At 62.4% G+C, this 56,549-nt stretch carries 57 protein-coding genes and 1 tRNA gene (1 of these 58 running past the window's edge); 13 read left to right on the forward strand and 45 right to left on the reverse strand.

Annotated features, from left to right (window positions below):
* Positions 1–390, forward strand: partial view of a polyamine ABC transporter substrate-binding protein gene (locus tag PPA02S_RS10220; protein ID WP_028631569.1) — the end only. The gene continues 690 nt to the left of window position 1, outside the view; the window shows 390 of its 1,080 coding nt (coding positions 691–1,080); its start codon lies off the left edge, out of view; the stop codon is at positions 388–390.
* A gap of 127 nt (positions 391–517) precedes the next feature.
* Here PPA02S_RS10220 and PPA02S_RS10225 read toward each other — a convergent pair whose 3' ends face one another.
* A complete protein-coding gene (locus PPA02S_RS10225; RefSeq protein ID WP_028631570.1) occupies positions 518–2,101 on the reverse strand; it encodes a peptide chain release factor 3 in 1,584 nt (527 codons plus the stop codon).
* Positions 2,102–2,607: 506 nt separating this feature from the next.
* Between PPA02S_RS10225 and PPA02S_RS10230 the strand changes: the two genes are divergently transcribed.
* The 6 genes from PPA02S_RS10230 (at position 2,608) to PPA02S_RS10255 (ending at position 10,436) form a co-directional block, all read left to right on the forward strand.
* On the forward strand, positions 2,608–3,318 hold the full coding sequence (locus PPA02S_RS10230) for an ABC transporter permease (protein WP_028631571.1): 711 nt from the start codon (positions 2,608–2,610) through the stop codon (positions 3,316–3,318).
* Positions 3,319–3,334: 16 nt separating this feature from the next.
* Positions 3,335–4,246, forward strand: a complete 912-nt coding sequence (locus PPA02S_RS10235; RefSeq protein WP_028631572.1) for a glycine betaine ABC transporter substrate-binding protein — start codon at positions 3,335–3,337, stop codon at positions 4,244–4,246.
* Complete coding sequence (locus PPA02S_RS10240; protein WP_028631573.1) at positions 4,243–4,896, forward strand: ABC transporter permease; 654 nt, start codon at positions 4,243–4,245, stop codon at positions 4,894–4,896. The genes PPA02S_RS10235 and PPA02S_RS10240 overlap by 4 nt, the downstream gene beginning before the upstream one ends.
* Positions 4,893–6,050, forward strand: coding sequence for an osmoprotectant ABC transporter ATP-binding protein OsmV (locus tag PPA02S_RS10245; protein WP_028631574.1), 1,158 nt, complete (start codon positions 4,893–4,895; stop codon positions 6,048–6,050). The genes PPA02S_RS10240 and PPA02S_RS10245 overlap by 4 nt, the downstream gene beginning before the upstream one ends.
* Before the next feature lie 469 nt (positions 6,051–6,519).
* Positions 6,520–7,683, forward strand: a complete 1,164-nt coding sequence (locus PPA02S_RS10250) for a type III PLP-dependent enzyme (protein ID WP_028631575.1) — start codon at positions 6,520–6,522, stop codon at positions 7,681–7,683.
* A 197-nt stretch (positions 7,684–7,880) separates the two neighbouring features.
* On the forward strand, positions 7,881–10,436 hold the full coding sequence (locus tag PPA02S_RS10255) for a PepSY domain-containing protein (RefSeq protein WP_028631576.1): 2,556 nt from the start codon (positions 7,881–7,883) through the stop codon (positions 10,434–10,436).
* 33 nt (positions 10,437–10,469) lie between these two features.
* On the opposite strand, the gene PPA02S_RS10260 is transcribed toward PPA02S_RS10255, so the two are convergent.
* From PPA02S_RS10260 to trmJ, 21 genes are all read right to left on the reverse strand, one after another.
* Positions 10,470–11,261 (reverse strand): amidohydrolase, encoded by a 792-nt coding sequence (locus PPA02S_RS10260; RefSeq protein ID WP_028631577.1) that lies wholly within the window; start codon positions 11,259–11,261, stop codon positions 10,470–10,472.
* Entirely contained in the window at positions 11,249–12,397 is a 1,149-nt protein-coding gene (locus PPA02S_RS10265) for a pyridoxal phosphate-dependent aminotransferase (protein WP_028631578.1), read from the reverse strand. Before PPA02S_RS10265 ends, PPA02S_RS10260 begins: the two co-directional genes overlap by 13 nt.
* Positions 12,398–12,570: 173 nt before the next feature.
* Positions 12,571–14,034 (reverse strand): ribosome biogenesis GTPase Der, encoded by a 1,464-nt coding sequence (gene der, locus PPA02S_RS10270; protein ID WP_028631579.1) that lies wholly within the window; start codon positions 14,032–14,034, stop codon positions 12,571–12,573.
* A gap of 117 nt (positions 14,035–14,151) precedes the next feature.
* The gene (gene bamB / locus PPA02S_RS10275) at positions 14,152–15,294 is read right to left on the reverse strand and encodes an outer membrane protein assembly factor BamB (protein WP_028631580.1); all 1,143 of its coding nucleotides are present in this window, start codon (positions 15,292–15,294) and stop codon (positions 14,152–14,154) included.
* Positions 15,295–15,933: a tetratricopeptide repeat protein gene (locus PPA02S_RS10280; protein ID WP_028631581.1), complete on the reverse strand. Its 639-nt coding sequence runs from the start codon at positions 15,931–15,933 to the stop codon at positions 15,295–15,297.
* A 39-nt stretch (positions 15,934–15,972) separates the two neighbouring features.
* Entirely contained in the window at positions 15,973–17,262 is a 1,290-nt protein-coding gene (hisS, locus tag PPA02S_RS10285; RefSeq protein WP_028631582.1) for a histidine--tRNA ligase, read from the reverse strand.
* A gap of 25 nt (positions 17,263–17,287) precedes the next feature.
* On the reverse strand, positions 17,288–18,397 hold the full coding sequence (gene ispG / locus PPA02S_RS10290) for a flavodoxin-dependent (E)-4-hydroxy-3-methylbut-2-enyl-diphosphate synthase (protein ID WP_028631583.1): 1,110 nt from the start codon (positions 18,395–18,397) through the stop codon (positions 17,288–17,290).
* A gap of 3 nt (positions 18,398–18,400) precedes the next feature.
* The gene (locus PPA02S_RS10295) at positions 18,401–19,402 is read right to left on the reverse strand and encodes a RodZ domain-containing protein (protein ID WP_028631584.1); all 1,002 of its coding nucleotides are present in this window, start codon (positions 19,400–19,402) and stop codon (positions 18,401–18,403) included.
* Entirely contained in the window at positions 19,399–20,160 is a 762-nt protein-coding gene (gene pilW / locus PPA02S_RS10300) for a type IV pilus biogenesis/stability protein PilW (protein WP_028631585.1), read from the reverse strand. The genes PPA02S_RS10295 and pilW overlap by 4 nt, the downstream gene beginning before the upstream one ends.
* Before the next feature lie 14 nt (positions 20,161–20,174).
* Positions 20,175–21,320 (reverse strand): dual-specificity RNA methyltransferase RlmN, encoded by a 1,146-nt coding sequence (gene rlmN, locus PPA02S_RS10305; RefSeq protein WP_028631586.1) that lies wholly within the window; start codon positions 21,318–21,320, stop codon positions 20,175–20,177.
* A gap of 28 nt (positions 21,321–21,348) precedes the next feature.
* On the reverse strand, positions 21,349–21,774 hold the full coding sequence (ndk, locus tag PPA02S_RS10310) for a nucleoside-diphosphate kinase (protein ID WP_028631587.1): 426 nt from the start codon (positions 21,772–21,774) through the stop codon (positions 21,349–21,351).
* An 88-nt stretch (positions 21,775–21,862) separates the two neighbouring features.
* Positions 21,863–22,063: a Fe-S cluster assembly protein IscX gene (gene iscX, locus PPA02S_RS10315; protein ID WP_028631588.1), complete on the reverse strand. Its 201-nt coding sequence runs from the start codon at positions 22,061–22,063 to the stop codon at positions 21,863–21,865.
* Positions 22,064–22,073: 10 nt separating this feature from the next.
* Entirely contained in the window at positions 22,074–22,415 is a 342-nt protein-coding gene (fdx, locus tag PPA02S_RS10320; protein WP_028631589.1) for an ISC system 2Fe-2S type ferredoxin, read from the reverse strand.
* A 3-nt stretch (positions 22,416–22,418) separates the two neighbouring features.
* Positions 22,419–24,281 (reverse strand): Fe-S protein assembly chaperone HscA, encoded by a 1,863-nt coding sequence (gene hscA, locus PPA02S_RS10325; RefSeq protein ID WP_028631590.1) that lies wholly within the window; start codon positions 24,279–24,281, stop codon positions 22,419–22,421.
* A gap of 42 nt (positions 24,282–24,323) precedes the next feature.
* Complete coding sequence (gene hscB, locus PPA02S_RS10330) at positions 24,324–24,845, reverse strand: co-chaperone HscB (RefSeq protein ID WP_028631591.1); 522 nt, start codon at positions 24,843–24,845, stop codon at positions 24,324–24,326.
* A gap of 8 nt (positions 24,846–24,853) precedes the next feature.
* Entirely contained in the window at positions 24,854–25,177 is a 324-nt protein-coding gene (gene iscA, locus PPA02S_RS10335) for an iron-sulfur cluster assembly protein IscA (protein WP_028631592.1), read from the reverse strand.
* A gap of 28 nt (positions 25,178–25,205) precedes the next feature.
* Entirely contained in the window at positions 25,206–25,592 is a 387-nt protein-coding gene (gene iscU / locus PPA02S_RS10340) for a Fe-S cluster assembly scaffold IscU (protein ID WP_003248539.1), read from the reverse strand.
* A 46-nt stretch (positions 25,593–25,638) separates the two neighbouring features.
* On the reverse strand, positions 25,639–26,853 hold the full coding sequence (locus PPA02S_RS10345; RefSeq protein ID WP_028631593.1) for an IscS subfamily cysteine desulfurase: 1,215 nt from the start codon (positions 26,851–26,853) through the stop codon (positions 25,639–25,641).
* 46 nt (positions 26,854–26,899) lie between these two features.
* Positions 26,900–27,391 carry a Fe-S cluster assembly transcriptional regulator IscR gene (iscR, locus tag PPA02S_RS10350; protein ID WP_028631594.1) on the reverse strand — a complete coding sequence of 164 codons (492 nt, stop codon included), beginning with the start codon at positions 27,389–27,391 and terminating at the stop codon, positions 26,900–26,902.
* Positions 27,392–27,571: 180 nt separating this feature from the next.
* A complete protein-coding gene (gene cysE / locus PPA02S_RS10355; RefSeq protein ID WP_028631595.1) occupies positions 27,572–28,357 on the reverse strand; it encodes a serine O-acetyltransferase in 786 nt (261 codons plus the stop codon).
* A 3-nt stretch (positions 28,358–28,360) separates the two neighbouring features.
* The gene (gene trmJ, locus PPA02S_RS10360) at positions 28,361–29,116 is read right to left on the reverse strand and encodes a tRNA (cytosine(32)/uridine(32)-2'-O)-methyltransferase TrmJ (protein WP_028631596.1); all 756 of its coding nucleotides are present in this window, start codon (positions 29,114–29,116) and stop codon (positions 28,361–28,363) included.
* A gap of 151 nt (positions 29,117–29,267) precedes the next feature.
* Between trmJ and suhB the strand changes: the two genes are divergently transcribed.
* The gene (gene suhB / locus PPA02S_RS10365; RefSeq protein WP_028631597.1) at positions 29,268–30,086 is read left to right on the forward strand and encodes a type III secretion system regulator SuhB; all 819 of its coding nucleotides are present in this window, start codon (positions 29,268–29,270) and stop codon (positions 30,084–30,086) included.
* Between the two features lie 148 nt (positions 30,087–30,234).
* On the opposite strand, the gene PPA02S_RS10370 is transcribed toward suhB, so the two are convergent.
* The 6 genes from PPA02S_RS10370 to queA all read right to left on the reverse strand — a co-directional run bounded on the left by PPA02S_RS10370 (position 30,235) and on the right by queA (position 36,300).
* Positions 30,235–30,777, reverse strand: a complete 543-nt coding sequence (locus tag PPA02S_RS10370) for a glycine zipper 2TM domain-containing protein (protein ID WP_028631598.1) — start codon at positions 30,775–30,777, stop codon at positions 30,235–30,237.
* Between the two features lie 119 nt (positions 30,778–30,896).
* Positions 30,897–31,805, reverse strand: coding sequence for a protein translocase subunit SecF (gene secF, locus PPA02S_RS10375; protein WP_028631599.1), 909 nt, complete (start codon positions 31,803–31,805; stop codon positions 30,897–30,899).
* Between the two features lie 10 nt (positions 31,806–31,815).
* Complete coding sequence (gene secD, locus PPA02S_RS10380; RefSeq protein WP_028631600.1) at positions 31,816–33,678, reverse strand: protein translocase subunit SecD; 1,863 nt, start codon at positions 33,676–33,678, stop codon at positions 31,816–31,818.
* A 64-nt stretch (positions 33,679–33,742) separates the two neighbouring features.
* On the reverse strand, positions 33,743–34,078 hold the full coding sequence (gene yajC, locus PPA02S_RS10385) for a preprotein translocase subunit YajC (protein WP_016484964.1): 336 nt from the start codon (positions 34,076–34,078) through the stop codon (positions 33,743–33,745).
* 42 nt (positions 34,079–34,120) lie between these two features.
* On the reverse strand, positions 34,121–35,236 hold the full coding sequence (tgt, locus tag PPA02S_RS10390) for a tRNA guanosine(34) transglycosylase Tgt (RefSeq protein ID WP_161629574.1): 1,116 nt from the start codon (positions 35,234–35,236) through the stop codon (positions 34,121–34,123).
* 14 nt (positions 35,237–35,250) lie between these two features.
* Positions 35,251–36,300 (reverse strand): tRNA preQ1(34) S-adenosylmethionine ribosyltransferase-isomerase QueA, encoded by a 1,050-nt coding sequence (gene queA / locus PPA02S_RS10395; protein ID WP_028631602.1) that lies wholly within the window; start codon positions 36,298–36,300, stop codon positions 35,251–35,253.
* Positions 36,301–36,405: 105 nt separating this feature from the next.
* On the opposite strand from queA, the gene PPA02S_RS10400 reads away from it, so the two are divergent.
* Together PPA02S_RS10400 and PPA02S_RS10405 are read left to right on the forward strand one after the other, a co-directional pair.
* A tRNA-Leu gene (locus tag PPA02S_RS10400) sits at positions 36,406–36,490 on the forward strand.
* A gap of 274 nt (positions 36,491–36,764) precedes the next feature.
* Positions 36,765–37,412, forward strand: a complete 648-nt coding sequence (locus PPA02S_RS10405) for a trypsin-like peptidase domain-containing protein (protein WP_028631603.1) — start codon at positions 36,765–36,767, stop codon at positions 37,410–37,412.
* On the opposite strand, the gene PPA02S_RS10410 is transcribed toward PPA02S_RS10405, so the two are convergent.
* Positions 37,413–38,468 carry a diguanylate cyclase gene (locus tag PPA02S_RS10410; protein ID WP_028631604.1) on the reverse strand — a complete coding sequence of 352 codons (1,056 nt, stop codon included), beginning with the start codon at positions 38,466–38,468 and terminating at the stop codon, positions 37,413–37,415. It lies immediately after the preceding gene.
* A 242-nt stretch (positions 38,469–38,710) separates the two neighbouring features.
* Between PPA02S_RS10410 and PPA02S_RS10415 the strand changes: the two genes are divergently transcribed.
* On the forward strand, positions 38,711–39,604 hold the full coding sequence (locus PPA02S_RS10415; RefSeq protein ID WP_028631605.1) for a bestrophin family protein: 894 nt from the start codon (positions 38,711–38,713) through the stop codon (positions 39,602–39,604).
* 49 nt (positions 39,605–39,653) lie between these two features.
* Here PPA02S_RS10415 and phnE read toward each other — a convergent pair whose 3' ends face one another.
* Genes phnE through PPA02S_RS10435 form a run of 4 tightly spaced genes read right to left on the reverse strand, consistent with a single transcriptional unit; the run spans position 39,654 to position 42,914 of the window.
* On the reverse strand, positions 39,654–40,427 hold the full coding sequence (gene phnE / locus PPA02S_RS10420) for a phosphonate ABC transporter, permease protein PhnE (RefSeq protein WP_028631606.1): 774 nt from the start codon (positions 40,425–40,427) through the stop codon (positions 39,654–39,656).
* Complete coding sequence (locus PPA02S_RS10425; RefSeq protein ID WP_028631607.1) at positions 40,424–41,251, reverse strand: PhnE/PtxC family ABC transporter permease; 828 nt, start codon at positions 41,249–41,251, stop codon at positions 40,424–40,426. Before PPA02S_RS10425 ends, phnE begins: the two co-directional genes overlap by 4 nt.
* Complete coding sequence (locus tag PPA02S_RS10430) at positions 41,245–42,060, reverse strand: phosphonate ABC transporter ATP-binding protein (protein WP_080667798.1); 816 nt, start codon at positions 42,058–42,060, stop codon at positions 41,245–41,247. Before PPA02S_RS10430 ends, PPA02S_RS10425 begins: the two co-directional genes overlap by 7 nt.
* Entirely contained in the window at positions 42,060–42,914 is an 855-nt protein-coding gene (locus PPA02S_RS10435) for a putative selenate ABC transporter substrate-binding protein (RefSeq protein ID WP_028631609.1), read from the reverse strand. The genes PPA02S_RS10430 and PPA02S_RS10435 overlap by 1 nt, the downstream gene beginning before the upstream one ends.
* 110 nt (positions 42,915–43,024) lie before the next feature.
* Here PPA02S_RS10435 and selD point away from each other — a divergent pair, with 110 nt between their 5' ends.
* Positions 43,025–44,059: a selenide, water dikinase SelD gene (gene selD / locus PPA02S_RS10440; protein ID WP_028631610.1), complete on the forward strand. Its 1,035-nt coding sequence runs from the start codon at positions 43,025–43,027 to the stop codon at positions 44,057–44,059.
* Positions 44,059–45,177 (forward strand): tRNA 2-selenouridine(34) synthase MnmH, encoded by a 1,119-nt coding sequence (gene mnmH / locus PPA02S_RS10445; RefSeq protein ID WP_028631611.1) that lies wholly within the window; start codon positions 44,059–44,061, stop codon positions 45,175–45,177. The genes selD and mnmH overlap by 1 nt, the downstream gene beginning before the upstream one ends.
* A gap of 9 nt (positions 45,178–45,186) precedes the next feature.
* On the opposite strand, the gene PPA02S_RS10450 is transcribed toward mnmH, so the two are convergent.
* The 12 genes from PPA02S_RS10450 to PPA02S_RS10505 form a co-directional block, all read right to left on the reverse strand.
* The gene (locus tag PPA02S_RS10450; RefSeq protein WP_028631612.1) at positions 45,187–45,573 is read right to left on the reverse strand and encodes a lysozyme inhibitor LprI family protein; all 387 of its coding nucleotides are present in this window, start codon (positions 45,571–45,573) and stop codon (positions 45,187–45,189) included.
* Between the two features lie 20 nt (positions 45,574–45,593).
* Complete coding sequence (locus PPA02S_RS10455; RefSeq protein ID WP_028631613.1) at positions 45,594–46,133, reverse strand: hypothetical protein; 540 nt, start codon at positions 46,131–46,133, stop codon at positions 45,594–45,596.
* A gap of 78 nt (positions 46,134–46,211) precedes the next feature.
* The gene (locus PPA02S_RS10460; RefSeq protein ID WP_028631614.1) at positions 46,212–46,775 is read right to left on the reverse strand and encodes a GNAT family N-acetyltransferase; all 564 of its coding nucleotides are present in this window, start codon (positions 46,773–46,775) and stop codon (positions 46,212–46,214) included.
* Between the two features lie 475 nt (positions 46,776–47,250).
* Positions 47,251–47,634, reverse strand: coding sequence for a YkgJ family cysteine cluster protein (locus PPA02S_RS10465; RefSeq protein WP_028631615.1), 384 nt, complete (start codon positions 47,632–47,634; stop codon positions 47,251–47,253).
* Between the two features lie 155 nt (positions 47,635–47,789).
* Positions 47,790–48,917 (reverse strand): hypothetical protein, encoded by a 1,128-nt coding sequence (locus PPA02S_RS10470; RefSeq protein WP_028631616.1) that lies wholly within the window; start codon positions 48,915–48,917, stop codon positions 47,790–47,792.
* Between the two features lie 115 nt (positions 48,918–49,032).
* Entirely contained in the window at positions 49,033–50,241 is a 1,209-nt protein-coding gene (gene alaC / locus PPA02S_RS10475; RefSeq protein WP_028631617.1) for an alanine transaminase, read from the reverse strand.
* A gap of 239 nt (positions 50,242–50,480) precedes the next feature.
* A complete protein-coding gene (gene cyoE, locus PPA02S_RS10480; RefSeq protein WP_028631618.1) occupies positions 50,481–51,368 on the reverse strand; it encodes a heme o synthase in 888 nt (295 codons plus the stop codon).
* Positions 51,369–51,379: 11 nt separating this feature from the next.
* Entirely contained in the window at positions 51,380–51,712 is a 333-nt protein-coding gene (gene cyoD, locus PPA02S_RS10485; RefSeq protein WP_028631619.1) for a cytochrome o ubiquinol oxidase subunit IV, read from the reverse strand.
* The gene (gene cyoC / locus PPA02S_RS10490; RefSeq protein ID WP_028631620.1) at positions 51,712–52,332 is read right to left on the reverse strand and encodes a cytochrome o ubiquinol oxidase subunit III; all 621 of its coding nucleotides are present in this window, start codon (positions 52,330–52,332) and stop codon (positions 51,712–51,714) included. The genes cyoD and cyoC overlap by 1 nt, the downstream gene beginning before the upstream one ends.
* A gap of 3 nt (positions 52,333–52,335) precedes the next feature.
* On the reverse strand, positions 52,336–54,354 hold the full coding sequence (gene cyoB / locus PPA02S_RS10495) for a cytochrome o ubiquinol oxidase subunit I (RefSeq protein ID WP_028631621.1): 2,019 nt from the start codon (positions 54,352–54,354) through the stop codon (positions 52,336–52,338).
* A gap of 3 nt (positions 54,355–54,357) precedes the next feature.
* Positions 54,358–55,299: a ubiquinol oxidase subunit II gene (gene cyoA, locus PPA02S_RS10500; RefSeq protein ID WP_028631622.1), complete on the reverse strand. Its 942-nt coding sequence runs from the start codon at positions 55,297–55,299 to the stop codon at positions 54,358–54,360.
* Positions 55,300–55,857: 558 nt separating this feature from the next.
* On the reverse strand, positions 55,858–56,364 hold the full coding sequence (locus PPA02S_RS10505; RefSeq protein WP_028631623.1) for a disulfide bond formation protein B: 507 nt from the start codon (positions 56,362–56,364) through the stop codon (positions 55,858–55,860).
* Positions 56,365–56,549: the final 185 nt, after the last annotated feature.

The following is a 56,549-nucleotide window of genomic DNA, read 5'->3' on the forward strand; positions in this document are numbered from 1 at the left end:
GTGGGCTTCTCGGGGGATGTACTGCAGGCCAAGAACCGCGCAGAGGAAGCGCATAACGGGGTAAAGGTCGGCTACTCGATCCCGAAGGAGGGTGCCCCGCTGTGGTTCGACATGGTGGCAATGCCGGCCGATGCACCGGATGAAAAGGCAGGGTATGCCTACATGAACTACCTGCTGGAGCCGCAGGTGATGGCCAACATCAGCAACTATGTGCAGTACGCCAATGGCAACCTGAGCGCTGACAGCCTGGTGGACCCGGCCCTGAAGGGCAACAGCATGATCTACCCAAGCGAAGCGGTGATGGGCAAGCTCTACGCCCTGGAGGCCATGCCCGCCAAGATCGACCGCATCCGCACCCGGATATGGACCAGCATCAAGGCCGGCAATTGACAGCGGCCGCAAGCCGCACAAGCCGCAAGCTTTAAGCTGCAAGCTGCAAGCTGCAAGCTGCAAGAAGCGCAGGCCGACACAGGTCCGCTTCTTCTTGTAGCTTGCAGCTTGAGGCTTGTGGCTGCTGTTAGTGGTGCTCGCGGGTAGCGCGGAACTTGATGTCAGGCCAGCGCTCTTCCATCAGTGCCAGGTTGACCCGGGTGGGTGCCAGGTAGGTCAGGTGACCACCCCCGTCGATGGCCAGGTTTTCCATCGCCTTGTTCTGGAAGTCCTCGAGCTTCTTCTTGTCGTCGCAGGTGATCCAGCGCGCCGACCAGACGGTGATGGGCTCATAGGCGCACTCGACCTTGTATTCTTCCTTCAAACGGCTGGCCACCACGTCAAACTGCAGCACACCCACGGCGCCCAGGATGATGTCGTTGCTGCGTTCGGGGAAGAACACCTGGGTGGCGCCTTCTTCAGCCAGCTGCTGCAGGCCCTGGCGCAACTGCTTGGACTTCAGCGGGTCTTTCAGGCGCACGCGGCGGAACAGCTCCGGGGCGAAGTGCGGGATGCCGGTGAAGCCCAGCGCCTCGCCCTCGGTGAAGGTGTCGCCGATCTGGATGGTGCCGTGGTTGTGCAGGCCGATGATGTCGCCGGCAAAGGCCTCTTCCAGCTGTTCACGCTCGGAGGAGAAGAACGTCAGCGCATCCCCGATACGCAGGTCCTTGTTGGTGCGCACATGGCGCATTTTCATGCCTTTTTCGTACTTGCCCGAGCAGATGCGCATGAAGGCAATGCGGTCCCGATGTTTCGGGTCCATGTTCGCCTGGATCTTGAACACAAAACCGGTGAACTTCTCTTCCACCGGCTCCACGGTGCGTTCGTGTGCCACCCGGCCCAGCGGGCGCGGCGCCCAGTCGACCACGGCGTCCAGCACATGGTCCACACCGAAGTTGCCCAGCGCAGTACCGAAGAACACCGGCGTGAGCTGGCCGTCGATGAACTCCTGCTGGTTGAACTCATGGCAGGCGCCCTGCACCAGTTCAAGCTGCTCGACGAACCCATCGTACTGATCGCCCAGGTGGGCACGGGCTTCGTCGGAGTCCAGGTGCTGGATGATCTTGGCTTCGGTGCGTTCGTGGCCGTGGCCCGGCGTGTACACCACGATGTAATCGCCGGTGAGGTGGTACACACCCTTGAAGTCGCGGTAGCAACCGATCGGCCAGGTAATCGGCGCGGCCTTGATCTTCAACACCGCCTCGATCTCGTCCAGCAGTTCGATCGGGTCGCGGATATCGCGGTCGAGTTTGTTGATGAAGCTGACGATGGGGGTGTCACGCAGCCGGCACACATCCATCAGGGCGATGGTGCGCGGCTCGACGCCTTTACCGCCGTCAAGCACCATCAGCGCCGAGTCCACCGCGGTGAGGGTACGGTAGGTGTCTTCCGAGAAGTCTTCGTGGCCGGGGGTGTCGAGCAGGTTGATCATGTGCTCGCGGTACGGGAACTGCATCACCGAGGTGGTGATGGAGATACCACGCTGCTTTTCCATTTCCATCCAGTCGGAGGTGGCGTGGCGGTCGGACTTGCGCGACTTCACGGTACCGGCGACGGAGATGGCCTTGCCCATCAGCAGCAGCTTCTCGGTGATGGTGGTCTTACCGGCGTCGGGGTGGGAAATGATTGCGAAAGTGCGGCGCTTCGCGACTTCGGCGGCCTGGTTGGTCATGGGAAATCGCCTGACTGGGGGATGAAAAAGGGGCGGTATCATACCTGAAATTGGCTCTGGACTAAAACCGGAGGAATCAGCGGTGCCTGCGCCGGCCCCTTTGCGAGTGAACCCGCGCCTACAGGCGCTTGTGACTTACCAGCCAATGCCAACCCGCACGATAAATACCTGATCCTGATAAAGGGCCACAGGGCAGTTATTTCAACGCCTACAGCGTATTTAACCGCTGCTTTTTCTCGCCAGAATTCACCTGAACCAGTGATTAACACTGGCCAAATGCCGCCTCAGATGGGAACCTTATGCCCCCCGGAGACGTCCACTCCCCTGCAACCCACCTCGGTTCAGGGCTGGTTTCACCAGCATTCACGAGCCTGACGGGGCTCGACTCATGGCATGACCGCCCTGCCCTGCAGGCATCACGCTGCTACTCGCGAACACACCACCCGCCGCCCGATCGGGCCGGCCAAGAAGAAGTGTGCTCGCCGACGACAATAAGGAGTCCACCTGTGGCGAAACGCTACGGAAAAGGGCTGTTGGGATGGGCCACCGTGCTCGTCATCCTGGCCCTGCTGGTCCACTGGATCGGCCTCGACACAATCGCGCGCTATCGCGACGATCTGACGTTCTACCTGCAAGCGCACCTGGTGCTGGTGCTGGCTTCGATGGCGGCGGCACTGGCCGTGGGCATCCCCGCCGGCATTGCCTTGAGTCGACCGCACAGGGTCGACAAAGCCGAGCGCTTCATGCAGTTCTTCAACGTTGGCAACACCATCCCCCCCCTGGCCGTACTGGCCATCGCCCTCAGCGTTCTGGGCATCGGCGCAGGCCCTGCGATCTTCGCCCTGTTCCTCGCCTCCCTCCTGCCCATCGTGCGCAACACCTACGAAGGCCTCAAGAACGTACCCGCCTCGCTCAAGGAAGCCGCCACCGGCATCGGCATGACGCCGCGCCAGCAACTGTGGCAGGTGGAACTGCCCAACGCCGTGCCCATCATCGTCGGTGGCGTGCGGGTGGCCCTGGCGCTGAATGTGGGCACTGCGCCGCTGGCGTTTCTGATCGGTGCCAACAGCCTGGGCAGCCTGATCTTCCCTGGCATCGCCCTGAACAACCAACCGCAGTTGCTGCTTGGCGCAGCCTGCACCGCACTGCTGGCGCTACTGCTGGATGCGTTGGTGAGTTTTTCCAGCAGACGCTGGCTGGAACGCGGCCTGGCCTGACCACTTGAGGGAACCCATGAAAAAAGTTATCGCCTTGCTCCTGGGCGCGGGCCTGCTGTTGTCAGGTTTTGCCCAGGCAGCGGAAAAACCGCTGATCCGTATCGGCGCCCGGGTGTTCACCGAACAGACCGTGCTGGCCGAAATCACCGCCCAATACCTGCGCGCCAACGGCTTTGACGTTCGCGTCACCGGCGGCCTGGGCAGCAGCCTGGCACGCCAGGCTCAGGAAACCGGCCAGCTCGACCTGATGTGGGAATACACCGGCGTGTCGCTGGTGTCGTACAACCACATCGACGAGCGCATGCCCAGCCCCGAGGCCACGTACGCCAAGGTCAAGGAACTGGACGCACGCAAGGGCCTGGTATGGCTCAAGCCATCGAAGTTCAGCAACACCTATGCCCTGGCCCTGCCCAGTGAAGTCGCCCGTGAATACCCGCAGGTGAACACCATCAGCCAGCTGAACGAAGTGCTCGAGGCCGAGCAATCGCGCAAGCACCTGGTGGCGCTGGACACCGAGTTCGCCAACCGCCCGGACGGCCTTGATGGCCTGCAGGCGCGCTACGGCATGCACTTGGGCCGAGCCAACATCCGGCAGATGGATGCCGGGCTGGTCTATACGGCCCTGCGCAACAACCAGGTGTTTGCAGGGCTGGTGTACACCACTGACGGCAGGCTCAACGCGTTCAAGCTCAAGCTGCTGGAAGACGACAAGCATTACTTCCCCGACTACACCGCAGGGCCGGTGATCCGCAAAGCCGTACTGGACGCCCACCCCCAGCTCGCCGAGCTGCTGGCGCCCCTGGCCGACCAACTGGATGACGAGACCATGCGCCAGCTCAACGCCAAGGTGGACGTGCAGCACCAGAGCCCGTCTTCGGTAGCCGCCGCCTTCCTGCGTGAGCATCCCCTGCACGAGGTGACCCCATGAGCCTGTTCGACACGTTCGCCCACCTGGACTGGGCATTGGTCCTGCAACTGACCTGGCAGCACATCATGCTGGTGGGCATCGCCGTGGGCCTGGCCATCCTCATCGGCGTGCCGCTGGGCATCCTGATGACCCGCTTCCCGTTCCTGGCCGGCCCGCTGCAGGCCAGCGCCACGGTGCTGCTGACCATCCCCTCCATCGCCCTGTTCGGGTTGCTGTTGCCGTTCTACTCCAAGTTCGGCCAGGGCCTGGGCCCGCTGCCGGCGATCACGGCAGTGTTCCTTTACTCACTGCTGCCCATTCTGCGCAACACCTACCTGGCGCTGACCAACGTCGAGCCAGGCATCCGTGAAGCCGCGCGCGGTATCGGCATGACCTTTGGCCAACGCCTGCGCATGGTCGAATTGCCCATCGCCGTACCGGTGATCCTGGCCGGCGTGCGTACCGCCGTGGTGATGAACATCGGCGTGATGACCATCGCCGCCACCATCGGCGCTGGCGGCCTTGGCGTGCTCATCCTCACTTCCATCAGCCGCAGCGACATGTCGATGCTGCTGGTTGGCGCCGTACTGGTCAGCCTGCTGGCAATCATTGCCGACCTGCTGCTGCAAACCCTGCAACGTGCCCTGACTCCAGAAGGAATGCGCTCATGATCGAACTGAAAAACCTCAGCAAAACCTTCAACGCCAACGGCAAGGATGTCAAAGCCGTGGACGCGGTCAGCCTCACCGTCAACGAAGGCGAGATCTGCGTGTTCCTTGGCCCCTCGGGCTGCGGCAAGAGCACCACGCTGAAGATGATCAACCGCCTGATTACCCCGACGTCCGGGCAGGTGTTCATCAATGGCGAGGACACCAGCGGCCTGGACGAGGTGACCCTGCGTCGTCACATCGGCTACGTGATCCAGCAGATCGGCCTGTTCCCCAACATGACCATCGAAGAGAACATCACCGTGGTGCCACGGCTGCTCGGCTGGGACAAGCAGCGCTGCCACGACCGCGCCCGCGAGCTGATGCACATGATCAAGCTTGAACCCAAGCAATACCTGCAGCGCTACCCCCGCGAGCTGTCCGGTGGCCAGCAGCAGCGTATCGGCGTGATCCGTGCCCTGGCGGCAGATGCACCGGTGCTGTTGATGGACGAACCGTTCGGCGCGGTGGACCCGATCAACCGCGAAATGATCCAGAACGAATTCTTCGAAATGCAGCGCGCGCTGAACAAGACGGTGATCATGGTGAGCCACGACATCGACGAAGCGATCAAGCTGGGCGACAAGATCGCCATCTTCCGCGCCGGCAAACTGCTGCAACTGGACCACCCGGATACCTTGCTGGCGCACCCGGCAGACGATTTCGTCAGCAACTTCGTCGGCCAGGACAGCACGTTGAAGCGCCTGTTGCTGGTGCGTGCCGAAGACGCGGCAGACAACGCGCCCTCGGTAAGCCCGCAGACGCCGGTAGGCGAAGCCCTGGAGCTGCTGGACGAACACGACCGCCGCTACGTGGTGGTGACCGACGGCCAGAACAAGGCACTGGGCTACGTGCGCCGCCGCGACATGCACCGCCAGCAAGGTACCTGTGCCGACTTCCTGCGCCCCTTCAACGCTACCGCCTCCCACGACGAGCACTTGCGCATCCTGCTGTCGCGCATGTACGAGTTCAACCGCGCCTGGTTGCCGGTACTGGATGCCGAACAGGTGTTCCTGGGCGAGGTGACCCAGGAGTCGATCGCCGCCTACCTGAGCTCGGGGCGCTCCCGCGGGATGAAGACCAGTATCGTCTCGCCGGCCGAGGTGGCCGCCTCGTAACGTGCCACCTGCCTGCCGCAAACGAGGAATCGCCGGTCAGTAACAAAAAATTTATGCACAAATACCGGTACGCCCGTACCCGATAAATGTGGCCATAAATATGAACACCCCCGCGCCCCTCACCACCGGCGCTGCCCCCACCAGAACGTGCAAGTCCTTGTGGGGGTGGGCCTGTGTACACCACCTGGAAACAGGGCTATTCCACAATTCTTTACGCTTGAAACAGCCTGGGGAACATCGGCCGGTCATACGAGTCGGTTATTCGAAGGGTGGCGGGTGCATCCACGGCGATCACGCCGGGATTGCCTGTTGATTCTGCATTCTTCACGCCCTAAAGTGCGCGCCGAACGTCCATGCTGGAAACGATCCATCCGGCTCAAGTACTGAGTAGGCGAACCAAAGTGGGGATACGGAGGGCGTTCAGCTTGCAGCCACTTAAATTTTCAGTTTGCCCATGGAGTCCCTGAGCATGTCGATCCAGGTCGAAGATTATTTCGCACGCGACACCTTCCAGAAAATGAAGGCTTTTGCCGACAAGCAGGAAACGCCGTTCGTACTCATCGACACCCAGATGATCAGCAAGGCCTACGACGACCTGCGCGCTGGCTTCGAATTCGCCAAGGTCTACTACGCGGTCAAGGCCAACCCGGCAGTCGAGATCATCGACCTGCTCAAGGACAAAGGCTCGAACTTCGACATCGCTTCCATCTACGAACTCGACAAGGTGATGGACCGCGGCGTCAGCGCCGACCGTATCAGCTACGGCAACACCATCAAGAAGTCCAAGGACATCCGCTACTTCTTCGAGAAGGGCGTGCGCCTGTACGCCACCGACTCGGAAGCCGACCTGCGCAACATCGCCAAGGCTGCACCGGGCTCGAAAGTGTACGTGCGCATCCTCACCGAAGGTTCCACCACGGCTGACTGGCCGCTGTCGCGCAAGTTCGGTTGCCAGACCGACATGGCCATGGACCTGCTGATCCTGGCCCGTGACCTGGGCCTGGTGCCTTACGGCATTTCCTTCCACGTGGGTTCCCAGCAGCGTGACATCAGTGTGTGGGACGCCGCGATCGCCAAGGTCAAGGTGATCTTCGAGCGCCTGAAGGAAGAAGACGGCATCGAACTGAAGCTGATCAACATGGGGGGTGGCTTCCCGGCCAACTACATCACCCGTACCAACAGCCTGGAAACCTATGCCGAGGAAATCATCCGCTTCCTGAAAGAAGACTTTGGTGATGACCTGCCCGAAATCATTCTGGAGCCAGGCCGCTCGCTGATCGCCAACGCCGGTATTCTGGTCAGTGAAGTGGTGCTGGTGGCGCGCAAGTCGCGTACCGCCGTGGAGCGTTGGGTGTACACCGACGTGGGCAAGTTCTCTGGCCTGATCGAAACCATGGACGAATCCATCAAGTTCCCGATCTGGACCGAGAAAAAGGGCGAGATGGAAGAAGTGGTCATCGCCGGCCCGACCTGCGACAGTGCCGACATCATGTACGAGCACTACAAGTACGGCCTGCCGCTGAACCTGGCCATTGGCGACCGCCTGTACTGGCTGTCTACCGGAGCCTACACCACCAGTTACAGCGCTGTGGAATTCAACGGCTTCCCGCCGCTGAAGTCCTACTACCTGTAACACCGAACGGGGCCGCAAGGCCCCGTTTTCGTTGGGCCTTGCCTTCCCAGGCGGCGCGGCAGACGGGTTTTCACCCCTGTGGCTGTAAAGATTGTAAAGCCTCACGAATGTTAACCAATCTCAATTGCTGGCCACTATCACTTCCATTAACATCCCCGGGCGCCGCGCCTATGCGGCCGTACACAGGGTGATCGATGGTGGTGAAGAAGACGCTGTTCCAACTGCACTGGTTGTTTGGCATCACCGCCGGGTTGGTGCTGGCGTTGATGGGCATCACCGGCGCCCTGTATTCGTTCCAGGAAGAACTGCTACGTGCGTTCAATGGCGAAGTGCTGCGGGTCGAGGTGCGGCCCGAAGGTGTATTGCCGCCTGCCGAACTGGTCAAACGCGTGGAGGCCCAGCAGCAAGACAAGGTGGCAATGCTGTGGGTAGATGTGCGCGAGGGTGATGCAGCCCGCGTCTTCTTCACGCCCGCGCCAGGCGAGCGCCGCGGCGAACTGCGCTATGCCGACCCTTACACCGGTGAACTGAAGGGGGACGTGGCGGGCCAGGGCTTCTTCAGCCTGATGCTCAACCTGCACCGGTTTCTGGCCATGGGTGACACCGGCCGCCAGATCACCGGCGCCTGCACCCTGATGCTGGTGTTCTTCTGTTTGTCCGGGCTGTACCTGCGCTGGCCACGCAAGGCCCTGGACTGGCGCACCTGGCTTACCTTCGACTGGGCCAAGAAAGGCCGCGCCTTCAATTGGGACCTGCACGCCGTGGCCGGTACCTGGTGCCTGCTGTTCTATCTGCTGTTCGCGCTTACCGGTTTGTTCTGGTCGTACGAATGGTACCGGGAGGGCCTCAACAGGTTGCTGGCCGATGCCCCGGCCGCAGGCCAGCAGCAAAAACGCGGCGAAGGCCGTGGCCGCCACGGCCCCCAGCACGTCGACAAGAACGCCCCGCCGCTGGTGGTCGATTACGACGCCATCTGGGCCACCCTCAGCAACGCTGCCGGCCCTGGGCTGGCCAGCTACAACCTGCGCCTGCCGCCTGTGGGTGGGCAACCCGCCAACCTGTTCTACCTGCAGGCCGATGCCGAGCACCCCCGGGCATTCAATACACTGGTGCTGGACCCGGCCAACGGCCAGGTGCAGCGCCATGAGCGCTACACCGACAAGTCGTTCAAGGCCCAGCTGCTGCAGAGTGTGTATGCCCTGCACGTGGGCGAGTATTTCGGCCTAGTGGGGCGTATCGCCCTGACCATCGCCAGCCTGACCATGCCGGTGTTCTTCATCACCGGCTGGCTGTTGTACCTGGACCGGCGCCGCAAGCAGCGCCAGGTACGCGCAGCCCGGGGTAATGTAGCCACGGCGAGCACGGCGGGCGACGGCTGGCTCGTCGGTTTCGCCAGCCAGAGCGGCTTTGCCGAGCAGTTGGCCTGGCAGACCGCCGCCCAGCTTCAGGCGGCAGGCCTGGCTGTGCAGGTGCGGGCGCTGGGTACACTGAAAGAGGAGGATTTGCGCCAGGCCAGGCGTGCGGTGTTCGTGGTCAGCACCTTCGATGACGGTGAGGCGCCGGACAGCGCCCGGGCCTTCGAGCGCAATGTACTGGGCAAGGCCTTGGCACTGAACCACCTCAACTATGCCCTGCTCGCCCTCGGCGACCGTCAGTATCCACACTTCTGCGGCTTCGCCCGCCGCCTGCAGGGCTGGCTGGGTGAGCGTGGGGCCACCTGCGCATTCAGCCCGGTCGAGGTGGACAGCGCCGACCCTGCGGCCTTGCAGCAATGGCAGCAGGCACTGACACGCCTGACCGGGGCGGAACCTGTGGCAGCGTGGCAACCGCCGAGCTTCGGTAGCTGGTCCCTGGTCAGCCGTACACTGTTGAACCCGGGCAGCCTGGGGCAGCCGGTCTACCTGCTTGGCTTGCAGCCGCAGGAGCCTGCGACTTGGGAAGCCGGCGACCTGGTGGAGATCCTGCCGCTCAACGGCCCTTGCCGGGTCGAGGCATTTCTCAAGGGCTTGGCGCTGGATGCCATGGCCCCAGTGCAACTGGGCGGCCTGACCGAAACCTTGGCCCAGGCGCTGGCGGGCCGGCAATTGCCGATGCGCCGGGATCATCTGGTGGGCCTGCACCCGCAAGCACTGGTGGAGGCACTGGTGCCCATCGGCACCCGCGAGTACTCGATTGCCTCGATCGCCAGCGACGGCGTGCTGGAGCTGATCGTGCGCCAGGAGCGACACACTGATGGGCAACTGGGCCTGGGCTCCGGCTGGCTGACCGAATACCTGCCCCTGAATGGTTCACTCAGCCTGCGCCTACGCCGCAACAGCGGCTTCCACCTCCCGGAAACTGCCGCGCCGATGGTGCTGATTGGCAATGGCACTGGCCTTGCCGGGTTACGCAGCCTGGTTCGCGCACGGATTAGCGCGGGCGAGCAGCGTAACTGGCTGCTATTCGGCGAGCGTAATCGGGCACATGACCTGCTGTGTGGCAGTGAGCTGCAAAGCTGGCTGGCCAGTGGCGACCTCACGCGCCTGGACCTGGCCTTCTCCCGTGACCAGGCAGAAAAGATGTACGTGCAGGATGTGTTGCTGCAGCAGGCCGATGAACTGCGGCGCTGGGTGGCCGAGGGTGCCTGCATCTATGTCTGCGGCAGCCTGCAAGGCATGGCCGCGGGTGTGGATGCGGCGCTCAACGGCATACTGGGCGAGGCAGCTGTGCAGCAACTGATCGAGGACGGGCGCTATCGGCGGGATGTGTACTAGGGTAGCCCGGTACCTGCCGACAGCAGCCGCCAGTCAATGCAGGTCGAAGGTGTCGGCGTCCAGGTTGGCCGGGAATTTGGTGCGGTAAGCGGCCAACTCCGCTGCGCTGAGCACCACCGTGAACACGCCGTCCGCCTCACCGGCGCTCAACAGGCTCTCGCCCTGGAAATCCAGCACCTGGCTGTCGCCGGAATACGCAAACCCTTTGCCGTCGGTGCCCACGCGGTTTACCGCAGCCACATAGCACAGGTTCTCGATGCCCCGCGCCGGCAACAGGCGGTTCCAGTGCTGGCGACGCGCAGCGGGCCAGTTGGCGGTGTACAGCAGCAGGTCGGTGTCCTGGGCATCGCGGCTCCACACCGGGAAGCGAAGGTCGTAGCAAATCAGCGGGCGGATACGCCAGCCCTTGAGCTCGAACTGCACCTGACGCTCCCCTGGGGTGTAATGCTTGTGCTCACCGGCCATGCGGAACAGGTGACGCTTGTCGTAATGCAGGATCTCACCATCCGGCCGCGCCCACAGCAAGCGGTTGCGATGGCTACCGTCGGCTGCCTGAATGATGACGCTACCGGTGATCACCGCGCCGTGCTTCCTGGCCTGGGCCTTCAACCACTTGTAGGTTGGCCCGTTTTCCTGTTCGGCCAGGCTTTCGGACTGCATCGAAAACCCTGTGGTGAACATTTCTGGCAGGATCACCAGGTCCACCTCGCCCACGTGCTCCAGCAGCACTTCGAAATGCGCGTAGTTGGCCTCGCGGTCGTGCCAGGCGAGTGTGGTTTGCACCAAGGCAATTTTCAGATTCGGCAGCGTACTCAAATCGCGCATAGTTTCTCCGCTGCCTGGCGCAGCGTCTCCTCTCGTTTGGCAAAGCACAGGCGCACCAGGCGCTGCCCGGTGATGGCCTGCTGGTAGAACACCGACACGGGGATGGTCGCCACCCCGTGCTCGCGGGTGAGCCACAGCGACATCTGCACATCGTCCAGGTCGGGGCGTATGTGCGAGTAGTCCACCAACTGGAAATAGGTGCCTGCGGTGGGTGTGAACGTAAACCGCGAACCCGCCAGTAAACCGCAGAAGAGGTCGCGCTTGGCCTGGTAGAACGCGGGCAACTGCTCGACATGTTCAGGGTGCGCGGCCATGAAGTCGGCCAGGGCACACTGCAGCGGGGTGACGCCGCAGAAGTTCACGTACTGGTGCACCTTGCGCAGTTCTGCGCTGAGCGCTGGCGGTGCGATCACGTAGCCGGTCTTCCAGCCAGTGACGTGGTAGGTCTTGCCGAACGAACTGACCACGAACGCGCGCCGATACAACTGCTCATGGGCCAGCACGCTGGCATGGCGGGCACCGTCGTACACCAGGTGTTCGTAGACTTCATCGCTGACCACGAACACGTCGCGCTCGCCGATCAGTGCAGCGAGCTGGTTCAGGTCTTCGTGAGTGACCAGCGCGCCGCTGGGGTTGTGCGGCGAGTTGAGAATGACCATGCGGGTACGCGGGCTCAGGGCATCCGCGAACCGCTGCCAGTCGATACGAAAGTCACCGTCACCAAGCTGCACGTGTACACAGCGCCCCCCCGCCAGTTGCACAGAGGGTTCGTAGCTGTCGTAGCAAGGGTCAAAGACGATCACTTCGTCACCGGGATGAACCACCGCCTGGATGGCGCAGAAAATCGCCTCGGTGGCACCGGGCGTGATGGTCACTTCCTGGTCGGCATCGACCTGGGCCCCGTACAACCGCTGCACCTTGGCCGCCACCTGCTGGCGCAGCGCAGGCAAACCGGTCATCGGCGAATACTGGTTGTGCCCGGCAGCCACATGGCGCCCTACCGCGTCGAGCAGCGCCTGTGGCCCATTGAAGTCAGGGAAACCCTGCGACAGGTTCAGCGCACCCGTCTGCGCGGCAAGCTGAGACATGGTCGTGAAAATGGTAGTGCCGACATCCGGCAGTTTACTGCTGATCATGTCTCCCCCCTTTCCTAGCTGCAAGCTGCAAGCTGCAAGCTGCAAGCTGCAAGCCGTGAGCCGTGAGCCGTGAGCCGCGAGCTTGAAGCTGCAAGATAAAAGCAAAGATAACGCGGTCTGCCTTTACTTGCAGCTTGCAGCTTGCAGCTTGCAGCTTGTAGCTTGCCGCTGCTTTACCGCTTGTCGCGGCGTTTTTTCTCGGCTTTTTTGTGGTGGGACATCAAGCGGCGTTTCTTGTTGACCTGGCGGTCGGTCAGGGTGTTTTTCTTGCCTTCGTACGGGTTGTCACCACCCTTGTACTCAATGCGGATCGGCGTACCGACCAGCTTCAGTACCCGGCGGTAGGTGTTTTCCAGGTAACGGGAGTACGACTTCGGAATCTTGTCGGTCTGGTTGCCGTGGATCACGATCAGCGGCGGGTTGGCGCCACCCAGGTGGGCATAACGCAGCTTGATGCGGCGGCCGTTGACCAGCGGCGGCTGGTGTTCGCTGACCGCATCCTCGAGGATCTGGGTCAGGCGGCTGGTCGGCCAGCGGGTGACCGCAGACAGGAATGCAGCCTGTACCGACTTGTACAAGTGGCCTACCCCAGTGCCGTGAAGCGCCGAGATGAAGTGGATGTCGGCAAAATCGACGAAGAACAGCCGGCGCTCCAGCTCGGTCTTCACGTAGTCGCGCTCACCCGGCTCCATGCCGTCCCACTTGTTCAGGGCGATGACAATGGCACGGCCCGCTTCCAGGGCAAAGCCCAGCAGGTTGAGGTCGTGGTCAACCACCCCTTCGCGGGCATCCATGACGAAGATGACCACGTTGGCGTCCTTGATCGCCTGCAGCGTCTTCACCACCGAGAACTTCTCGACTTCCTCGTGGATCTTGCCGCGCTTGCGCACACCCGCCGTGTCGATGAAGGTGTACTTGTCACCATCACGCTCGAACGGGATGTAGATACTGTCACGGGTAGTGCCTGGCTGGTCGTACACCACCACCCGCTCTTCGCCGAGCATGCGGTTTACCAGCGTCGACTTGCCCACGTTCGGGCGGCCGATGATGGCGATCTTGATGCCATCCTTCTCGCTCGGGCCCGGAATGCGCACGGCCTCCTCGCCTTCGGCCACGTCGGCGTCCAGCGCGTCTTCGACCTGGTCGCGCGGGATGTGACCCAGCACGGCTTCCATCAAGGCGTTGATGCCGCGCCCCTGGGAACCTGCTACCGGAATGGCATTGCCCATGCCCAGCGGCGAAAATTCGGCGCGGGCAACATCGGCGTCGATGTTGTCGATCTTGTTGGCAACCAGAATCGCTTCTTTGTTGCGCTTGCGCAGGTGCTCGGCAATCATCTGGTCGGCGGCAGTCATGCCGGCACGGGCATCCACCAGGAACAGCACATAGTCGGCTTCTTCGATGGCCATCAGCGACTGCTCAGCCATCTTTTCGTCCATGCCCACTTCGTCACCGGTAATACCACCGGTATCGATCAGGATGAAGGATCGACCCTGCCAGCTGGCATCACCATACTGGCGGTCACGGGTCAGGCCCGACAGGTCACCGACGATGGCATCGCGGGTTTTGGTCAGGCGGTTGAACATGGTGGATTTGCCAACGTTCGGGCGGCCCACCAGGGCAATTACGGGAACCATTGGCTCTCCACTCTTGAATTCTTGAAAATGCAAAGGCCGCTGCAAGGCAGCGGCCGGAGTTCGGGCGGCGTGTCCTACGCCGCGGCCTGAAGCCCTATCAAGGCTTCAAGCATAGCTTCAGCGGATGGTCAGTGCCTCGAGCTTGCCGCTGTTGCCAAATACATAGATGGTGTCGCCGACCACCAGTGGTCGGGCGCGCAGGCCATCGCTGTCGATACGCTCACGGCCAACGAAGCGGCCATCGACCTGGCTCAGCAGGTGCAGGTAGCCTTCGAAGTCACCCACTGCCACGTAGCTGCTGTACACCTCCGGGGCGGTCAGCTGCCGGCGAGCCATGGCATCGTTGGACCAGATGGCGCTGGAAGAACGCTCGTCCACCCCTTCGACGGTACCGGACGCTTCGCTGACGTAGACGTTGCCGAAGCCCTGGGCCACACCCACATAGCTGGAGGCGTCGCGCTGCCAGATCACCCGGCCGCTTTCCAGGTCCAGGCCCGCAACGCGGCCCTGATAGGTACTGACGTACAGGGTACCACCGGAGAGCAGCAACCCGCCGTCGATATCCACAACACGGTCCAGCTCGGAGCGGCCCTTGGGAATGGCCACGCGGCTTTCCCACACGGGTACGCCGTTGCTGATATCCACCGCAACCACCTTGCCGGTGGACAGGCCGGCCACGGCCAGGCGGTTGGTGGCGATTGGCGCGCCGGTGCCACGCAGTGTCAGCACGGCGGGGCTGCTTTCGTAGATCCAGCGACGATCACCGGTAGCCGCGTCCAGGCCGATCAGGCGATCGTCCTGGGTTTGTACAACGACCACATCACCGTTGTTGGCAGGCGGCGCCAGTACTTCGCTGGTCACCCGCGAACGCCAGCGCTCTTCACCAGTGCTCGAGTCCAGGGCGATCACTTCACCCTTGAGGGTGCCGAGCATCACCAGGCCGTAGCCCACGCCGACAGCGCCGGACACTGGCAGGTCAAGGTCCTTGTTCCACACCACGTTACCGGTGATGCGATCAAGGGCATAAACGTCGCCCTTCACGTCGGACGCGTAGATGCGGTCGTTTTCAATGGCCGGCACCAGGGTGTTGTAGGTTTCGCCCTGGCCGTCACCAATCGAACGGCTCCACTGCTTTTTCAGCACCACTTCCTCGGTGAACTTGGTCAGCTCGGCCGGGGGCAGTTCCTTCTTGCTGTTGCTGCTGCAACCTGCGGCCAGTACGGCCAAGGTCAGCACTGCTGCTTGTTTCCAACCGATCACTTACGCGTCCCCTTTGGCCAGGTCATCCAGCTTCAATTGCAAGCCACCGACCGCCGCCTCGTCGGACAGCGCAGCCTTGGCTTTTTCGTAAGCGCTGTGGGCGTCGTCAGCGCGCCCCAGCTGCACCAGCAGGTCACCCTTCAACTCTTCACGGCTGGCCAGAAACGCCCTGTCAGCGTCGCCGTCCAGCAGCTTGAGGGCATCCTCGGCCTTGTTCTGAGCGGCCATCACCCGTGCCAGGCGCTGGCGGGAAATCTCGCCCAGGGTAGTATCGGCGGGCTTGTCCACCACAGACTTGAGCTCGGCAGCGGCGTCGTCAAGCTTGCCGGTTTCTACCGCCACCTTGGCCACGAACAGGCTACCGTACTGGGCATAGGCGGTACCGCCGAACTCGCTCTTGAGCTTGCCGGCCAGTTCCGCAACCTTGGTCGCGTCAGGCTGGCCGCTGGGCGTCAGGCTGGTTTCCAGCAAGGCCTGGTACAGCTGCGAAGCACCTTGCGACTGGTTGTTCTGGTACTTGTGCCAGGTATTCCAGCCCAGCACCACCACACCCGCCAACAGGGCGCCGGTCAGCAGCGGCTTGCCGTTGCGGTTCCACCAGTCCTTGACCCCTACCAGTTCATCATCGGTACTCGACACCCCAATACTCCTTTTCGCCTATTCGCTTGTTGAACCGCGTTACGCCTGGGCGATCGCGGTTTCCAGGTGCTCTGCAAGAGCATCCCAGGCAATGTTCTGTTGTTCGCCCTGACCGCGCAGGGGCTTGAAGCCGATCTCCTGGCTGGCCAGTTCGTCGTCGCCGAGAATCAGGGCGAACAGCGCGCCACTCTTATCGGCCTTCTTGAACTGGCTCTTGAAGCTGCCAGCACCGGCGTTGACCGCCAGGCGCAGGCCCGGCAGGCGATCGCGCAACTGTTCCGACAGGCGCAACCCGGCCAGTTCGGCCTGCTCGCCGAAGGCGCACAGGTAGACGTCGACCTGACGGCTGATGGATTCAGGCACCTTGCCGAGCGTTTCCAGCAGCAGGATCAGGCGTTCGATACCCATGGCGAAACCAACGCCGGGGGTCGGCTTGCCGCCCATCTGCTCGACCAGGCCATCGTAACGCCCACCCGCACACACCGTGCCTTGGGCGCCGAGTTTGTCGGTGACCCACTCGAAGACGGTCTTGCTGTAGTAGTCCAGGCCACGCACCAGCTTGGTATTGAGCTGGAACGGGATACCGGCAGCGTCCAGGCGCGCCTTGAGGCCTTCGAAGTGCACCCGCGACTCGTCGTCCAGGTAGTCTTCGAGCTTCGGTGCGCCCACCAGCACCGCCTGAGTGTTCTGGTCCTTGCTGTCGAGGATGCGCAGCGGGTTGCTCTTCAGGCGGCGCTGGCTGTCTTCATCGAGCTGCTCCAGGCGCGCCGAGAGGAACTCGACCAGCGCATCACGGTAGCGGGCCCGTGCTTCGCTGGTGCCCAGGCTGTTGAGTTCCAGCTTGACCGCGTCCTGGATGCCCAGCAGGCCCCACAGGCGCCAGGTGAGCATGATCAGTTCGGCATCGATGTCCGGGCCGTCCAGGTTGAACACTTCCACACCGATCTGGTGGAACTGGCGGTAGCGGCCTTTCTGTGGGCGCTCGTGGCGGAACATCTGGCCGATGTACCACAGTTTCTGCACCTGGCCGTTGCCGGTGATGCCATGCTCCAGCACCGCACGCACGCACGCCGCCGTGCCCTCGGGGCGCAGGGTCAGCGAATCGCCGTTGCGGTCCTCGAAGGTGTACATCTCCTTTTCGACGATGTCGGTCACTTCGCCGATCGAGCGTTTGAACAGCTCGGTGAACTCCACGATGGGCGTGCGGATCTGGCTGTACCCGTAGGTGTCCAGCAGGCCGGCAACGGTACCTTCGAAGTAGCGCCACAGCGGCGACTGTTCTGGCAGGATGTCGTTCATGCCACGGATGGCTTGCAGCGATTTGCTCACGAATAGTCCTTACGAATTCTGTGTATCAGCCACGGGCAATCAGTGCCGCGTCGGCTTCGGCCTTTTCGGCCGCTTTCTGGCGAATGAGCTTTTCCAGCTCATCCACCAGGTTGTCATTGGTGAGCTTCTGTGCCGGCTTGCCGTCGATGTACACCAGGTTCGGCGTACCACCCGTCAGGCCCACATGGGATTCCTTGGCTTCACCGGGGCCGTTGACCACGCAGCCGATCACTGCAACGTCCAGCGGTACCAGCAGGTCTTCCAGCCGCCCCTCAAGCTCGTTCATGGTCTTGACCACATCGAAGTTCTGCCGCGAGCAGCTCGGGCAGGCGATGAAGTTGATGCCACGCGAACGCAGGTGCAGCGACTTGAGAATGTCGTAACCGACCTTCACTTCCTCGACCGGGTCGGCCGCAAGCGAAATACGGATGGTATCGCCAATGCCTTCGGCAAGCAGCATACCGAGGCCCACAGCAGATTTCACCGTCCCCGAGCGCAGGCCGCCGGCTTCGGTGATGCCCAGGTGCAACGGCTGCACGATCTGCTTGGCCAGCAGGCGATAGGCTTCGACAGCCATGAATACATCGGAGGCCTTGACGCTGACCTTGAAGTCCTGGAAGTTCAGGCGATCGAGATGCTCCACATGGCGCAACGCCGACTCTACCAGCGCAGCCGGGGTCGGCTCGCCATACTTCTTCTGCAGGTCCTTCTCCAGGGAGCCTGCGTTGACGCCGATACGGATCGGAATACCCCGGTCGCGGGCGGCATCCACTACAGCCCGCACACGGTCCTCACGGCCGATGTTGCCAGGGTTGATACGCAGGCAGTCCACACCCAGTTCGGCCACGCGCAGGGCAATCTTGTAGTCGAAGTGGATGTCGGCCACCAACGGGACGCTGACCTGCTGCTTGATGCGGCCGAAGGCCTCGGCAGCGTCCATGTCCGGTACCGAGACGCGCACGATGTCGACGCCGGCATCGACCAGACGCTGGATCTGCCCGACGGTAGCCGCCACATCGTTGGTGTCGGTGTTGGTCATGCTCTGTACTGCAATGGGGGCATCACCACCCACCGGCACATTGCCGACCCAGATTTTGCGGGATTCGCGACGTTTGATCGGGGATTCGCCGTGCATGAGTTACTGTCCCAACTTCAGGCGAGCGGTTTCGCCACTGGTGAACGGGGCAACGTCGACGGGCTGGCCGTTGTAGCTGACCTGGGCGCCACGGGCAAAGCCCAGGCGTACCGCGAAGGGCGGCTTGCCGGTCAGTTCGAGGTTGTCCCCCTTGCGCTTGATGGCGCTGAACAGCACCTTGCCGTTGCCATCGGAAACCTGGGTCCAGCAATCGGCCACGAACTGGATGGCGACCTTGGCACTGCCCGCTGGCACGGCGGCTGGCTGAGCAGCGGCCTCGGCCGATGGCGCAGGGGTGGCCGGTGCACTGGGTGCCGCCACGGTTGGGCTGACGGTGCTGGGGGCAGGTGCCTGTTGCACCGTGGCCGGGCTGCTGGCCGGGGCCGTGGCGGCCGCAGGCGCCTGTTCGGCAGTGGCGGCTTGCTGGCCGGCCGTGTTCTGCTCCAGAGGCAACGGCGCGCTCTCGGGCTGCTGCCCTGCCGAAACCGCCTGGTCTTCAGGCTCATCGAGCGGGTGGATCTGGGTGGTGCCGTCTGCGCTTTCGACCTCGACGTGTTCAAGGGCGATCTTCGACAGGTCCTTGCCACGCTGGCTGCCCTGGTCCTGCCACCAGGCGAAGCCGCCCCCTACCACCGCCAACAGCAGCAGCAGGCTGACGCCGCGCAGAATGTTATGGGACAGGCGCATGGGCTCCTCGATGCGGCCCAGCGAGTGCACGTCGCTGCCCTTGGCGTGGGTGCCGGTATAGCGGTCGAAGGCCTCGACCAGCGCGGCCTGGTCAAGGTCCATCAGCTTGGCGTAGGCACGGATATAGCCACGGGCGAAGGTGTGCCCCGGCAGCTTGTCGAAGGCGCCGGTTTCCACATGGTTCAACGAACTGAGGGTGAGGTTGAGCTTGCGGGCCACCTCGGCTTGGGACCAGTCCCGTTTTTCACGGGCCAGGCGCAAAAGCTCACCGGGGTTCTGGCCAGGCGCTACGGCTACTTCGGGATGCGCGGCGTTCATCGTTGCTCCGACAGGTATTGCTGATATTCCGGCGTACCGGGATAAAGTCGATGTAATTGCTGACCCAGCTCGGCCACTGTGCCTTGTTGGTCGAAGACCCTGGCAAGGCGGCTACCCAGCAACAGGCTACGGGCGTCGTGGTCGCTCAGCTGGCTGAAACGATCGTAGTAGTCCCGGGCCGGCACATAATGCCTGTTTTCGTAGGACAACTCAGCCATTTCCAGCAAGGCTTTCGGCTGCCGTTGATCCAACTGCAGTGCTTTGTGCAAATAGGCGTGCGCCTGGTCGCGGCGATCGAGCCGCAGGGCAGTCAGGCCGAGGTTCTCGAACACACGCGAGCGCTCAGGATACAGGGTATCGGCACTGGCCAGGCGAAACATCTGCTCGGCCTCGGCAAATCGCCCCTGAGCATAAAGGAAACTGCCGTAATTGTTGCGAATTCGTGTGGTGCCGGTACTGGCCTGCAGGGCCTGTCGAAAATGCCGCTCGGCCAGGGCGGGCTCACCTTCAGCTTGGTAAACCAGCGCCAGAGCCGCGTGGGCATCGCTGTCGTGGTTGTCCAGTGCCAGCGCCTGGCCCAGTGGCACCTTTGCCTGCCCGGTCAAACCCTGTTGCAAATAACCCAGGCCCAACTGCACGTAGGCGCGCCCCGCCTGCGCCCTGCCCTCGCGGCTGGCCAGCGGGTCGCCGGTGCCGCCCGACACGCAACCGGCCAGCAGCAGGAGCGCAAGGATCGACAGCGCGGCGCGCAGGGTCATGGGCAAGGTACCGGTTAGTGGCTGGCGGGGCTGTCTTGGCGCTCCACATCAGCCGAAAGCTGACGCACGGCAATGTAACGCTCGCTGCGGCGAGTGCGGTCGTTGACCTGGCCGACCAACTGACCACAGGCCGCGTCGATGTCTTCGCCACGGGTGGTACGGGTGGTGACGTTGAAACCACCGTGGTGCAGCATGTCCTGGAAGCGACGAATGGCATTGTTGCTCGGCCGCTCGTAGCCCGAGTGCGGGAACGGGTTGAACGGGATCAGGTTGATCTTGCACGGCACATCGCGCAGCAGTTCGATCATCTGTGCAGCGTGCTCGGGCTGATCGTTGACATCCTTGAGCAGCGTGTACTCGATGGTGAGCACGCGCTTGCCACCCAGGGTGTCCATGTAGCCCATGCACGATTGCAGCAGCATCTTCAGCGGGTACTTCTTGTTGATCGGTACCAGCTTGTTGCGCAACTCGTCGTTGGGCGCGTGCAGCGACAGGGCCAGCGACACATCGATGTGCTTGGCCAGCTCATCGATCATCGGCACCACGCCCGAGGTGGACAGGGTGACGCGACGCTTGGAGATGCCGTAGCCAAGGTCATCCATCATGATTTTCATGGCGGCGATGACGTTGTCGAAGTTAAGCAAGGGCTCGCCCATGCCCATCATGACCACGTTGGTAATCGCGCGGTCGATCTTGGCGGGGACGGTCCCGAAGGATTTGTTGGCAAGCCACACCTGGCCGATCACTTCGGCGGCAGTGAGGTTGCTGTTGAAGCCTTGCTTGCCGGTGGAGCAGAAGCTGCAGTCCAGGGCACAGCCGGCTTGCGACGACACGCACAGGGTGCCGCGATCTTCGGTAGGGATGTAGACGGTTTCGACGCAGCTGCCGGAGGCAACGCGGATGACCCATTTGCGGGTACCGTCAGCGGAAATGTCTTCACTGACCACTTCCGGTGGGCGAATTTCGGCAACGGCCTCGAGCTTTTCGCGCAAGACCTTGCCGACGTTCGTCATGGCGGCGAAATCATCGACGCCAAAATGGTGAATCCATTTCATCACCTGGCCGGCACGGAAGCGTTTCTCCCCGATCGAGTCGAAGAATTGTTCCATTTCCGGCTGGGTCAGACCCAACAGGTTGATTTTGCCAGTAGATGTCGTCATGGATTCACCCTCACCCGTAAGCTTTCGCTTAGCGAGTGGTTACCTCGGTAGCAGCGAAGAAGTAAGCGATTTCGCGAGCAGCAGCAGCTTCGGAGTCCGAACCGTGAACGGCGTTGGCGTCGATGGACTCGGCGAAGTCGGCACGGATGGTACCGGCAGCAGCTTCTTTAGGGTTGGTGGCACCCATCAGCTCACGGTTCTTGGCGATGGCGTTCTCGCCTTCCAGAACCTGAACAACTACCGGGCCGGAAGTCATGAAGGCAACCAGGTCACCGAAGAAGCCGCGCTCGCTGTGCTCGGCGTAGAAGCCTTCAGCTTCGGCCTTGGACAGTTGCTTGATTTTCGAGGCAACGATTTTCAGACCGGCTTCTTCGAAGCGGCTGGTGATCTTGCCGATGACGTTCTTGGCAACGGCGTCAGGCTTGATGATGGAGAAGGTACGTTGAACAGCCATGGATAACTCCAGAATATGAGTGTTGCGAAAAATTAAACCCGCGAATTATACGCGGGTTCCGGGGGATTGCCTAACCTGCAGATAACGCTTAATCGGCTTCGTCGATCCAGGCGGCCTGGATAGCTTCGAGCACTTTCTCACCGCCGCGTGACGGATCGTCGCTGAAGCCTGGCAATGCCAGCACCCAGCGGTGCAGGTCGACGAAATTCACATAACGAGGATCGACGTCAGGCTTGCTTTCTGCAAGCTCGATGGCGATATCAAGTACATCAACCCATTTCAGACTCATGTACTGGCCCTCAGTGCGGTGCTTCGGCAGCATGGTTGAGCGAATACTTGGGGATCTCGATGGTGAGGTCCTGGTCCTTTACCACCACCTGGCAACCCAGGCGCGACTGGGCTTCCAGGCCCCAGGCCTTGTCCAGCATGTCCTCTTCCAGCTCGTCGGCTTCTTCGAGGGAGTCGAAGCCCTTGCGCACGATGCAGTGGCAGGTGGTGCAGGCCTTGACCCCACCACAGGCACTTTCCATCTCGATGTGATGATCGTGGGCCAGCTCCAGGATATTGGTCCCGGCCGGCACCTCCACGGTCAGCCCCTCAGGGCAGAATTTCTCATGCGGCAGGAATGTCACCAGCGGCATCGATTACTCCTCGATCTCATTCAGGTTGCGCCCGGCCAGTGCGGCTTTGACCGTCGAATCAAGGCGACGGGCGGCAAATGCATCGGTCACCTGCGACAGACGCTTGGTCTGTTGCTCGATGGCAGCGCCATCAGTGCCGGCCAGCAAATCACGTAGTTCTTGCATCTGGAATTCGATAGCCTGGCGCTCTTCGCCGCTGAGCAGGCGCTCGCCATCGGCGTCCAGGGCGCCTTGTACCGCCTCCAAGAGGCGCTCGCCGTCCACCTGGTGCTCGCGCAGCTGACGTGCCTGCTTGTCGGTGCCGGCATGCTGGAAGGAGTCTTTGAGCATGCGGGCGATTTCACCGTCGGTCAGGCCGTAAGACGGCTTCACCTGAATGCTCGCCTCCACGCCCGAAGCCAGTTCGCGCGCCGCGACGCTGAGCAGGCCATCGGCGTCCACCTGGAAGGTCACGCGGATTTTCGCAGCACCGGCAACCATGGCCGGAATGCCGCGCAGCTCAAAGCGGGCCAGCGAGCGGCAGTCGCTGATGAGCTCGCGCTCACCCTGCAGCACGTGGATCATCATGGCCGTCTGGCCATCCTTGTAGGTGGTGAATTCCTGGGCGCGGGCCACCGGGATGGTGGTATTGCGCGGGATCACCTTCTCCATCAGCCCGCCCATGGTCTCAAGCCCCAGGGACAGCGGGATCACGTCCAGCAGCAACAGCTCACCGCCTTCGCGGCGGTTGCCGGCCAGGGTATCGGCCTGGATGGCAGCGCCAATGGCCACCACCTGGTCGGGGTCGATCGAGGTCAGCGGGGCACGGCCAAACAGCGTACCCACCGCGTCGCGCACGCGCGGCACGCGGGTAGAGCCGCCCACCATGACCACGGCGCTGACGTCTTCGAGTTCCACACCGCTGTCACGCACGGCGCGGCGGCAGGCCTTGAGGCTGCGGGCGACCATGGGCTCGATCATGGCGTCGAAGGCCGCTCGGCTGAGCTCGCCCTGCCAGGCACCATGGCTGACCGCAACCACGTCGGCGTCGGTGAGGGCTTCCTTGGCCGCGCAGGCGGCTTGCAGCAGGGCACGCTGGGTAGCCGGGTCGAGGTCGGACGACAAGCCCGCCTGCTCGATGATCCAGCCAGCAATGGCATGGTCGAAATCGTCACCGCCCAAGGCAGTATCACCGCCAGTGGCCAGCACCTCGAACACACCTGCAGTCAGGCGCAGGATGGAGATATCGAAGGTACCACCACCCAGGTCGTAGATGGCCACCACGCCTTCGGCGTTCTGGTCCAGCCCGTAGGCCACGGCAGCGGCAGTAGGCTCGTTGAGCAGGCGCAGCACGTTCAGGCCGGCCAGGCGCGCAGCGTCCTTGGTGGCCTGGCGCTGGGCATCGTCGAAGTAGGCAGGCACGGTAATCACCGCGCCCACCAGGTCGCCGCCAAGGGTAGCCTCGGCACGCTCGCGCAGTACCTTGAGGATGTCTGCCGACACTTGTACCGGGCTCTTTGGCCCCTGGACGGTATCGATGAACGGCATGTGCGACTCGCCGCCAACAAAGCGGTAGGGCAGTTGCTCACCCAGTTGCTTGACGTCTGCCAGGCCACGCCCCATCAGGCGCTTGACCGAGAGCACGGTATTGAACGGGTCGCTGGAGGCGGCATCACGTGCAGCCTGGCCGACTTCGCTGCGCCCTTCGAGGTAGCGCACCGCCGACGGCAGAATGACATTGCCCTGCGCATCGGGCAGGGGCTCGCTGACACCGCTGCGCAGTGCAGCGACCAGAGAATTGGTAGTACCCAGGTCGATTCCCACCGCCAGGCGGCGCTGGTGCGGCTGAGGGGTTTGACCGGGTTCGGCAATCTGCAGTAGGGCCATGCTTATCTGAGTACCTTAGGTGCCATCACGGGCAGCACCGGGTTAATCGTCGAGGCGCTCTTCGAGTTGGCGCACTTCTTGGGCGAGCTTGTCGAGGAACTGCATGCGGCGCATCAGGCGCTCGGCCTGCTCGCGCTCTGCAGCAACATCCCAGCAGGCGGCGAAATCGTCGTTCAGCGTGTCCTGGGCAACCTTCAGGCGCTTCTTGAACACGGCAACGCCGTCGAGATCCGCTTCATCCTGCAGCTCTTCGAGCTCTTCACGCCACTGCATCTGCTGCAACAGGAAGTCCGGGTCGTGGACCGTGACTTCCTGGGGCACTTCGTGGCCACCGATGGCCAGCAGGTAGCGTGCGCGGCGCGGCGCGCTGCGCAAGGTCTGGTACGCATCGTTGAGGGCTGCGGACTTTTCCAGCGCCACGCGCTGCTCACGCTCGGAAGCGTCGGCAAAGCGATCAGGATGAACATCACGGGCCAACGCGCGATAGCGAGTGGCCAGCTCGTCGAGATCCAGGCGGAAGCTTGGCTGCAGGTCGAATAATGCGAAGTGACAAGGAGTACCCACGGCCAGCCTCAGACGTTGAAGCTTTCGCCGCAGCCACACTCACCGCGCACGTTGGGGTTGTTGAACTTGAAGCCTTCGTTCAACCCTTCCTTGACGAAGTCCAGCTCGGTACCGTCAAGGTAGACCAGGCTCTTGGGATCGATGATCACCTTGACACCATGGTTCTCGAACACCTCGTCTTCCGCAGCCAGCTCGTCGACGAACTCCAGCACGTAGGCCAGGCCCGAGCAGCCGGTGGTGCGCACGCCCAGGCGAATGCCTTCACCCTTGCCGCGCCCTTCCAGGGAACGCCGCACGTGGTTGGCGGCGGCTTCTGTCATGCTGATAGCCATCAGAGCTCCTTACCTCGCAACAGGCGACTTAGATCAAGCCTTTTTTCTGCTTGTAATCGCGTACAGCTGCCTTGATGGCATCTTCGGCGAGTACCGAGCAGTGGATCTTGACCGGCGGCAACGCCAGTTCTTCGGCCAGCTGGGTGTTCTTGATGGTTTCGGCTTCGTCCAGGGTCTTGCCCTTCATCCACTCGGTGGCCAGAGAGCTGGAAGCGATGGCCGAACCGCAGCCGTAGGTCTTGAACTTGGCGTCTTCGATGACGCCCTGCTCGTTGACCTTGATTTGCAGACGCATCACGTCGCCACACGCAGGGGCGCCGACCATGCCGGTACCGACATCGGGGTCCTCGGCATTCATCTTGCCGACGTTGCGCGGGTTTTCGTAGTGGTCGATGACCTTTTCACTGTATGCCATGGTGCAATTCCTTCCTCATCAGGGAGCCGCTCTTGCCGGCGACTGCTTAGTGGGCGGCCCACTCGATCTTGGAGATGTCAACGCCGTCTTTGTACATATCCCACAGCGGCGACAGTTCACGCAGTTTGTTCACCGCCTCGCAGACTTTCTGCGCGGCGTAGTCCACTTCTGCCTCGGTGGTGAAGCGGCCGAAGGAGAAACGGATCGAGCTGTGCGCCAGCTCGTCGTTGCGGCCCAGCGCACGCAGTACGTACGAAGGCTCGAGCGAAGCGGATGTGCAGGCCGAACCGGACGATACAGCAATGTCCTTCAGCGACATCAGCAGCGACTCGCCTTCGACATAGTTGAAGCTCAGGTTCAGGTTGTGCGGCACACGAGCAGTCTGGCTGCCATTGACGTACAGCTCTTCCAGGCTGGAAACCTGCTTGAAGAAGCGGTCGCTCAGGGCCTTGATGCGCACGTTCTCGGCGGCCATTTCCTGCTTGGCGATGGCGAAGGCTTCGCCCATGCCAACGATCTGGTGGGTTGGCAGGGTGCCCGAACGCATGCCGCGCTCGTGGCCACCGCCATGAATGGTGGCTTCAAGGCGTACCCGCGGTTTGCGGCTGACATACAGCGCGCCGATCCCTTTGGGGCCGTAGACCTTGTGCGCCGAGAACGACATCAGGTCGACCTTGAGCTTTTGCAGGTCGATTTCGACCTTGCCGGCGGACTGCGCAGCGTCGACGTGGAACAGCACACCGCGCGAGCGGGTGAGTTCGCCAATGGCGGCGATGTCGTTGATCGAGCCGACTTCGTTGTTCACGTGCATCAGCGACACCAGGATGGTGTCATCGCGCAGCACCGCCTCAACCATGGCCGGGGTGACGACGCCGTCTGCGCCTGGCTCGAGGTAGGTCACTTCAAAGCCTTCACGCTCCAGCTGGCGAGCCGTGTCCAGGACCGCCTTGTGCTCGATCTTGGAGGTGATGATGTGCTTGCCCTTGGTGTGATAGAAGTGCGCGACACCTTTAAGGGCGAGGTTGTCAGACTCGGTGGCACCGCTGGTCCAGACGATCTCGCGCGGGTCGGCATTGATCAGTTCGGCAACCTGGCGACGGCCGTGCTCGACCGCTTCTTCGGCCTTCCAGCCGAAAACGTGGGAGCGCGAGGCAGGGTTACCGAAGTTGCCGTCCGCCGTCAGGCAGTCGGCCATCTTCTGGGCCACGCGTGGGTCAACCGGCGTGGTCGCGGAGTAATCGAGGTAGATCGGCAACTTCATTTTTCTCTCCTATCAGGCGGTGGCGTCGCTCGTCGTCCTTGGGGGATCAATCGACGGCGGACGTCTCAATCTTGTCCAGCTGGGCAGACAGGCCGGCGACACGGCGCAGGTCCTGGCGCTGGGCGACTTCCTGCACCTCACGGCGCTTGACGAGGTCGGCCAGGCTGATGCCGCTGAGGAATTCGTGAATTTGCTGGCTGAGGTCGCACCACAGGTGGTGGGTCAGGCAGGTATCACCGGCGTGGCAGTCCCCGAGCCCCTGGCAACGGGTGGCGTCGACCGATTCGTTGACCGCGTCGATGACCTGGGCAACCTGGATGGTTTCCATGCCCCGCGAGAGCTGGTAGCCGCCGCCCGGGCCGCGCACGCTGGATACCAGGCTGCTGCGGCGCAGCTTGGCGAACAGCTGCTCCAGATAAGAGAGGGATATGCCCTGGCGCTCGGAAATGTCCGCCAAAGAAACCGGCCCATGCTGCGCGTGCAACGCCAGGTCGAGCATGGCAGTGACGGCGTATCGGCCTTTGGTAGTCAGTCGCATGGCTATTGGGTACCACGGGAGTTTCGGGATGTGTGCGAGTATGCGATTCCCGAGCATTTAAGTCAACTATTAGACCTACTGCTTTAGTCGGGTTTGCACACGGGAGGGCGGCGCGATTGTAGCAGACAGGGGGCGTTTAGCACACGCCCCTGTCCGGGGCGTGCTTCGGGTGTGGCGCAATCAATGCGACCGAGCGTCGCGCTGGGCCAACTGGGCGGCCTCGGTGAACTCATCCTCCGGCAGCGCCGGCAGCTCCTTGGCGCAGTAATCACTGCCCATGCGGGTCAGCGCACCACACATACCCTCCAGGCGTTCGTCCACGGCTTGCAAGTGGTCGAGCATCTGACCGATGGCACGGGCGACCGGGTCTGGCATGTCGCCGCTGACGCCATAGGCGTCGAAGCCGATCTTTTCCGCCATGGCCTTGCGCCGGGCTTCCAGCTCGGTGTCTTCGCTCTTGACGATGATCCGCCCCGGGATGCCAACCGCAGTGGCGCCAGCCGGCACCGCCTTGGTCACCACCGCATTGGAACCGATCTTGGCCCCGGCACCTACCGTGAAGGGCCCCAGCACCTTGGCCCCCGCCCCTACCACCACGCCGTTTTCCAGGGTGGGGTGGCGCTTGCCCTTGTTCCAGCTGGTACCGCCCAGGGTGACGCCTTGGTAGAGGGTGACATCGTCGCCGATCTCGGCCGTTTCACCGATGACGATGCCCATGCCATGGTCGATGAAGAAACGCCGGCCAATGGTGGCGCCGGGGTGGATCTCGATGCCGGTCAGCCAGCGCCCGAAGTTGGACACCAGCCGCGCCAGCCACTTGAAGTCGCGTTTCCACAGGGCATTGCCCAGGCGGTGCAGCCAGATGGCATGCATGCCCGGGTAGCAGGTCAGCACTTCGAAGGCGTTGCGGGCAGCCGGGTCACGGTGGAAAACGCTTTGAATATCTTCACGCAGGCGTTCGAACATCTGTCAGTCCTTCCGTTTATGCGGCTCGCCACGGACCACTTTCTGGGTCTCGGTGAGGATGCCGCGCAAAATGCTCATTTCCGAACGCTCGACCGCCACCCGACCATACAGCCTGCGCAAGCGCGGCATGAGGTGCTTGGGTTTCTCCGGGTCGAGGAAGCCGATACCCACCAGGGTTTTTTCCAGGTGGTCGTAGAACAGCTCCATTTCGTCCATGGTTGCCAACTCGTTGGCATCAACTTTTTCTACCTTGCCCGGCGCGGGCTCGGCCGCCAGCCATGCCATGCGCACCTCATAGGCAAGCACCTGCACGGCGGCGGCCAGGTTCAGCGAACTGAAGCCGGGGTTGGAGGGAATGTGCACGTGGAAGTGACATCGCTGCAGTTCTTCGTTGGTCAGCCCGGCGTGTTCACGCCCGAATACCAGGGCGACCTCCTCACCGGTGCCAGCGTGCTCCACGGCCTTGGCGCCGCAGTCACGGGGGCCGATCAGCGGCCAGGGGATACTGCGCTCACGGGCACTGGTGCCCATGACCAGGTTGCAGCCAACCAATGCCTGTTCGAGGCTGTCGACCACTACGGCGGCGCCCAGCACATCGTCGGCACCGGACGCGCGGGCACTGGCGTCCGCTGCCGGGAATTCCTTGGGCTGCACCAGCACCAGGCGCGTCAGGCCCATGTTTTTCATGGCACGCGCAGCGCCGCCGATGTTGCCGGGGTGGCTGGTATTGACCAGAACAACACGAATATTTTGCAGCAAGGTGTTGTGCTCACAGATGCAGAAATCAGGGCCATCGATCTTACAGAACCGACGGGCGTAACGCCAAGGAAGCGCATGTGACCCTTTTGCCGTCAAAGTTTTCTGCTAGAATGATCGGCTTTCTTCTTTAACATCTCCAGGTGACCCGCCCATGCAGCCTATGCTGAATATCGCCCTGCGCGCCGCTCGCAGCGCCAGTGAACTGATTTTCCGCTCCATCGAACGCCTGGATAGCATCAAGGTCGATGAGAAAGAGGCCAAGGACTACGTTTCCGAAGTCGATCGCGCTGCCGAGCAAAGCATCGTCAATGCCCTGCGCAAGGCCTACCCGAACCACTCCATCCAGGGCGAGGAAACCGGCCTGCACGCCGGCTCCGGCGAGGAAGGCAAGGATTACCTGTGGGTCATCGACCCGCTGGACGGCACCACCAACTTCCTGCGCGGCATCCCGCACTTTGCCGTCAGCATCGCCTGCAAGTACCGCGGCCGCCTGGAGCACGCCGTCATCGTCGACCCGGTTCGCCAGGAAGAATTCACCGCCAGCCGCGGCCGTGGCGCCCAGCTCAATGGCCGTCGCCTGCGGGTCAGCTCGCGCACCAGCCTTGATGGCGCCCTGCTGGGCACCGGCTTCCCGTTCCGTGACAGCCAAATGGCCGACCTGGACAACTACCTGGGTATGTTCCGCGCCCTCACCGGCCAGACTGCCGGCATCCGCCGCGCCGGCTCTGCCAGCCTGGACCTGGCCTACGTGGCCGCCGGCCGCTTCGATGCCTTCTGGGAATCGGGCCTGTCGGAATGGGACATGGCAGCAGGCGTGCTGCTGGTGCAGGAAGCTGGCGGCCTGGTGAGCGACTTCAACGGGGGCCACGACTTCCTCGAAAAAGGTCACATCGTTGCCGGCAACATCAAGTGCTTCAAGGCAGTACTGACGGCTATCCAGCCGCACCTGCCAGAGAGCATGAAGCGCTAAGCGCAGATCGCCGAAATGCAAAAAGCACCCCTCGGGGTGCTTTTTTGTGCCTGATAGCTTTGTGTAGCCTGAACCTGCCTATTCGCTAATAAACGCCCTCTAGCAGGAGAGGGTTTACCCACGAAGAGGCCAGCTCACGCCGCATCAATCACTGGCCAGCATCACTCAAAATCAACTTGCCGTTCTTGTCCAGCGGAATGGTCGAGCCGGGCTCGCGGTCCATCTTCACATGGCCGACCTGGTCGCCGATGGTGTACTTCACGTTATACCCCACCACCTTGTCACTGATGTCATTGACCGTGTTGCAGCGGGTTTGCGTGGTGGTGTAGGTGTCACGCTGCTGCATGCCTTCCTGCACCTTGTTGCCGGCATAACCGCCACCTACCGCACCGGCCACCGTCGCGATCTTCTTGCCGGTGCCGCCACCGATCTGGTTACCCAACAGGCCACCGGCCAGCGCACCCACCACAGTACCTGCAATCTGGTGCTGGTCTTTCACCGGGGCCTGACGGGTGACGGTAACGTCCTTGCACACTTCGCGCGGCGTCTTGACCTGCTGCTTGATCGGCTGCACGTCAGTGACCTGGGCATATTCAGGCCCTTTGTTCACCAAGCTGTAGGTCGCCACAGCACCTCCGGCGGTAACACCGACAGCACCCAGAACCGCACCCACCAGCATTGATTTATTCACGTGAACCTCCTGACCGTACTTACGGGGCTGTGCCCGCCTTCTCCCTGCCTTGGAGCAAAAAAAAGGGCGCGAGTTCAATACTCGCGCCCTTTTGCCTGCCCAACGGAAGGAAGATTCCGTTACGGGCGGTCGTCCACGCCCTCGGCCTTGGCCGGCGGGATCAGGTCTTCGCTGTTCAGGTTCAGCCAGATCAACACCACGTTGGCGATGTAGATCGACGAGTAAGTACCCGCCATCACACCGATGAACAGCGCCAACGAGAAGCCGAACAGGTTGTCGCCGCCGAAGAACAGCAGCGCAGCGATGGCCAGCAAGGTAGACACCGACGTGGCGATGGTACGCAGCAGGGTCTGGGTGGTGGACACGTTGATGTTCTCGATCAACGACGCCTTGCGCATCACCCGGAAGTTTTCACGTACCCGGTCGAATACCACGATGGTGTCGTTCAGCGAGTAACCGATGATCGCCAGCACGGCCGCCAGCACGGTCAGGTCGAAGGTGATCTGGAAGAACGACAGAATACCCAGGGTGACCACCACGTCGTGGATCAGCGAAATGATCGCACCCACGGCGAACTTCCACTGGAAGCGGAACGCCAGGTAGATGAGGATGCCGCCCAACGCCAGCAGCATGCCCATGCCACCCTGGTCGCGCAGCTCTTCACCCACTTGCGGCCCCACGAACTCGACGCGCTTGAGCGTGGCCGGGTTGTCCCCACCCGCCTTCTGCAGCGCGGCAGCCACCTTGTTGCCCAGTTGCGGGTCATCACCCGGCATGCGCACCAGCAGGTCGGTGGTGGCACCAAAGCTCTGCACGATGGCTTCATGGAAGCCAGAATCGTTCAGCTCGGCGCGCACCGCCTTCAGGTCAGCCGGGCGCTCGTAGGTCAGCTCGATCAGCGTACCGCCGGTGAAGTCCAGGCCGAAGTTAAGGCCTTTCTGCCACCAGCTGACCAATGCCAGCACGGTGAGGAGTACGGTAATGGCGAACGCGACATTGCGCACGCCCATGAAATTGATGGTTTTCATCGCAGCTCCCTCATACCCACAGCTTCTTGATGTCACGCCCGCCGCAGGTCAGGTTGACCATTGCACGGGTCACCATGACGGCGGTGAACATCGAGGTGAAAATCCCGAGGGACATGGTGACCGCAAAGCCCTTGACCGGGCCGGTACCCATGGCGAACAGGATGCCGCCTACCAGCAGGCTGGTCAGGTTGGCGTCGATGATCGCGGTATAGGCGCGGTTGAAACCTTCGTGAATGGCGCGCTGCACCGACATGCCGGCTTTGAGCTCTTCGCGGATACGCGAGAAGATCAGCACGTTGGCGTCCACCGCCATACCCATGGTCAACACGATACCGGCGATACCCGGCAGGGTCAGCGTGGCGCCCAGCAACGACATCAACGCCAGCAGCAGCACCATGTTGCCCGCCAAGGCGATGGTGGCGATCACGCCGAAGCCGCGGTAGATGGCGATGATGAACAGCGAGACGAACAACATGCCCCACAGCGACGCGTCGATGCCCTTGGTGATGTTGTCGGCACCCAGGCTTGGGCCAATGGTACGTTCTTCAGCGAAGTACATCGGCGCCGCCAGACCACCGGCGCGCAGCAGCAGTGCCAGTTCCGACGACTCACCCTGGCCGTTGAGGCCGGTGATGCGGAACTGGCTGCCCAGCGGCGACTGGATGGTCGCCAGGCTGATGATCTTTTTCTCTTCCTGGAAGCTCTGCACCGCGACGTCTTTCTCGACGCCGTCGACAGTTTGCTTGACGTAGCGGGTGATCGGTTTCTGCTCGATGAAGATCACCGCCATGCTGCGGCCCACGTTGCTACGCGTGGCGCGGCTCATCAGCTCGCCACCGTGGCCATCCAGGCGAATGTTCACCTGTGGGCGGCCGTGCTCGTCGAAGCTGGCCTGGGCATCGGTCACCTGGTCGCCGGTGATGATCAAGCCACGCTCGACAGGGGCAGAACGGCCACCTTCACGGAACTCGAACACCTCGGTGGTGGCCTTGGAAGCGCCTGGCTCGGCACCGAAGCGGAACTCCAGGTTGGCGGTTTTACCCAGGATACGCTTGGCTTCGGCAGTGTCCTGCACACCCGGCAGCTCGACCACGATACGGTTGGCGCCCTGGCGCTGTACCAGCGGCTCGGCGACACCCAGTTCGTTGACCCGGTTACGCACGGTGGTGAGGTTCTGCTTGATGGAGTATTCGCGGATTTCGGCGACCTTGGCCTGGGTAAGCGCCAGGCGCAGCACGGCGAGGTCGTTACGCTCGGTAGTGGTCAGGTCGAAATCGCTGAAATTCTTGCGTACCAGGGCACGTGCCTGTTCGCGGGTCGCGTCGTCGGAGAAGCCCAGCATGATGCCGCCATCCTGCTGCGGCAGGCTGCGGTAGCGTATGCGCTCCTTACGCAGCAAGGTCTTGACCTCGCCTTCGTAGACTTTCATGCGGGCGCTCATGGCCTTGTCCATGTCCACTTCCAGCAGGAAGTGCACACCACCGGACAGGTCCAGGCCCAGCTTCATCGGGCTGGCACCCAGGTTGCGCAGCCACGTCGGCGTGGTCTGGGCCAGGTTCAGGGCCACGACGTAATCATCGCCCAGCGCCTTGCGCACTACATCCTTGGCTGGCAGCTGGTCTTCCTGGTTGGTCAGGCGGATCAAGCCACTGCCCTTCTCACCCAGGCTGGTGCCTTTCACGGTGATCTTGGCATCGACCAGCGCTTTGCTGACGCGATCGAGGTCGACTTGGCTGACCTGCAGCGCCGAGCTGGCACCACTGATCTGTACAGCCGGATCATCCGGGTAGAGGTTGGGAGCGGAATAAATAAAACCGATCGCCAGTACCACCAGGATCAGTGCGTATTTCCACAGAGGGTATTTGTTCAGCATCACGCCGCCCGTTCAAGACGCGGGGCGCGTTGCGCGCCCCGACTGGAAAAATGAAACCGGTAACTCAGATAGCCTTGAGCGTACCTTTTGGCAGGGTGGCCGCAATGGCACCCTTCTGGAACTTCAGTTCGACAGTGTCGGACACTTCCAGCACCACGAAATCATCGGACACCTTGACGATCTTGCCGGCGATACCGCCGTTGGTGACAACTTCGTCACCTTTTTGCAAGTTGCCCAGCAGGTTCTTCTGCTCTTTGGCACGCTTGGCCTGCGGGCGCCAGATCATCAGGTAGAAGATGACCAGGAAGCCGACCAGGAAGATCCACTCGAAACCGGTGCCGGCAGGGCCAGCGGCAGGTGCAGCAGCGTCCGCGTACGCGGCGGGGATGAAGAAGCTCATTGGGCACTCCTAATGCAATGTTCTAATAATGGATGCAAACAGTCAGTCCAAGGGCGGCACAGGCAGCCCGCGCTTGGCGTAGAAGGCGTCGACAAAGGCGGCCAATTTACCCTGTTGAATAGCCTCGCGTAAACCGGCCATCAAGCGCTGGTAATGGCGCAAGTTGTGGATGGTATTCAGCATGCTGCTCAGCATTTCGCCGCACTTGTCCAAGTGGTGCAGATACGCGCGGGAGAAGTTGCTGCAGGTGTAGCAATCACAGGTCGGGTCCAGCGGCGATTCATCATGACGATGGAACGCGTTGCGGATCTTGATCACCCCTGTATCAACAAACAGATGGCCGTTACGTGCGTTACGCGTTGGCATCACGCAGTCGAACATGTCGACGCCGCGGCGCACACCCTCAACGAGATCTTCCGGTTTGCCTACCCCCATAAGGTAACGAGGTTTGTCAGCAGGCATCTGGCCTGGCAGGTAATCCAGCACCTTGATCATCTCGTGCTTGGGTTCGCCCACCGACAGGCCACCAATGGCCAGGCCGTCGAAACCAATGTTCTCCAGGCCTTCCAGCGAGCGCATGCGCAGGTCCTGGTACATGCCGCCCTGGACGATGCCGAACAGCGCCGCCGTATTGTCGGCGTGGGCATTCTTCGAACGCTGGGCCCAGCGCAGCGACAGCTCCATGGAGGTACGGGCAATGTCGTGCTCGGCCGGGTACGGGGTGCACTCGTCGAAGATCATCACCACGTCCGAGCCCAGGTCACGCTGCACCTGCATGGATTCTTCAGGGCCCATGAACACCTTGGAGCCGTCCACCGGCGAGGCGAAGGTCACGCCCTCTTCCTTGATCTTGCGCATGGCCCCCAGGCTGAACACCTGAAAACCACCGGAATCGGTAAGAATCGGGCCTTTCCACTGCATGAAGTCGTGCAGGCCGTTGTGCTTCTTGATCACCTCGGTGCCCGGGCGCAGCCACAGGTGGAAGGTGTTGCCCAGGATCATCTCGGCGCCGATCGCCTCGATGTCGCGGGGCAGCATGCCCTTGACCGTGCCATAGGTGCCCACCGGCATGAACGCCGGGGTTTCGACGGTGCCACGGGGGAAGGTGATGCGGCCCCGACGGGCCTTGCCGTCGGTGGCCAGCAGTTCGAAGGACATTCGACAGGTGCGACTCATGCTTGATCCTCGGGCCCGCGTGGCGCCGGATTGCGGGTGATGAACATGGCATCACCGTAACTGAAGAAGCGGTACCCCTGCTCGACCGCCGCCGCGTAGGCAGCCATGGTCTGGGGGTAGCCGGCAAAGGCCGAGACCAGCATCAGCAGCGTGGACTCGGGCAAGTGGAAATTGGTGACCAGGGCGTCTACCACATGGAACGGGCGGCCCGGGTAGATAAAGATGTCGGTGTCGCCGCTGAACGGCTTGAGCACGCCATCACGGGCTGCGCTTTCCAGCGAGCGCACGCTGGTGGTACCGACTGCGATTACCCGCCCGCCACGGGCGCGGCACGCCTCGATGGCATCGACCACATCCTGGCTCACTTCGAGCCACTCTTTATGCATGTGGTGGTCTTCGATGTTGTCCACCCGTACCGGCTGGAAGGTGCCGGCCCCTACGTGCAGGGTGACGAAGGCACGCTCTACGCCCATGGCGGCAATTTGCGCCAGCAGGGCCTCATCGAAGTGCAAGCCTGCAGTGGGCGCGGCAACGGCGCCGGCGCGCTCGGCATAGACGGTCTGGTAGCGCTCGCGGTCCGCGCCTTCGTCGGGGCGGTCGATGTAGGGCGGCAGGGGCATGTGGCCGACCCGGTCGAGCAGCGGTAGCACTTCTTCAGTGAAGCGCAGCTCGAACAACGTGTCGTGGCGGGCGACCATCTCGGCTTCACCGCCGCCCTCCAGCAAAATGACCGCCCCCACTTTGGGCGCTTTGCTGGCGCGCACATGGGCCAGCACACGGTGGCTGTCCAGCACCCGCTCCACCAGCATTTCGAGCTTGCCGCCCGACGCCTTCTGGCCGAACAGCCGTGCCGGAATGACCCGGGTGTTGTTGAACACCATCAGGTCGCCGGGGCGCAGGTATTCGAGCAGGTCGGGAAATTGCCGGTGCGCAAGCACACCGGTTGGCCCATCGAGCACCAGCAGACGGCTGCCATGGCGCTCGGCCAGCGGGTGGCGGGCGATCAGGGAATCAGGGAGTTCGAAGGAGAAATCGGCGACGCGCATGATGATGTTCGGTTCGGCAGGGCCGGGAAGTTTAGCCCAATGTGTGAAAATTGACCATGAAAGCCGATTGACCGACCAGCGGCACCTCTCTATACTGCGCGCCACGCCCTGATGGCGGAATTGGTAGACGCGGCGGATTCAAAATCCGTTTTCGAAAGGAGTGGGAGTTCGAGTCTCCCTCGGGGCACCAAAATCCGGAAAAAACCGACCTTGTGGTCGGTTTTTTTTTGCCCGCTCCACAGCCACACCCCTGCGCGGCCTCTGGCGCCAGGCTATTGATTTTCCCCCCGCACAACCATGCAGGAAGCCTATTGGCCAGTGGCCACACCAGTCCATAAGCTTACATTCGTCGGATATATGCCGAATGTATTGCTTCAGTAATGGCATTTAGCCATATTGCGGCACCCTTCCCTCTCACTTCCGTGTGAACCATGAAGACAATCGCGCCCTGCATGGCGGCAATGATGCTGCTCAGTGGGTGCAATGGAATGCCAACGTCCTACGTTTCAGACCCTGTCTACAGCCAAGCCTTCGTGGTCACCTCCGGTGCGCCGCTGCCCATGCTGCTGATGGCCAGCGCCATACAGTGGAACGACGATTACGCCGTCACTGCCAAGCACACCCCCTTCCTGCGCAACGTGGTGCACGAGGGCCTGGGGGATGTGGTGTTCTTCAAGCACAAGGCCAGCGCAGTGCCGCATTGGCGCCAGTACGTGCCAGGCGAAGCCGTTACGGCAGTGGGTTTCAACAGCCTGATGATGCCGGTGCAAGGCAAGGGCCATGCGCTCTCGTCGCTGGTGCGCCTGGATGGCACGCCCGGCAGCGTGTTTTATTCGGTGCACGATGGCCCGATCACCAAAGGCATGTCTGGCGGGCCAGTGTTCGCCGATGACGGCAATGTGGTTGGCATCAACGTCGCGATCATCCCCACCAGCGAGATCGACGCGGCCAAGCGGCCGGACCTGGCCGGCAAGGACCGGGTCAGCGTGTTCATGTCGTTCAGCGAAATCGACAAGGAATGGCGCCGCTACCAGTACCTGCTGGCACACAAGGCCAAGCCAGGGGCACCGGGGTCGGTGAAAGGCTACGTGGCCGTCGCGGCCAAGTCCTGATCAGGCCGGCTGCGGGGTGGCGGGCGCCAACATGATGCAGTTGCGCCCGGCATTCTTGGCGCCGTACAGGGCCATGTCCGCCGCATGCAGCCAGGCTTCGGCATTGGCCATATGCGGCTCATACGGCGCCACGCCAATGCTCAGGCTCAACGCCAATTCTGGCAGCGCCGGGTCGCGGAAGGCTTCCACCGCAAGGCGCAGGCGCTCCAGCACTTCACGCGCCTGGGCGGGGGTGGTTTCGGGCAGCATCACGCAGAACTCGTCACCGCCGTAGCGCGCTGCCGGGTCGCGCTTGCGCAGGTGCAGCGACAAGGTGGCACTGATGACCCGCAGGATCTTGTCGCCAACCAGGTGGCCATAACGGTCATTGACCTGCTTGAAATGGTCGACGTCGATCAGCGCCAGGCAATTGCCACCGCCACCGGCCTGGCAACGCTCGAATTCGCGCAGCAGCAACGCCTTCCACGCACCGTGGTTGCTCAGGCCGGTCAGCGCATCGGTCTGGCTGAGGCGGGCCAGGGCGCGCTTGTGTTTGCCAAGCTGAACGGTCACCTGATAACAGATCAGGCCAATGGCCATGGGGTAGATCAGCAGTATTGGCAGGCACGCCAGCATCTGCGCCTGGGTGGTGGCTGGGAACAGTGGCGGCCCATACAGCCACAGCCCCAACGCGATGCCGGCTGCCTGGGCTGCCAAGGTTTTGAACAGCATGTGCCAGCCGCCTGCAGCGATCTTGTCCATGGCGATCATCGACAGGATGATGACGCTGGGCAGTGGGTTGAGCCCCATCACGCCCGCCCAGCAGCCGCCGGCAAAGCCATCGAAGACCAGGTTGCGTTGCTCGGTGCGGAACGGTTCGCCGGAGCGGCGGGCAAGCTGATAGGCCAGGTGCGGCCAGACAAAGCCGTGGGCAAACAGCAGTGCCCACACCCAGCCGGCAGGCTGCAGGGGGAAGATGCCGATCAGCACACAAAAAAAACCGAGACCGGTACCGATGGCGCGGGGGGCATACATGCGTCTGGCGAAAGAAAGGCCTTTGCCTGTGCGCTGGTTCATGGCGGGGTACCGAAGGAGTGCTGCCCTGGAGATGCATCGGACGGGCCACGCAACGTGGGCATGGGCAGCCATTCGATACAAGGCATTGTGCCACTATCGAGCCGAGGCGGGCAAACCTGTTGGACGAAATGCGACGCAGGTGTGAGGGTGTGGCGCGAACATGGTTTGCAACACCAAGCCTGCGAACCTTCGCCACTGCCCGACGTCCCATCCAGCACACTGAAACGTTTGAGGTGCGCCATTTGAAAGACGTCATCATTCGCAAGTATCGCCTGGCAGTGAAGACCATTGGCTACATCGGCTGGTCACTGTTCTGGCTGCTGATCTGGGACGTGCTGGTCACCATTGATTTCATGCTGTTCTTCAACAGCAAGTTCACCTTGCCGCTGATCCCGCTGACCCTGCTAGGCTCGGCCCTGGTGGTGCTGGTGAGCTTTCGCAACAGCAGCGCCTACAACCGCTGGTGGGAGGCACGGACATTGTGGGGCGCCCTGGTGAACAGCTCGCGTAGCTTCGCCCGGCAGACGCTGACCTTGATCGATGACCCCGAAGACGGCCTCAACCCGGTCAAGGCTACCCTGCTGCGCCGGCACATTGCCTATGTGAACTGCCTGGCGGCCCAGCTGAGGGGCGAAAAATGCGCGGAGGAACTGGGCGCATTCATCCCCGAGGCGGAGTTCGAGCGGCGCACGCGCTCCAACAACTTCGCCAACGACATCGTCAGTGGCTCCGCTGCCCTGCTGGCACGTGAATACCAGGCTGGGCGCCTTGACAGCATTCGCCTGGCGCGCCTGGAGTCGACACTAGTGGACTTGTCCAATGCTCAGGGCGGCATGGAACGTATCGCCAATACGCCCCTGCCCTACCCCTACGTGTACTTTCCACGGCTGTTCATCACCCTGTTCTGCCTGATTGTGCCGGTGGGGTTGGTAGAATCGCTGGAATGGTTCACACCCCTGGCGTCTACCGTGGTGGGCTTCATGCTGCTGGCCATCGAGCGCATCGGCACCGACCTGCAGAGCCCGTTCCGCTTCAGCGAGCATCAGATCCAGATGGACACCATCTGCGAGACCATCGAGCGGAACCTGGAGTCGATGCAGCGCGGCGCGCAGTCCGCTGAGGCAGTGACTGCCTGATACTTTTTGCGCAACCGGGGTGGCGCAGGGCGAGCAGGGTAACCCCCACTCACCTGCCGCCACGCACATAACGCTGGCGCAACACATCGCTCAAGGCATCCACCACAAACACCAGCACCAGCATGCCCAGGATCACCGTGCTGGCCTGCGCCTCCTGGAACAGGCTGAGGGTGGTGTACAGCATCTGCCCCAACCCGCCCGCCCCAACGAACCCCAGCACGCTGGCCATGCGGATGTTGTTTTCCCAGCGGTACAGGCTGTACGCCAGCAGCTGCGGCCACAGGTTGGGCAAGGTGCCGAAGCAGAACGCAGCCACCTGGCTACCCCCCTGCAGCCGGATAGCCGCCGCGGGTTCCGGGGGGGCGTTTTCCAGCGCCTCGGCAAACAGCCGGCCCAACACCCCCGCCGTGTGCAGGGCCAAGGCCAGGGTACCGGCGTTGGGGCCTAGCCCTGCAGCCAGCACCGTCAGCGCCGCCCACACCAGTTCCGGGATGGCACGCAAAGCATTGAGCAGCAGCCGCGCCACCGCCTGCAACGGCCACCCGAAGCGGCCGGCTGCAGGCAGGGCCAGCAGAAGCCCCAGCACCACCGCCAGCAACGTGCCCATGCCCGACATGGCCAAGGTTTCCAGCGCACCGTAGGCAACCGCCCCCACATGCCCGGCGGACAGGTCCGGGTGCAGGAAACGCCCGGCGTACTCGCCCATCTGCCCCAGGCCGCCGTTACCTACCAGCGCCTGGAAATCCAAGCCGAGGTAGGCGAAAGACGCGACCACCGCCACCAAAATCGCCGCTACCAGCCCCAGGTTGATCAGCCGGTTCATGTCAGCCTCCAGCGCAACAGGCGGCTGAAACCGTCGGCCAACATGACCAGTACCAGGAATGTCAGCAGCATGCTCGCCACCTCGGCGCCAGCGAACATCCGCATCGACAGGTCGATCTGCTGGCCCAGGCCCCCTGCCCCCACAAAGCCCATCACCACTGAAGCGCGGATAGCGCATTCCCAACGGTAAACGGTGTACGACACCACCTCAGCGGCCGCATTGGGCAAGATGCCGTAGAAAAACGCGCTCAGCCGGCCCGCACCGGCATGCAGCAGCGCGTGGGCCGGCCGCTGGTCCACCGATTCGAAAATCTCGGCATAGACCTTGCCCAGCATGCCGCTGTAGGTAATAGCGATAGCCAGCACCCCCGCCGTCGGCCCCAAACCCACTGCCCGTACGAACAACAGCGCCCAGACAATTTCCGGCACGCTGCGCAGAAAGATCAGCACTCCACGCACCGGCATGCGCACCCAGCGCGACCACCCGGCCCCGCGCCCATTGCTGGAAGCGGCGCGTAGCGACAGTGCCCGGCTGGCCATTAACGCTGCCGGTGCTGCAAGCAACAGTGCCAGGGCCATACCGGCAGTGGCGACAGCCAAGGTCTGCAGGGTGGCGTCCAGCAGCAGTGCCATGAACTGCACATCATGGGTGGGCGGCCAGAACGCAGCCGTAAAGCTGGCGATCTGCTGACGGTTTTCCGCCTGCAGTAGCACGCTGGGGTTGAGTTCACTCAGCTGGATGCCGGGCCACAGCACCACCAAAGCCAGCAGGCCAAGCAGCAAACGCGGCAGCAATGCAGGGTCGCGCGCATCAGCCTTCAACATCGAGGCATCTGCACAGAAAAGGGTGCTGGCTGGTCAGGCGCCGGCGCCAAGTGCTCGTTGGCGTACAAGTCATTGAGCAGTTGTTCGCTGACCGCTTCGGCCGGGCAGTCGAACAGCACGTGGCCATCGCGGATGCCAATCACCCGCGGGAAGTGCGCCAGTGCAAGTTCCACGGCATGCAGGCTCGCCACCAGCGTCACGCCGTTGGCCTGGGCATGGCGGTTGAGCAAGGCCAGGCTGTGGTCGGCCAGCACCGGGTCCATCGCCGACACCGGTTCATCGGCCAGCAGCAGCCGGGGTTGCTGGTACAGGGCGCGGGCAATGCCTACCCGCTGCAACTGCCCGCCTGACAATTGCCCGCACTGCACGAACAGTTTGTCAGCCAGGCCCAGTTCGGCCAGCACCCGGCGTGCACCGGAGATATCACTGGGGTACAGCAGGTTGAACAAACCCCGCAGCACGCCCCATTGACCGAGGCGACCGGCGAGTACGGCCGTGACCACGCGCTGGCGAGGTGGCAGCGGCGGCGCCTGGTGCACCAAACCCACCTGGGCGCGCAGGCGTTGGCGCGCCCTGGCAGACAGCGCCCAAGGCTGCTCGCCGAGCACGTGCAGGCTACCGCTGCTGGGCGGCACCGCAGAGGCCATCAGGTGCAGCAAGCTGGACTTGCCGGCACCCGAGGGGCCAATGATGGCCACCCGCTCACCTTGCCGGATTGCCAGGCTTACGCCGTCCAGCGCCCGCACTGCGGCGTGCCGCAAGCCGGCGCCGTGCAGTTGCACTGCCAGCGCCGAAGTCGTAGCCGCCATCACTTGAGCAGGCCGGCCTCGCGGGCAGCCTGTTCGGTGCCCTGGTAGTTTTCAGGTTTGGTCTCGATGAAGCGGCTCGCGGCCTGCAGGTCCAGAATGGCCTTCTGCTCGGGGTTGGCCGGGTCCAGGTCGAGGAAGGCCTGCTTGATCTTCTGCTTGAGCGCAGGGTCCATGTTGCCGCGCACCGTCCAGTTGTAGTCGAAGTAGGTCGGCGTGGTAGCGAACACACGGACCTTGCTGGTATCCACCTTGCCGGCATCCACCAGCTTCTGCCACACGCTGGCGTTCAGCACGCCGCCGTCCACCTTGCCCGCCTGCACCCAGGCCACGGTGGCGTCGTGGGCACCGGAATAGGCCACCCGGCTGAAGTAGCCCTCGGGCTTGATGTTGTCCTGCTTGAGCATGAAGTAGCGCGGCATCAGGCTGCCGGAGGTGGAGGAAATGGAGCCGAAGGCAAAGGATTTGCCCTTGAGGTCGGCCAGGCTCTTCACGTCAGGGTTGGCAGTGATGAACTTGGACGTGAACTGGGCATCTTGCTCACGCTGCACCAGCGGGGTGGCGGTCGGGTCCTTGAGGTGTACCTGGACAAAGGTGAAACCGCCCAGCCAGGCGAGGTCCAGCCGGTCGGATGCCAGCGACTCGACAACGGCCGGGTAGTCGGCCACGGGGACGAACTTCACGTCCATGCCCAACTGCTTGCTCAGGTACTCGCCCAACGGCTTGAACTTGCGCTGCAGTTCGGTTGGCGCTTCATCCGGGATGGCGCTGACGCGCAGGGTTTCCGCCGCCTGGGCGACAACAGTGCAGCAGGACAGCACAAGGCCGGCGGCGAGCGCCAGGGGACGTTTGAGCATGGGTATTCTCCAGTTGAGGGGCGAGCGGCCGCCCAACGGATTATAAGAGGCCCGGGCTCAAAGGCCAGCTTTGCTACAATCGCGCCATACATTGAGCTGCCGAGGTGCACATGAGCGAGCCGATTCGCCTGACCCAGTACAGCCATGGCGCCGGCTGTGGCTGCAAGATCTCCCCCAAGGTGCTGGACGTGATCCTTGCCGAAAGCGGCGCCCAGGCGCTGGACCCCAAGCTGTGGGTGGGCAATGCCTCGCGCGACGATGCGGCGGTGTACGCGCTGGACGATGAGCATGGCGTGGTGTCGACCACCGACTTCTTCATGCCGATCGTCGATGACCCGTACGATTTCGGGCGCATTGCAGCCACCAACGCCATCAGCGATATCTACGCCATGGGCGGCGACCCGTTGATGGCCATCGCCATTCTTGGCTGGCCGGTCAACGTGCTGCCGCCAGAAGTCGCCCGCGAAGTCATTCGCGGGGGCCGTGCAGTGTGTGCCGAAGCGGGCATTCCGTTGGCCGGCGGGCACTCCATAGACGCGCCCGAGCCCATTTTCGGCCTGGCCGTCACCGGCGTGGTCAGCAAACGCCACCTCAAGCGCAACGACACCGCCACGGCAGGTTGCCGCCTTTACCTGACCAAGCCGCTGGGCATCGGCATCCTCACCACCGCCGAGAAAAAAGCCAAGCTGCGCGATCAGGACCGGGGCCTGGCCCGTGACTGGATGTGTACCCTCAACACCGCAGGCAGCCGTTTCGGCAAGCTCGACAGTGTGAAGGCCATGACCGACGTCACCGGGTTCGGCCTGCTTGGCCACCTGGTGGAGCTGGCAGAAGGCAGCGGCCTCACGGCGCACCTGGACTACGCCGCTGTTCCACGCCTGCCTGGCGTCGAGCACTACCTGGCCGAAGGCTGCATCCCGGGCGGCACCCTGCGCAATTTCGAAAGCTATGGGCACAAGCTGGGCACCCTCAGCGACGAGCAGAAGCACCTGCTATGCGACCCACAAACTAGCGGTGGCCTGCTGGTGGCGGTCAGCCCTGAAGGTGAAGCAGCGTTTCTCTCCGTAGCCTCCGAGCTGGGCCTGCAGCTGTCGCCCATCGGCAGCCTGGTAGCGCGACAGAGCCACGCAGTCGAGGTCATTTGATGCGCCCCGACTGCACTGACTTCCGTCAGCTTTTCCTGAACGACGTGCCGATGATGGACATGCGCGCCCCCATCGAATTCACCAAAGGCGCCTTCCCCGGCGTGGTCAACCTGCCGCTGATGAACGACCAGGAGCGGCAGAAGGTCGGCACCTGCTTCAAACAGCAGGGCCAGGCCGCCGCCATCGAGCTGGGCCACCGCCTGGTGGGGGGTGACACCAAGCAGGCGCGCATGGAAGCCTGGGTGGCGTTCACCCAGGCTCACCCTGAAGGCTACCTGTACTGTTTCAGGGGCGGCCTGCGTTCGCAGATCGTTCAGGGCTGGCTACGTGATGAGGCCGGTATCCGCTACCCTCGCATCACCGGCGGCTACAAGGCCCTGCGTACCTACCTGCTGGAGACTACCCAGCAAGCCGTTGCCCAGTGCGGCTTCGTGCTGCTGGGTGGCCTGACCGGCACCGGCAAAACCGATGTACTGCACCAACTGGACAACGTGCTGGACCTGGAAGGCCACGCCAACCACCGCGGCTCCAGCTTCGGCAAGCGCGCCACCGCGCAACCGGCGCAGATCGACTTCGAAAACCAACTGGCCATCGACGTGCTGAAAAAACGCGCCCGTGGGGTCAGCCAGTTCGTGCTGGAAGACGAAGGCCGTATCGTGGGCAGCTGCACGGTCCCGTTGGAGCTCTACCAGGGCATGCAGCAGTACCCGATGGTGTGGCTGGAAGACAGCTTCGACGGCCGGGTGGAGCGGATACTGCGTGACTATGTGATCGACCTGAGCGCCGAGTTCGTGGCACTGCATGGCCACGCGGCGGGGTTACAGTTGTTCGCCCAGCGGATGCTGCAGAGCATGGCCAATATCTACAAGCGCCTGGGCGGCGAGCGCCATCAACGGCTTGCGGCGCTGCTCGCCCAGGCACTGGATGAGCAGCAGCGCAGCGGCGCGGTGGATCTGCACCGGGGCTGGATCGAGGGGTTGCTCAGCGAGTACTACGACCCGATGTACGCCTACCAGCGGGACGCCAAAGCCGAGCGTATCGAGTTTGCCGGCAACGCCCTGGAAGTGCGCGAGTACCTCAAGGCACGGGCGCAGCGGCATCAGGCGCCGCGCCTGTAACCCAAGCCGTCATTGCCCGGGGCTGAGTACGCGCTCCAGCTCCGCGGCACGGTCGCGGGTCATGTCCATCAGGCAGGTGCCGCCTTCCAGCTGGGCCATGGTGCCGCCACTGGCCTGCCGGTGGAACTGGCAGTTGCCATCGCGGTAGGCCAGCCACTTGCGTTGTACATCGCGCAGGCTTTTCTGCTGATCGGCGGCCAGCTTGCCCATCAGGCGTTTGTACACCGCGTTCAGGCGCTGGTCCTGCACCTGGGTTTCCGCCTTCAGGCATTCGCTCATGGCGACGGTGCTGGAGGCTTTGTCCATGCACTGCCCATAGGCCGGCGAATGGTCGTCGGCCATGGCCAGCGGCAGGGTACAGGCCAAGGCGATGCCCGCCAGATAATGCTTGATCATGCAAACGCTCCTTGTGGTCGTTACAGAGTCTGAGGCTGCTCCGGCGGCATCAGCACCTTGCCGGGTTCGAAGCGCAAAGACGGCATCTGGGTGGCGGCATACAACGTCACCGCCAGTGCCGCGATGAGGGCTACATCCGCCCAGTTCCAGCCTGGCATATCGGCGGCGCAGCGCGCTTTCATGCAGTGCCAGGCCTGGCCCAGGCAGAACACGCCGATCGCCGCCAGCCACAGGTAAAACCCGGCGGCAAAGCCGGCCAGGTCGTGGAATTCATAGCTCTGGTTGTCGGGCAGGCGGTCGATACCGAAGCTGCTACCCGCCAGGTACAAGGCGCCCAGCCCTGCCAGCAACGCAAACCGGCGCAGGCGACGGTGGGCCAGAATGGCCAGGGCCAGCAGTGGGTTGGCGAACCACTGGTGCAGACCGAACGGCAAGCCCCATGGCCCGTACAACAGCATCTGCAAGGCCGGCATGTGGCGACCGCCTGCCATCAGCGCGCCGTCAAAAAACAGCGCGGCCAAGTACAGCAGCAAACTGATGCTCAGGTAGAAAGCGGGCAAGGGGCACCTGGAGAGTTCGGGACAAGGAGTGACCTTAACCCATGCCCGGCCCGCCCTCCAAACACCGGGTACAAAGCATCAGGCAACTGGCGGCTCCAGCAGCAGGCCGTAAATGCCGGAGTCCGACAACTCACCCGCTACGCACCAACGGGCGCGCAATGTACCTTCAAGCACGAAACCCTGGCGCTCCAACGTGCGCGCCGAGCCTTGGTTGCGTGGGTCGATCTCCCCTTCCAGGCGGCGCAAGTGCAGGGTGTTGGCGATATAGTCGATGAAGCAGGTCAACGCCTCATCCATGTAGCCGCGCCCCTGCACGGCGCTGGCCAGGCAGTAACCGATCTCGCCACGGCGGGAAACATCGTCGATGTTGAACAGCTGCACCATGCCGATCAGCTCGCCATTGTCGCGGCGGTACATGCCGAGCTTCAGTTGCTCGCCACGGGTGTAGGCTTCGCGGTCGGCGGCCAGGGCACTTTCTGCCTCAGCCAGGTTGTGCCAGGGTGCATGATGCCAATAGCGCATGACCTCGGGGTCGGCCATGATCTTCAACCACTGCGCAGCGTCGGCATGGCGCATGGGGCGCAGTTGCAGCCGCGGGCTGTCGAGGCAGAGGTCACTGGGGAAACTGCGGGGTGGGGTCACGCCGGATCTCCTGTCCATTGCGGGGAGATGACAGTTTACCTACATGTTGGGTGGAAGGCGCCTGACTTACATTATTGCCCGAGGCAACAGTTGGGACGCCCAACCAGGCGGCCGCGCTAGTGTGTTACAGGCATGACTGGCCCGAAACAAGCGTAGGAGCGAGCGCAGCTCGCGATGCGCCGCGCGGGCGGCGCTCGGCCTCACAGGCGGAAAAAACCTCAAGGCGGCCACCTGTAAGCCCCCCACCCGTTTACCCGCAAACCGGTCAGCGTCGTGGCCTAGGCAGATCGCGTGATGGCAACCAAGGGCATGACGTGATTGTTGCGGTGGCGCGCAGATCGAGCGCCGCCCGCGCGGCGCATCGCGAGCTTTGCTCGCTCCTACGTTTGTTTCGGGCCAATGCGGCCTGTGCCAGCGTACACGACGCTTTTAGTGCATGCCGAAAGAGCAGCAAGGATGACCGGCCACCTCAGCCTCAAGCCACCTCAGCCCCATCATCCGGCCAGTGCGGCTCGTTGGCCCCAGGCGGGGTCAATGGCGGCAGGCCGTAGGCCGCTCGCGCTGCGTCGCAGCTGGGGTTGTGCACGCCACCCTCCCAGGACGCATCGAACTCACGGCACGGGCTGGAGCGGTTTTCATAGATGGTGCACGCCACCTCCTGCCCGATCTCACCTTTCAGGCTGATGCAGCGGCACGGCTTGGCATCAGTGCCGATCATGGCGACGCGGGTGGGGTTGATCTGCACCACCAGGTCGTCCGGCACAAGGCCCCCGGAAGACTGGCACTCACCCCAGAAGAAGGACACACGGAAGTACCCGCAGCAAGCGCCGCAGTCAAGGCAAGGGTTATATTCGGACATGATGGCACGGAGGGAAGGTTGTTGTTATCGGGCTGAGCCCGCGGCGCCATTCTCAGTCCAAGCAGGGGTGGCTGAATAGAGGGGGGATGCAAAAATAATTGCCGTCCATCGCCATGCCTGCGTGGCGACAGGGGCAGGCCCTGTCGCGCGGGCACTCAGCACAGCGCCTTGTAGGTATTCACGTCACACTGCTGCCGCCCTAGCCCCTCGGTGGGCTCGTAGCCATCGCCGCACACCTGGCTGAAACCCGTCTGCCTGCTCCCCTCGTGCACCAGCCGGTCGTGCTGGCTGCCCTCGGTGAGCACGGTGTAAGACACCCGGCGCATGTCCTGGTACTGGCCCTCACGCGCAGCGATCGCCTGGTGGTACTCCATCACCTGGGCATCGCTGAGCCCCAGCCGGTCGGCAAGCTCAACCCCCCAGCGCGCCAGGCACACCTCGGCGTAATGCCGCACGATCAGCCCTGGCTCCACCAGCAGCTTGCCCACCCCCGCGCCGTCGATGGAGGCATTGCCCACCAGCGTGGCATGGCGCCCTGGCATAGGGTAGATGCAGATCCGCGTCCCCTCCTCCACCGACGGGATCACGCAGGCAAAGCCTTTGGAGCGCTCGTCCCTGGAGTAGAACCCCACGTACTCGCGCACATTGCTGCCCAAGGCAACCCGTTCACGCTGAACGTTCCCCACGCCCGGCACCGGGTCGATGGCAAAGATGTTTACCGGGATGTCCCGCAGCACAGGGTCCTGAGCCATGGCATTAGCCAGCATGTGGCAGCTGATGCCGCCACGGCTCCAGCCCACCAGGTTGACCTGGGTGGGCAGGCGCGGCTTGCGGAACATGCCGATGATGCGCTCCTGAAGTTCCTGGGGCGTCGGGTGACGATCGCCATAATCGTAGGTGCGCCAGAACCAGGATGCCGTGGAGGCCACCTCGGGCACCGGTACGCCGGCATTTTTCAGCCGCTCGTAGTCGGCTTCGCTGAGCTTGGTGCGTTGCCAGTTGCTTTCGCCCTTGATCACCTGCAGCACATGGTTGACGTTCTCCTCCCAGCCACGCCCGAACAACTGGCCGGTCCAGTTGAAGTAGCCGCCGGGCTCAACGAACAGTTGGTCATCCTGAAGGTTGCCGCTGCCGGGGCCGTCCACGGCGATCCAGTGGGCGAACTCGCGGCCCTGATCATTGTTGGCCAGCGTTGAAACCAGTTCGCCATTCCAGAAGTTGGGGTTTGCGTCGTCGAAGCGGTGCGAGCCGGTGCCGCAGAAGTAGGCGGTAAATACACTCATTGGAGGGTCTCTGTGGGGAGAAATGAGTGGTGAAGATAGAGGTGGCAGTATGCGGGGAGCAGGCGGAAGCGGACCCCGTAGTTTTCAGTGGGGCCGCGATGCGGCCCCGAGGGCTTTACGCGCGAGGCGCGCTGTCGGCACGGAACATCTGGCGGATGCCGCGTATGGCCTGGCGAATGCGGTCTTGGTTCTCGATCAGCGCGAAGCGCACATGGTCGTCACCGTAGTCGCCAAAACCGATACCCGGCGACACGCACACCTTGGCCTCGGCCAACAGTTTCTTGGCAAACTCCAGCGACCCCAGGTGCGCATACTGCGGCGGAATCTTGGCCCACACGTACATCGACGCCTTGGGGTTCTCGACCATCCAGCCCAGCTCGTGCAGCCCCTTCACCAGCAGGTTGCGGCGCTGGCGGTACTGCTCGGCAATATCACGCACACACTGCTGGTCACCTTCCAACGCGGCGATGGCCGCTACCTGCAGGGGGGTGAAGGTGCCGTAGTCGTGGTAGCTCTTGATGCGCGCCAGGGCGTTGACCAGTTCCGGGTTGCCGACCATGAAGCCGATACGCCAGCCGGCCATGTTATAGCTCTTGGACAGCGTGAAAAACTCCACTGCAACGTCCTTGGCGCCCGGCACCTGCATAATCGACGGGGCCTTCCAGCCGTCGTAGACGATGTCGGCATAGGCCAGGTCATGCACCACCAGCACCCCGTACTGCTTGGCCAGGGCCACCACCCGCTCGAAGAAGTCCAGCTCCACGCACTGGGCGGTCGGGTTGGACGGGAAACCCAGGATCATCATCTTGGGCTTGGGGATCGACTCACGGATGGCCCGTTCCAGCTCGTTGAAGAAGTCCACCCCCGGCACCAACGGCACGGAGCGTACCTGCGCACCGGCAATAACCGCCCCGTAGATGTGGATGGGGTAGCTGGGGTTGGGCACCAGCACCGTGTCGCCCTGGTCGAGCGTGGCCAGCATCAGGTGGGCAAGGCCTTCTTTGGAACCAATGGTGACGATGGCTTCGTCTTCGGGGTCGATATCGACCTCGTAGCGTTCCTTGTACCAGTTGGAAATGGCCCGGCGCAGCCGCGGGATGCCGCGGGAGGTGGAATAGCCATGGGTGTCCTCACGCTGGGCGACCTGTACCAGCTTCTCGACGATATGCGGGGGGGTGGCACCGTCAGGGTTGCCCATGCTGAGGTCGATGATGTCCTCGCCGCGGCGGCGGGCAGCCATCTTGAGTTCGGCAGTGATGTTGAAGACGTAAGGGGGGAGACGATCAATGCGCGCAAAACGGCGCGGCGAACCTGGGTTGGCCATGGTTTCCTCTGAGACGTAAGCGCCCGGAACCGTCCGAGCGACGTTGGCCGCATGGGGCGGCCTGAAACAGAAGATAGTGCCGATATGGGCGACCTGTAAAGGGCAATACCCTGTTTTTTATTATTTATTTAGATGCATTGTTGGAAAAGCAAGGCAGAGTAATTGCAACCACCGGCTTATGACTGAAATAAAAAACCCCGGCGCAAAGGCCGGGGCTTTTCGTAAAGCAGGCAGCAATTTCAGCGTGCGTAAGTCATCAGCACATCGGCCGCAGTCTGGCTGTCCACCCCCATCATCAAGCTCAAGGCCATGACGGTGAGAATGGAGAAGCCAAATACCTTGCGGGCCCACTTGCTGTCATCTTCAGCCTTGTAGCCACCCCAGGCCATGTACAGCCAGTACAGGCCCATGCCAGCTGCAACAGCCAGATAAGCGAGGCCGGCGTAGCCGCCCAGGGTAAGCATCAACGTGGCCAGCAGGAAGGCCAGCACGTACAGCACGATCTGCTTCTTCGCCGCAAGCACACCACGCGCCACCGGCAGTACCGGAATGTTGGCGGCGCTGTAGTCCTTGAAGCGGAAGATGGCGATGGCGAAGCTGTGTGGCATCTGCCAAAGGCTGAACATCACCAGCAGGGTGACCGCAGCCAGGTCGAAGCTGTTGCTCACGGCGCAGTAACCGATCACCGGTGGCATGGCACCGGACAGGCTGCCAACCAAGGTGCCGTGCACCGACTTGCGCTTGAGCCACAGGCTGTAGAAGCCGACGTACACAACAAAGCCAACCAGCGCGCAGAACGCGGACAGAGGGTTGGCTTGCACGTACAGCAAGCTGAAACCCGCCACCCCGAGCAGGGTGGCGTAAATCAGCGCGAGGGGCAGCGACATGCCGCCCTGGACCATGACGCGGTTCTTGGTGCGCTCCATCTTCTGGTCGATGTCGCGGTCGATGCAGTTGTTGAACACACAACCGGACGCCACCACCAGAGAAGTGCCCACAATGACCGCCAGGAGCAGGGCGAAGTCCACATGGCCCTTCGCGGCAAGGAAGAAACCGCCTGCCACGGAAAGCACGTTACCGAAAATGATCCCCGGTTTGGTGATTTGGATAAAGTGCTTAACGGACATGCAGTCTTACCTCACTTGGCCAGCATTTCGAAGTGGATGCTGAACATGATCCACAGCGACAGGCCAACCAGCAGTGCGATCACCAACGTGGTGAACAGGAACGTCGATACGTTGTTGCGCTGCTCTTTCGAGCGGTCCATGTGCAGGAAGTATACAAGGTGTACAACAACCTGGATCACGGCCATGGCCACAACGATCAGAACGGTCAGGTTCTTCGGCAGGCTTGGGTACATCACCAGGCCGAACGGAATCGCGGTCAGGATGATCGACAGGACGAAGCCGATCATGTACGACTTCACGCTGCCGTGGCCACCCTCGTGATGAGTGTCGTGTGCGTTAGCCATTACAGAACTCCCAGCAGGTAGACGACGGTGAATACGCAGATCCAGACCACGTCCAGGAAGTGCCAGAACAGGCTCAGGCAGCTCATGCGGGTCTTGGCGGTCGGCGTGATGCCGTGTTTGTTGATCTGGTACATCATGATTGCCATCCAGATCAGGCCGGCAGTCACGTGCAGGCCGTGGGTACCTACCAGGGCGAAGAAGCCCGACAGGAAACCACTGCGCTGCGGGCCGAAGCCCTCGCCGATCAGGTGATGGAACTCATAGATTTCCATCGCGATGAAGCCTGCACCGAACAGGAAGGTCACAGCCAACCAGCCCAGTACGCCCGACTTGCTGCCAGCGAACATCTTCAGCATGGCGAAGCCGAAGGTGATCGAGGACAGCAGCAGGAACAGCGTTTCTACCGCTACGAAATCGAGCTGGAAGATGTCATGACCCGACGGGCCGCCGGCAAAACTGCCGGACAGCACCGCGTAGGTGGCGAAGAGCGACGCAAACAGGATGCAGTCGGTCATCAGGTACAGCCAGAAGCCCAGTACGGTCATCTGGCCCGAGTCGTGATGGTGATCGTCGTGCCCATGGTCATGACCATGAGCACCGTGCATTACTTGACTGGACATTGATTACACCCGCTCAAACGATTCGACACGTGCGCCGGCAGGCAGAGCACCTGCTTTGGCCAGCGCTTGCATGCGCTCGCCTTCGATGCGCGCCACTTCTTCGGCCGGAACCATGAAGCCCTGGTCGTCACGCGCAGCGTGGCGAACGAAGACAGCGATGGTTGCAACCAGGCTTGCGCCGACCAGCCACCAGATGTGCCAGATGAACGCGAAGCCGAAGATGGTCAGGAACAGGCCCATGAACAAACCGGTAGAGGTGTTGCTCGGCATGTGGATCGCTTCGTACTTGGCCGGCACCTTGTAGGCAACACCGTCTTCCTTGGCTTCGTGCCAGGCGTCCAGGCCAACCTTCTCAGGCATGTGGGCGAAGTTGTAGAACGGAGGTGGCGACGAAGTCGACCATTCCAGCGTACGGCCGCCCCATGGGTCGCCGGTGACGTCCATGTTCTGGTGACGGTCGCGAACCGATACGTACAGCTGGATCAGCTGGCAGGCGATACCGAACAGGATCAGCACGGCGCCGACCACGGCTACGTACAGGTAGGGTTCCCACAGCGGGTTGTCGGAGTGGTTCAGACGACGGGTCATACCCATGAAGCCCAGGGCATACAGCGGCATGAACGCAACGTAGAAGCCCGAGATCCAGAACCAGAAGGCAGCTTTGCCCCACTTCTCGTTCAGGGTGAAACCAAAGGCTTTCGGGAACCAGTAGGCGAAGCCGGCGATATAGCCGAATACCGCACCACCGATGATCACGTTGTGGAAGTGAGCGATCACGAACAGGCTGTTGTGCAGCACGAAGTCAGCACCTGGAACTGCCAGCAGAACGCCGGTCATGCCACCGATGGAGAAGGTGATCATGAAGCCCAGGGTCCAGAGAATCGGCGCGGTGAAGCGCAGGCGGCCCTGGTAGATGGTGAACAGCCAGTTGAACAGCTTCACACCGGTCGGAATGGAGATCAGCATCGTCGCCAGGCCGAAGAAGGTGTTGACGCTGGCGCCGGCACCCATGGTGAAGAAGTGGTGCAGCCAGACCGCAAAGCCCAGAATTGCAATGGCACCCGATGCGTAGATCATCGCGTGGTGGCCAAACAGGCGCTTGCCGGCAAACGTCGAGGTCACTTCCGAGAACACGCCGAAGGCCGGCAGGATCAGGATGTAAACCTCAGGGTGACCCCAGGCCCAGAACAGGTTGACGTACATCATCGGGTTCCCACCAAGCTCGTTGGTGAAAATGTGGAAGTCCAGATAACGGTCAACAGTCAGCAGTGCCAATGCAGCGGTCAGAATCGGGAACGAAGCAACGATCAGCACGTTGGCCCAGGTGCAGGTCCAGGTGAAGATCGGCATGTCCATCAGCTTCATGCCAGGTGCGCGCATCTTCATCACGGTGACGAGGAAGTTCACACCCGTTAGTGTCGTACCCAACCCTGAGAGCTGTAGCGCCCAGATGTAATAGTCGACACCCACCCCAGGGCTGTACTGGATGCCCGCCAGCGGCGGATAGGCAACCCAACCGGTCTTGGCGAATTCACCAACACCCAGCGAGATGTTCACCAGCAGCACGCCTGCCAGCAGCAGGTAGAAGCTCAGGGAGTTCAGGAACGGGAAGGCAACGTCACGTGCACCGATCTGCAGAGGAACCGCGAGGTTCATCAGGCCGGTGAAGAACGGCATCGCCATGAAGATGATCATGATCACACCGTGAGCGGTGAAGATCTGGTCATAGTGTTCAGGCGGCAGGTAGCCTTCGGAGCCACCGGTAGCGGCAGCCAGCTGGGTACGCATCATGATGGCGTCGGCAAAGCCGCGCAGCAGCATGACCATCGCGACGATGATGTACATCACCCCGATTTTCTTGTGGTCGACAGTCGTCAACCACTCAGTCCACAAGTAGGACCACTTGCGGAAGTAGGTGACAGCACCGACGACAGCGATACCACCGAGCGCGATCATGGCGAGTGTCACCATGACTATCGGCTCGTGATAGGGTATCGCCTCCAGGGTTAATTTACCGAACATCTCTTACTCCTCTGCACCGGCAGCTGGTTGCGTACTCGATTCCACACCCTTGGTTGTGGCCAGGTCTTTGCTGCCTGCTTCTTCGTGGCTACGGCCGCGGTTCATGCCTTCGTACTTGTCGACGATCAGCTGGAACTGCTCTGGCGAAGCCTCGCTATACAGCTCGACTGGGTTGTTTTCGCTTGGTTTGGCCAAGGCGTCGTAGGTGGCCTTGTCCAGCTTCTTCGGCGACTGCTTGACCTCGGCGACCCACTTGTCGAAGTCTTCCTGGGTCGTGGCAGTAGCCTTGAATTTCATGCCGGTGAAGCCAGCACCGCTGTAGTTGGCGCTGATACCGTCGAACACGCCGTTTTCGTTGGCGATCAGGTGCAGCTTGGTGGTCATGCCCGCCATGGCGTAGATCTGGCCACCCAGGCCCGGGATGAAGAAGGAGTTCATCACGGCGTCGGAGGTGACGCGGAAGTTGACCGGGGTATTGGCCGGGAAGACGATCTTGTTGACCGTGGCAATGCCTTGTTCCGGGTAGATGAACAGCCACTTCCAGTCCAGCGCGATTACGTCGATCTGTACCGGCTTGACGTCGGAGTCCAGCGGGCGATACGGGTCGAGCTTGTGGGTGGACTTGTAGGTCACATAGCCCAGCACGATGATGATCAGAATCGGGATGATCCAGACGGCAGCCTCGATCTTGCTCGAGTGCGACCAGTCAGGGGTGTAGGTGGCAGCCTTGTTGGACGCGCGATACTTCCAGGCGAAGACCACGGTCATGATGATGACCGGCACTACGACCAGCAGCATCAGGCCGATCGCAATGAGGATCAGGTTCTTTTGCTCAATGCCGACCTGGCCCTTCGGGTCGAGCAGGGTCCAGTTGCACCCACTGAGTAAAAGCATGCCTAAAAAGGGCAATATGCCAAACAGTCTGGGGTAACGCTTTTTACTCATCTCACGACCTCTAGATCAGCTTGCTTCAATGCAATTTGTGTTTTGGTAGCCAGCACTTCGTCCTGCCAAGTGAGGCATGTTGCGCCCGTACCCGCCCCTGCCTGGGCCCGACTGCAGGACCTTGGCGTGAAGCGGGTTAGTGGTGCTTTTGGTTTCGTAGGCAACAGGCCTGTACAGCAGACCAAGTCCATTTGGTGCGGGAAAACGCGGAGGGGGGTCCGCCCGGTATCGCCGTTGGGCGAAACTTGACGAAGTCAGCAAAAGGGAGCGCCTTGGCTTCCTTCAATCCTGCGACTTGCAAGCAGTGCCGAACGGAAATTGGGGGCGATTGTAGATAGGTCGCCAACCCTTGACTATGACTTATTGAGCAACAGTCTTTTACAGAATGCGCAACAATAGCGCCTCAAAACTCAACTTCGCGACAGTTTGTCGCACCCCTGGCAGTAGCCCTGGAACCCGCATCACGCAAGGGCTGCGGGTTGATCTGAGTCAATCGTTGAGCAACTTTCGGTACCGCATCATAGCCCTGAAAAAAATGTGGCGATCAGGGACTTTTGTCTAGGCCTGGCGCCGGTTGCGGTAGATGCCCAACGGCACCAGCAAGGCGGTCAGCACAAAGGCCACCAACGCCCATTGAGCCAGTGAAAGACCCAGCACGGGTGGGTAGGGCGTGCTGCAGAAACCGTCTACCTGAAATGCCAGCGGCCAGACCTTGGCCAATGGCAGGTCGTCCACGATGGGCTGCAGGGTATCGATGCCGCAACTGACCATGGGGTTGGCGAGTATATACACATGGTTGCCGGCTGCAATGATTCCGCCCACGGCGCTGAGCACCACCAGCACTTCGAAGAAGGTCAGGCTGCGGCGCCCCGGCATGGCGGCAGCCAGGAAGGCAAACACGGCGATGAACAGCAATGCGTAGCGCTGCAGGATGCACAGCGGGCAAGGCGCCTCGCCCAATACCACCTGCATGTACAGGGCGCCCCCGATCAGCGAAACGCAGATCAGGCCCAACAGCACCAGAAAGCGCCGTTCCCGATTCAGGCGCGATGTTTGTTCGTTCATTGCCGGTTCCTTCGATGAATGGGTCGCCGCGTGATCCGCCAGCCTGAGCGCAAGTCTACACGCCGGGCAAGCGTTTGCGCGTGTGGCGCGTTCATTCGGTGCGGATCAGACACGGTTCAAAGAGGTCGGTTCAATGGGGGTACGTGAACAGCGTGATGGCGACCAGGGGGATGACGTGGGTTTGG

Origin of the sequence: Pseudomonas parafulva NBRC 16636 = DSM 17004, from assembly GCF_000730645.1 — a bacterium.
Lineage (GTDB): Bacteria > Pseudomonadota > Gammaproteobacteria > Pseudomonadales > Pseudomonadaceae > Aquipseudomonas > Aquipseudomonas parafulva.

Excerpts from the sequence above, each read along its gene's own strand:
- iscR (WP_028631594.1), bottom strand. The coding sequence starts at position 27,391 with ATGCGACTGACTACCAAAGGCCGATACGCCGTCACTGCCATGCTCGAC.
- PPA02S_RS10225 (WP_028631570.1), bottom strand. The coding sequence starts at position 2,101 with ATGACCAACCAGGCCGCCGAAGTCGCGAAGCGCCGCACTTTCGCAATC.
- fdx (WP_028631589.1), bottom strand. The coding sequence starts at position 22,415 with ATGCCGCTGGTGACATTCCTGCCGCATGAGAAATTCTGCCCTGAGGGG.
- PPA02S_RS10295 (WP_028631584.1), bottom strand. The coding sequence starts at position 19,402 with ATGAACGCCGCGCATCCCGAAGTAGCCGTAGCGCCTGGCCAGAACCCC.
- cyoB (WP_028631621.1), bottom strand. The coding sequence starts at position 54,354 with ATGTTCGGTAAATTAACCCTGGAGGCGATACCCTATCACGAGCCGATA.
- PPA02S_RS10250 (WP_028631575.1), top strand. The coding sequence starts at position 6,520 with ATGTCGATCCAGGTCGAAGATTATTTCGCACGCGACACCTTCCAGAAA.
- PPA02S_RS10240 (WP_028631573.1), top strand. The coding sequence starts at position 4,243 with ATGAGCCTGTTCGACACGTTCGCCCACCTGGACTGGGCATTGGTCCTG.
- der (WP_028631579.1), bottom strand. The coding sequence starts at position 14,034 with ATGGTTCCCGTAATTGCCCTGGTGGGCCGCCCGAACGTTGGCAAATCC.
- cyoD (WP_028631619.1), bottom strand. The coding sequence starts at position 51,712 with ATGGCTAACGCACACGACACTCATCACGAGGGTGGCCACGGCAGCGTG.
- yajC (WP_016484964.1), bottom strand. The coding sequence starts at position 34,078 with ATGAGCTTCTTCATCCCCGCCGCGTACGCGGACGCTGCTGCACCTGCC.
- PPA02S_RS10425 (WP_028631607.1), bottom strand. The coding sequence starts at position 41,251 with ATGTTGAAGGCTGATGCGCGCGACCCTGCATTGCTGCCGCGTTTGCTG.
- iscA (WP_028631592.1), bottom strand. The coding sequence starts at position 25,177 with ATGGCTATCAGCATGACAGAAGCCGCCGCCAACCACGTGCGGCGTTCC.
- PPA02S_RS10410 (WP_028631604.1), bottom strand. The coding sequence starts at position 38,468 with ATGAACCAGCGCACAGGCAAAGGCCTTTCTTTCGCCAGACGCATGTAT.
- PPA02S_RS10465 (WP_028631615.1), bottom strand. The coding sequence starts at position 47,634 with ATGTCCGAATATAACCCTTGCCTTGACTGCGGCGCTTGCTGCGGGTAC.
- secD (WP_028631600.1), bottom strand. The coding sequence starts at position 33,678 with ATGCTGAACAAATACCCTCTGTGGAAATACGCACTGATCCTGGTGGTA.
- cyoA (WP_028631622.1), bottom strand. The coding sequence starts at position 55,299 with ATGAGTAAAAAGCGTTACCCCAGACTGTTTGGCATATTGCCCTTTTTA.
- rlmN (WP_028631586.1), bottom strand. The coding sequence starts at position 21,320 with ATGACGACATCTACTGGCAAAATCAACCTGTTGGGTCTGACCCAGCCG.
- PPA02S_RS10405 (WP_028631603.1), top strand. The coding sequence starts at position 36,765 with ATGCTGCTCAGTGGGTGCAATGGAATGCCAACGTCCTACGTTTCAGAC.
- PPA02S_RS10265 (WP_028631578.1), bottom strand. The coding sequence starts at position 12,397 with ATGATCAGCAGTAAACTGCCGGATGTCGGCACTACCATTTTCACGACC.
- pilW (WP_028631585.1), bottom strand. The coding sequence starts at position 20,160 with ATGACCCTGCGCGCCGCGCTGTCGATCCTTGCGCTCCTGCTGCTGGCC.
- cysE (WP_028631595.1), bottom strand. The coding sequence starts at position 28,357 with ATGTTCGAACGCCTGCGTGAAGATATTCAAAGCGTTTTCCACCGTGAC.
- PPA02S_RS10435 (WP_028631609.1), bottom strand. The coding sequence starts at position 42,914 with ATGCTCAAACGTCCCCTGGCGCTCGCCGCCGGCCTTGTGCTGTCCTGC.
- PPA02S_RS10260 (WP_028631577.1), bottom strand. The coding sequence starts at position 11,261 with ATGCGCGATTTGAGTACGCTGCCGAATCTGAAAATTGCCTTGGTGCAA.
- PPA02S_RS10470 (WP_028631616.1), bottom strand. The coding sequence starts at position 48,917 with ATGAGTGTATTTACCGCCTACTTCTGCGGCACCGGCTCGCACCGCTTC.
- suhB (WP_028631597.1), top strand. The coding sequence starts at position 29,268 with ATGCAGCCTATGCTGAATATCGCCCTGCGCGCCGCTCGCAGCGCCAGT.
- secF (WP_028631599.1), bottom strand. The coding sequence starts at position 31,805 with ATGAAAACCATCAATTTCATGGGCGTGCGCAATGTCGCGTTCGCCATT.
- tgt (WP_161629574.1), bottom strand. The coding sequence starts at position 35,236 with ATGTCCTTCGAACTGCTGGCCACCGACGGCAAGGCCCGTCGGGGCCGC.
- mnmH (WP_028631611.1), top strand. The coding sequence starts at position 44,059 with ATGCGCCCCGACTGCACTGACTTCCGTCAGCTTTTCCTGAACGACGTG.
- PPA02S_RS10345 (WP_028631593.1), bottom strand. The coding sequence starts at position 26,853 with ATGAAGTTGCCGATCTACCTCGATTACTCCGCGACCACGCCGGTTGAC.
- PPA02S_RS10505 (WP_028631623.1), bottom strand. The coding sequence starts at position 56,364 with ATGAACGAACAAACATCGCGCCTGAATCGGGAACGGCGCTTTCTGGTG.
- PPA02S_RS10450 (WP_028631612.1), bottom strand. The coding sequence starts at position 45,573 with ATGATCAAGCATTATCTGGCGGGCATCGCCTTGGCCTGTACCCTGCCG.
- iscX (WP_028631588.1), bottom strand. The coding sequence starts at position 22,063 with ATGAGTCTGAAATGGGTTGATGTACTTGATATCGCCATCGAGCTTGCA.
- PPA02S_RS10235 (WP_028631572.1), top strand. The coding sequence starts at position 3,335 with ATGAAAAAAGTTATCGCCTTGCTCCTGGGCGCGGGCCTGCTGTTGTCA.
- ispG (WP_028631583.1), bottom strand. The coding sequence starts at position 18,397 with ATGCACGGCGAATCCCCGATCAAACGTCGCGAATCCCGCAAAATCTGG.
- cyoE (WP_028631618.1), bottom strand. The coding sequence starts at position 51,368 with ATGTCCGTTAAGCACTTTATCCAAATCACCAAACCGGGGATCATTTTC.
- cyoC (WP_028631620.1), bottom strand. The coding sequence starts at position 52,332 with ATGTCCAGTCAAGTAATGCACGGTGCTCATGGTCATGACCATGGGCAC.
- PPA02S_RS10430 (WP_080667798.1), bottom strand. The coding sequence starts at position 42,060 with ATGGCGGCTACGACTTCGGCGCTGGCAGTGCAACTGCACGGCGCCGGC.
- iscU (WP_003248539.1), bottom strand. The coding sequence starts at position 25,592 with ATGGCATACAGTGAAAAGGTCATCGACCACTACGAAAACCCGCGCAAC.
- alaC (WP_028631617.1), bottom strand. The coding sequence starts at position 50,241 with ATGGCCAACCCAGGTTCGCCGCGCCGTTTTGCGCGCATTGATCGTCTC.
- queA (WP_028631602.1), bottom strand. The coding sequence starts at position 36,300 with ATGCGCGTCGCCGATTTCTCCTTCGAACTCCCTGATTCCCTGATCGCC.
- ndk (WP_028631587.1), bottom strand. The coding sequence starts at position 21,774 with ATGGCTGTTCAACGTACCTTCTCCATCATCAAGCCTGACGCCGTTGCC.
- PPA02S_RS10245 (WP_028631574.1), top strand. The coding sequence starts at position 4,893 with ATGATCGAACTGAAAAACCTCAGCAAAACCTTCAACGCCAACGGCAAG.
- phnE (WP_028631606.1), bottom strand. The coding sequence starts at position 40,427 with ATGAACCGGCTGATCAACCTGGGGCTGGTAGCGGCGATTTTGGTGGCG.
- selD (WP_028631610.1), top strand. The coding sequence starts at position 43,025 with ATGAGCGAGCCGATTCGCCTGACCCAGTACAGCCATGGCGCCGGCTGT.
- hscA (WP_028631590.1), bottom strand. The coding sequence starts at position 24,281 with ATGGCCCTACTGCAGATTGCCGAACCCGGTCAAACCCCTCAGCCGCAC.